The organism is Faecalicatena contorta (assembly GCF_021531895.1).
GTDB lineage: Bacteria > Bacillota > Clostridia > Lachnospirales > Lachnospiraceae > JAFBIX01.
Genome location: NZ_JAFBIX010000017.1, coordinates 1 through 57,671 on the forward strand (window position 1 = coordinate 1; position 57,671 = coordinate 57,671).

Below are 57,671 nucleotides of genomic sequence, written 5' to 3' on the forward strand. Positions count from 1 at the left end.
CTAATATTCTGTACTTTTTTCCATTTTTTCGAACAAAATCTCACTCCGTTAACATCAATTTTTTTACAAATCTGCCAATACAATAGCAATCTAAAAAAGATTGATACGCAGAACATACTTTATTTCTGACATATCAATCTTTATTTTGCCATTCTACAAATGAATCTTCTATGGTTTGTATTTTAAGAAATTCTTGGAATAATATTATCAACAACGGATAAATCAATCGTCTTAAAATCTTCTGAGACTCTTTCACTGTATTTTTCCGGTGTAGGTGCAATCTCCTGCCATTGCCGGTATGTCTCGATACATTTCTCAATCAGCAGGATATCCTCTGTATTGTCATCCTTTCCCTTCGGATATACGACCACGGAACGATAAGGCGTCTGGTTAGGCTTCAGACTGGAAGCCTGCGGATGCGTCAAAAGCTTATGCCGGTCATAGACAAGATCTCTTGTCTTGATTAAGACCTCTTCATAAGTATTCAGTAATATCACAGTTAATTCATTCTTATATTTTTCATAGACACGATCGTTATTTGTAATCATGATTGCTTTTTCCAGATCCCACATATTAACATCCACCTTTTGTACTTTTTTAACCTTCTACTACACTTCTTTCAGGATATTCTCATCATAGCTTGGTTCTGCATGATGTCCGGGTCGGACAACAAGAAATCGGTCTTCCGGCCAGTCTCCATCCACCATCTGCTTCAAGATGGAATGATTTCCCTGAATTAATTCGTAAGACCAATTCTTTTCTGCCGCTTTCTCTCTCGCCTGTTCTTCATATTCCGGGAAATCCAGTTCCGGCCATCTTATATAGGCTGCACCTTGATAATGCTGCGTAAATTCAGACTCGATCTCTACTGCACGTCTTGCACGCCTCTCATTGCCATGATAACGAACCAGATACATGTCATATCTACGCCTCAGATAATCCTCATCATCAACATTATCCAACTCCACAAATCCCGGGGAATAATAAAATGTACCCGGATTCTTCTTGTAATATTCCATGTACATCTCCTTATCTCCCATAAGAAGCGTAATACAATCATGTGCCTTCGGAATGACAAGAGGATACCTCTTACTGGACAGGCCGGTCACCACATTCGAACACAGACCATATCCCAACAGAATCGCATCAAATTCATATTCTTCGGTATCATTGGAGTAAATATGACGATTCTCATCAATCATATTGATCTCTTCCTGAAGAATCTTCTTCAAATGCTCCGGTCTGCTATGTATTTTCTGTTGTATCATTGTTACATCAATGATGTTTTTACACGAAAAGATGACACTGGCAATCTCTCTTTCTAATATCTTACAACCAAGCAACTTGTATCTCACTATCCATACCTCTATTCCATATAATCAACGTATCTAAATCCATCCATCAAATATGCCTCTATTATAATAACATTTTTCCAGTACACATGCCAACATTATTCCTGAATACTGGAAATCGCATAAAAATAATGATAAACTTTTTATAAGAATCAAAATGAGATACAGAGAGGAGAAACAGAGCATGCAGGAATTTAGTTTACTCTACCCGGGCAGTAAAACACCAATATATCATATCTTACCAGATGATACAGCACATGATCTGGCTGTAGATTATTTTTGCAATCTGTTATCTCCGATGGAACCAGAGTCGAAAATGATTCGAAGTATAATGACACATATTTCTGAAGATCCACGTGTTATTCAATATCGCTGTGATGTTTTCGAAGATGTCCTTCGTTTTCCACAGTTTCGGGAAGAAATGTGCAAACTCTTAGACCACGTAGATTTTCTGAAAACCTATGGAAGTTTTGGAAAAGAATCAGATGCCTCCGGAATCTGGAATCTGGTACATCGTTTAGATGAAATGAAAGATTATATTGAATGTATACAATCCATTTACGCTTGTCTGAATAATATAGATATTCAGTCAGAAGGCTTTCTTACCCTTAAAGAATATGTACAGAAGCTATATGAAGACGCAGGATTTGAAGAACTGAAAAAGGATATTGATGCACTAAAAACAGAAACTTCCAAAGTCAAAAGTGTTACCCTGGGCGTTAATCTGAATGATCGATATGAGCCTGCCGAAATAGGAATCGTATCGATCAACAACAAATCTTTTACAAAGTCAAATATCATTGCAAATTTCTGCGATTTTTTGAATCGAAAGGATGAAATACAGAACGGAAACGAATGGAAGAAGCAGTATGCATTCCACACATCTGTCCATGATTATGAAAGCAATGACAGGGTAGCGCAAATCCCTGCAGGAATGGCAGATCTATCCAATGATAACCAGAGCAAGGATGTAACACATATGCTGGATCATGCCATCACTTCTATGTTGACCCGAATTACCAAAAAATTAAAGCAGGTTCTTTCCCGGCATGTAGCGGTAAGCACCAGTACAATCGCCTCTCTGCTTCCGGAGCTTATCTACTATATTCGTTGGGCAGAATATGTGGAGAAGCTTCAATCCAGGGGCTATACCCTGTGCAAACCTCATCTTTTAACAGAAAACACCAGGGAGATGCATGTTATTGGTCTTTACAACATGAAACTGGCTCAATCTTTTATAGAAAAAGAAGAAGAAAGCAGTGCTATTGTTGGAAACAATCTGGATTTTGACGCAGAACACCGTATATATATCCTGACCGGAGCTAACCGTGGTGGTAAAACTACGATTACACAGGCCGTTGGAATGGCTTTTTTACTGGCTCAGGGAGGTATCTTCGTGCCGGCAGAATCTTTCACATTCAGCCCAGTAGACAATATTTTTACCCATTATCCCGCAGATGAAACTCAGACTATGGATCTGGGCAGGCTAGGCGAGGAATCCAAACGATTCCGGGAGATTTTCGCAGAAACCACGCCACAAAGCCTGCTTCTATTGAATGAGTCCTTCTCTACTACCTCTTTTGAGGAAGGCTTTTATATTGCACGGGATATTATCCGCATATTATTAAAGCTAGGAGTGCGCACAATCTTTAATACTCATATGCATAAACTGGCAATGGAAGTAAACAAGTTGAATGAAGAAAGCACAGATAGTAAAGCTGCCAGTCTGATAACAGAAACAGAAGCAGGGAAACGTTCCTATCGAGTTCGGATCGCTCCACCGGAAGGATATTCCCATGCCCGGGATATTGCTGAAAAATACGGTGTGACCTATGAAATGCTGGAGCAGATGAAGAAATAGTATTATTAAACCAGGAGACTATCCCATACACACATTGCTCCGAGGATGTCAAGTTATTGTTACTGAAAAAAATGGAGAAAACCTCTGCATTGGGATAGTAAAATAGCCCAACCCCCACATTTATAGAGGGACGGATGTTATGTTATTGCCACCTTCATGATGAAAAAGTGTTACATTATTGCTATTTTCCCAATCTCTGATGCAGGAATGCTACTCTGTTTTCGGACCGGAACCACGGCTCCTGTCCTGTATGCTACGCTCCTACCTGCTTGCTTTAAAGCTGAAAGTAACTTCCATCACTGTCTGGTGCTGCATGCTCAGGGAAATACGGCAGAACCGTACATATCTTTACCGATGACAATCCAAGATTATTTAACATACCGCCAAGAGACAGTAAATCATGGGAAAAGAAATATATGAACTAAGGACTTCCATGGAACATTCTAACAAACGTGAAAAAGAAGACTATAAATTAAAAGACGGCAGGCACCAATCTACGAAGATGTGGTACTGCCGCCTCTATGGCATCATGAAGCTACAACATCTTGATGCCTGGGAAATGCCGTCAGCCGAAGCATTTCAAGATTCATTATTAAGATTGGCCTCTTAATAATGTTATCTGATATTTCGCAATTATTCTAGCAACTGTTAGTTTTACCAGGAAACACTAATAATGCATCCCTATGGATATCAGGCAGAAGCCAGTTGTTTTTTACATGGGAGGACAAATAAGCCATGTCATTAGCCCTGTTCCGTTGCGCAATTCTTTATGAAGATGTTTTGGAACAGGAATGAGGCATTTGCACCAGAATTCTTGTCGATACAATGACGTCTATGCTTAGTCTCCCCAAGAGGACACAATAATTCAAAACAGTCCCGCAAATATGGAACTGTTGTTTCATTACCCATTGCCCATAGAAATTCTTCATAATTCATTGGGAACACCTCAACATGTTCCTCTTCCGAGGGAATCACAATGTCTTCCACATTCATTCTCAGAAAAATCAATAAACCTGTTTGTAAAGTATTTTCCTATAATATGTTGACAATTTATTAAAAACAAATCAAAATCATTAATATCATTTTAATAATTTCAACTATTTCTTCCGTAAGATGTGCAAAATCAATCAGTATATAACTTCTATACTCACAAAAGGCAGTTTTATATTTATTTTACTTTTCACATAAAGGCAGTTTTATATTGACAAACTCTCTCACACACAGTGCCCCCGAGGATGTCAAGTCATTGCTACAAACTTTTTAGCCTCTTTTTCCTCATTTTTCTCATAAAACCGTTGTTTTGGAATAGCGGACGTTATATTATTGCTACAAAATCTGTGGAGAGAATATAACATCAGTGCTACAAATCTTATAGTAGAGGATGTTACATTATTGCCACAAAATCAGGCAAGTGCTTTCCACTCCACCTCCACCAATCCAAGCAGTTTCAATAACGGATAATGATGACAATTCACGCCCCTGCGAGAGGGGCTTCCAAGTCGGCCGCCGAACACTATGTAAATCAGCATATTTCAATTCACGCCCCTGCGAGAGGGGCTTCGTATTCTATGGATGTACAAGTTTGCAATTTGCAATTTCAATTCACGCCCCTGCGAGAGGGGCTTCTGGGAACTAATACAAGGGGAAGCGAGTGATAGCATTTCAATTCACGCCCCTGCGAGAGGGGCTTCCTGTTTGGTGCATGGGGTACAACCATACAAAGCTGATTTCAATTCACGCCCCTGCGAGAGGGGCTTCGATTGAGCATTATGCTTGCAAAGAGTGTTTATTAATTTCAATTCACGCCCCTGCGAGAGGGGCTTCGCAATGTTGAAAGGTATTTATTCGGGATTTGTAATTTCAATTCACGCCCCTGCGAGAGGGGCTTCGCAAACATGTAAAGTAACTGTTACAAAGAAACCAATTTCAATTCACGCCCCTGCGAGAGGGGCTTCTTGACGGGGATACCTCTCTTCTAGTTTGTATATCAATTTCAATTCACGCCCCTGCGAGAGGGGCTTCGGGTTGGGATACGGGAGCCGATTTTATTAAAATATTTCAATTCACGCCCCTGCGAGAGGGGCTTCCGTTTTCAGACTCGATAAGAATATTAAAAATAGATTTCAATTCACGCCCCTGCGAGAGGGGCTTCGATTGCAGATAAAGCAATTACCGAAGATAAAATTATTTCAATTCACGCCCCTGCGAGAGGGGCTTCCTTTTGCCTCGCTGTATCCATACCATCCATCCAAATTTCAATTCACGCCCCTGCGAGAGGGGCTTCTGTGTTCGCATCGAATTCTTTCTCTGCGAAATCAATTTCAATTCACGCCCCTGCGAGAGGGGCTTCTGTTGCAATGCCCTTGAAAAAGTATCCTTCATTATTTCAATTCACGCCCCTGCGAGAGGGGCTTCCATCGTCTGCATAATAATCCTCCTTGCATCCTAAATTTCAATTCACGCCCCTGCGAGAGGGGCTTCTACACCACTTTCCTACAATCACATCGTTTTCATCTATTTCAATTCACGCCCCTGCGAGAGGGGCTTCAGCAAAAATCAACAATTTCTCTATCGGTTTTTGCTGTTTTTTTATTCAATAAATGCATTTTCACAAAATTAATTCTTTCAAATCCCCAATTTAATCAATATAGGCATCATATTTGTACTATTTTCATTGCGCCAATCTCCTGGGATTTTATGTATGGGAAATATATGCGCAAGATTTTATAACAACAGTGGTTCCCCAGCCTCCACTTTTAACTTTTTTCCCATAGAATCAATTTTGTTCTGGTAAGAATTTCCCAACCGATAAAACCGGATGGAATCCAAATTCTTATTTATTTCCTTGCTTAATTCATGCTTTAATGTCGTAAGCTGCGCTGCGTCTACTAAAACTTCAAAAACTGAGTTTTGCACCCGAACACCATATCTTTCACATAATTTTGCTACTCTTCGAAGTCTCTTTTCCCCTGCAGCATCCATCGTATTTACATCATAAGTTATCACTACCAACATGGTTTACCTCCAGGAATACGGCGGATATTCATCCAAATCGCCACGCAGCACTCTGGCAAATAACATTGCCTGAGCATAGGGAATCATTCCAATTTCAATATTTTCGTCCAGGAAAGGATGTTTGATTGTTTCCTTTTTCCTTTTTTGCCAGGCATTCAAAACTGTCCTTCTTCCCTTGTCATTTAAATATACCGCTTCCGAATCTGTTTCAAAATCCCTAGTTTGCAGCTGTCCCTTATGAAAAAGTGAAAGAACAAACCGATCACACAACGGTGCCCGCAATTCTTCAACCAGATCCAAAGCAAATGACGGACGTCCCGGCCGTAAAACATGTAAATATCCTGCTGCCGGATCAAGTCCTACTGTTTCTAAGGCAGATTGCGTTTCGCGAGTCAACAGCATATAAACAAAGGATAACGCTGCATTTACTTCATTTTTCGGTGGCCTTCTGCTTCGAACATCAAAAACAAATTCTTTTGAATCCAGCATATTATCAAATTGGGCAAAATAGATCGTAGCTGCTGCACCTTCCAATCCTCGCATGGAATCAATATCATTGACATTTTGTAATTTTTTTGCAATATTACTAAGTTTATCTGCTGCCGCCACTAAAGCACTTCTTTTTTCATCTGAATCTTTATTTCTTGCATTTCTCATAAGAACCGCTTTTGCATTACGAATTTTTCCATAAAGAACGTTTCTTACTGTCCGAACTGAAAATTCAATATCATTCAAACTTTCATACTGTTTTTTTCGCAATAAAACATTTCCGCTTACAGGTCCACATATTCTTCCAAGAAATTTTCCATTCTCGGATAAAAATACTAGTGAAATCCCTTCTTCTCCACAAAATCCTATCAATGAGGTTGAAACTGTATTTTGCCCGAAGCATACAATTGCTTCAATATTATGAGCTGGAACAGAAACTTTTTCTTCTCCATCCATTTCTACAACTATATTCTGATTGCGCACATGTATATAACTGCCAGGTGTCAGAATATAGATCGTGTTCAAAAGCTTTTTCATATACATCTCCCCTCTTCTGCTTCCAGTTTTAATTCTTTGCAATATTCAGAAGCTGATTTTTTCACTTTCGGCATACAGTATTCTAACATAGAACATTTTTTGCACTTGGAACTATACTGTGCCGCTGGAATTATAAATGATTCACGGATTTTTCTTAACTCTGTAGCTGTATCACGAACCATTGTACGCAGTTCTTCCGTAAACTCAATCCGAAGACGTTTATGTGAAGATATAAAAAATATTTCCCCTGCGGGAATCTTCGTCTGATACATTTCTTCCAGGCACATGGCCTCTGCACACAGCTGTATCTTATATTCTAATTCATCTTCCCGGACTTTTCCATGTTTATATTCTATTGGAAACAGAGTTACTTTAAAATTTGTAGCCGGAATTATACATCCATCCTCAGATTTGGTTGCTTCAATGCAATCGCATTTTCCATTTACTCCCAGTTCTTCGGAAACCACTTCATATTCATATAGTTTAAGAAATTCTCCTCTTTTCTCAATTCTCTGGGTATGAACACGTTCGTGCTCCGCACGTCCTTTCGCAGTTTCCACATTTTCCACCCATACCCGTTCATTTAAAAGAAGAGCAGCCCGCCTGGGACAATAACACATCTGAGAAAGCCAGCTTAATGGAATATATTCTTTATCATTCATTTTTAAACCATTCCTCATTTTCAGGAAGTTGATTCCATACAATATCTCCAAATGCATCTTCTTTAAAACCAACCTCAACGCCCTTTGGCACATGATTCAAATGAATAATCGCATCATAATCATGATAACTTCTTGGATACATTACACTTTCTTTTTTCTTCACTTCTACTAGGTCAAACAATTTGTGCGCTGGAGCACATCCCAATCTTGCCTGACGGACTCTCTGCTCCAGATCAGAATCTGTCCCCACATGTTTGAAAATAATCAATGGTGACACTACTTCCATCTCTCCTTTACTTGCAGAACGGTTATGTTCATACATATTCAGGATTGCCTCGAACAAAAGATTTAAATCTTCCTCGTCAAATCCAGTTTCCGCCGCCAGATTGGCACTGATAAATCCTCTGATTTCATATAAACCAAATGGAATGAACTGTTTACGTCCCATTGTCCGAAGTTTATCTTCCGGTTTCTCATTTTCCATCCGCTGATAATCTTCCATTTTCAAATCTTTTTCCCCGTCCGTTACTGCCATACGAGTTATGGAAATGTCTAATGGCAAAACCGGATCAAGACTTTTTCCAAATGTGATCTGAACAGGACCTCTCACCTGTCCCGCATTTGGGCCAGTGCTCATTACTGCACCAAATGTACGTACATCATAAAACAATTCGCATGCTTTCTGACGTCCTGCATAAATCGCTTCTTTCGCTTTTGCACAGTCTTCAACCCCTGCTTCTCTTTTCGCTCTGGCAATGTGGCGGTTCATATTTGTTGACTGCTGAACAATAATCTCCATTCCAGGTTCTCCTTCTCTGGACAGGGTTACATAATTTCTGATTAGTCTTTTTGTAGATACATCTGAAATATATCCCTGCATGGTCTGCGGATCCACTCTTGGAGTATTTCCCATATCTGGATCGCCATTAGGATTGGCATCTGTACATGCCACATAATAAATAAATTCATAACGATTTTTAATTGCCATAATAAATTCCCCCTTACATGTTTTGATCCTTTACATTATTTTTAATCTTTTCTATTCTCTCATTTTTATCTTTCTGTAATTTCGTACACATCTGTCTGTATCCCAAGGCAAAATAAGCCTGTTGTTCCAATGTCAGAGTTGCTGGAATTTCATTTCCAATTGCACAGTACGTTCCGTTCAAAGCCTCTTCATACTGTTTTCTCAGCCATTCATTTTCTATTTTTTCCAGATGATAGGCTGATAATCTGGATATCTGCCCTAATACCAACGCAGGCATCTGACTTGCACTTGAATAATATCGCTGTACGATTGTAGCATTGACATTTTTCATTGCCACATTCTGTATTGCTGCATGCACCGCCATGGCAGCGCCGCAATGATAGGCAGAACTTTTGTGTTTAGAATCATATTCTGACATAATTTCATTCTCCTTTCCTTTTCTCATAAGCCAGACCTTCAGCCACTGGCATGCTGTCGCATCTGGTATTTTCATACTGGTCTGATTCTCATCATTTTCCAGCATTTGCGAACGAATATACGCCAACGAACGAAGCGCGACTGCATCCGGCAGCGAAGTACCATGTATAATTGCACGAATAACCGCCTGTGTAATTTCAGGTAATTCTTTATTCACTCTATCCCAAATATTGCTGTCAGAATTATGTTTTTTCAGTAAGCATAATAGTCTTGCACTGAGTTTTTTACTTTTTTCGTTTTGTATTCCATTCAAAGCTTTCAGTTCCAATTGTTTATTCCAAAGGTCAATATTGCTTTGAAGTTCTTCGTAGGAACCATGTTCATACTGACGAACCATAACACGCCCATTAACACCAGATAACAAAACTATAGAATATTGGCTGGGTAAATGTGCGATTTTTTCTCCTGTTTTTACACTTTTAATCAATTTGGAAGCTTGATTTTCAGCGCTTCTGGCTTTGCTTTTTTTCTCTTCCGCTGATACTTCCTCATCTTCCTCGTCATCCACCAACATATTTATTCCAAGAAAATTTGCACTCAGAACAGGATCATTTTCTGCTGCAACATCCTGTTCATACCAATGTACAAACTTCATATTTGCCAATACCGGAGCCTTTTTCAATAAATGATCCAACGCAGCTTTAACCGCGAAAAAAGCAGTTTCTGATACCGGTGCATTCGCACTTTTCTTCTGGTCATAGGAACAAAAAGCACTTTTATCGAAGCAGATCAAGGCATCTCCACGGGCATGTCCCCCAACTACTGCAAGCCCGGTAACCGGAGGAACTGTTTCCAGAGGAACTGTTTCTTCTCCGGTAATCAGACATATGGTCTTTTCTTTTTTCTCTGCATGAATAAATTTCTTTCGATAAATATTCCACCAGTCCCTCAACCCCTCTGCCTTTACAATTTTCTTCCCATCAACGATAAAAGAAATACGTTCTGATCCCTTAATTTTGTTTTCATTCAATGCTTCCGAAATTGCCAGAAGCGTTTTCTCGTCTTGTGCCGCTTTCACACATATCTCAAATTCCGGAAAACGATCACTCCCATCTTCTAAAACCTGGTAGTAAAAATCTCTTTTCATCTTTGCCTTATCTTCTAAATCGGAAGCATCTTTAAAAATTACGGACCTTTTTTCTACAATGGGATTGCACTTTTCCTTTCCATTCGCCAGACTTCCAATATCCGGGCATAAAACTGGCATATCATCTCCTAATATGATTCCAAGGAATTGTCCTTCCCGGCTTAACGAAACATATGCTTGTATTGTTTTGTTACAATATCCAGGCGGCAAAACCAGATCATTTCGTATTGCATAATCATAAAATGCTTTCAGCATTTTCTTCCCCCCTTCAGCACTTCCGGGCTGTCATACGCTGGAACTTTTATAACTCCATGTTCTACAACAGCATGATACAATGACAGCTGCGGTTTCACTTTTTTTCTCACCTCATGATCATGAAGATCAAAAATGTCATAAACCATTAATCCCCCATCCATATTGATGTCAGCGGCCGCTCTGCTTCCGTCGCTTTCCTCGAAATAAGCCACGAATTCTCTCAGGCCGAACGACGGCTGATAGTAACATTTTCCATTTCTTATCCTTCTGTAAGCCTGATTGTAAAGCTGCTGTTCTCTTCCTTTAAACGCCGGTCTCGGACAAATAGATGCTGTGATTCGGTATCTTACATCTTTCAATGCAACGGTCTGTCTCTGTGTCCTTTCCTCGTCGCTATATATTACTTTATTGCTAACTCTGGTTTTCACCTCATTCCGTTTAAAACAAATATACTGAATCGGGTTCAAAATCTCTATCCGATTGACCTGCCAGTAAAATTCCACAGGTTTACTGTAAATGGCTGATAGAATCCCCCGGCACGCTGATGGCGTGGGAAAAGGATATGTAAGTCGTTCTACTTTTGTATAGGGTGCCGCGAAGCAAGCAAAATCCCCCCAGACCTCTATTGATAACTCCATTCCTGTCACTCCCTTCTCCTCTTATTTGACAGTATGGGGCTGATAAATCAGCCCCATACGCACACATAAATAATGAACATATTTCAATTCTCAGCAAATCATAAATGCAAGCATAAAAACAAGTATCTATAATAACAAGCACTTTTTTGCTGTCATGTTAGTTATATATTTTAAATCTTTCTTTGTCAACCCAAAATCAAACCATCATCTTCACACTTTTTGTTTTCTCCCTCCTCTTCAAACTGCAGTCCCATATCTTCCCGGTACATATACTCATACTGTGTACGCAGAACATAATACCCTGACTCCATCTTCTGTTTTCTCTTTCGGTCAAAATAAAACGCCTGTTCACAATACTTCTCTACATCCTTTTCAAAAGTGTTAACGGTGATTTCTGCTGATTTTTTTACAAGTTCGGGCGTTAAATTACCACTTAATAGTTCTTTTCTCACATCTTTATACAACTGCATTTTTTCACGAAAAGGAACAATCACTTTTTTGCCCTGGTTGTCGATCAGTTTGTATTCCCTGGCGGTTTCTTTATAATCTCTATCTTCAATCGCTTTTGCCAATGCCTCTTTATCTTTTGCATATCCCCGAAAAAGTATCTCATAATAATTGGATATACATTTCGGATCGTTGATATCGATATTTTCTCTGGATAAAATTTCTTTTACAACAACTGCCGCATTCTGATACCATTTATCCGGAGGATACAAATTGCCTTCCACTTCCGGTTCAAAAACCACCACTTTTCCCATTTCAAACCTTCCACTTCGATTGCATCTTCCTGCTGCCTGAATAATTGCTTCCAGCGGTGCCAGCGCTCTGTACAAAACACGAAAGTCCAGATCCACACCAGCTTCAATACACTGTGTCGATATTACTTTACATGGCAATTCTGCCTTTTGTCTTTTCTTTATATTTCTTATCACTTTACTTCGATGTTTCGGACACAGATCCGTTGTTAAGAAAAATATTTCTTCCCGATCACAATGGTCATTTTTTAAGAATTCAAACAATTTAACTGCGTGTCTGCGAAGATTTACGATTACACAAACATTTTCTTCCTCTTCCATTTCCCGCGCTATTTTCTCCAATGGAATCCGTTGTTTCATTCTCCATTCCACTTGCGTTCTTGCTAATTTTTTATACATCATCGGATATTCTGGCACAATCTCAATAGGTTTCCAGGATACTCCCTGTATATCTTTAAATTCCGGCTGAGTAGCAGTAGAAAAAACCATCGTACAGTGATATCGGGTACATAATACATTTACAGCATTTAAAGTTGCAGCCAACAGATTTGCCGGTAAGGTTTGTGCCTCATCAAACAAAATGATACTGTTTGCAATATTATGTAGTTTCCTGCAGTCTGTTGGCTTTTGCGCAAACAACGCCTGAAAAAATTTAACCGAAGTAGTTATAATGAATGGTGACTCCCATCGTTCCGCAAACTCCCGCTGCCTGTCATCAAGCTCGCTTTGGCTGTGATCCTGTAAAATCTCCGGAATTATTTTTGAATACACGTCGTAGCTTTGTTCCGTTAATGCAAGAAACGGCAGTACAAGTATAATGCGCTTTTTCTTAAATTCGTCTGCATGCTGCAATGCAAAATTCAATAATGCCAGTGTCTTTCCCGTTCCTGTAGGTGCTGTAAGAGTAAATAAACCTTCTTTTAATCTTGCAGTCTTCCCACACCTTTCAAACAATAAGTCACGAAGGTCATTCACGACCGAAGAACCTTTTACATTCTTTTTCAGTTCTTCTCTATATTTATCCAATGCCTTCAAACATTGTTTCGCTTTAAATTCCAGTGGTTTTTGCAACTCCTTTTCTGATGAAATGGTATAATCTGCATCTACCAGGCAGGAAAACAACATGCGTGTATATAACATCGCATCTATAGATTCATCGATTACATCCAGCTTCTGCACGTTTTCTATTGCCTGAGCTTCTGATTTAAATTGAGGAAAATCTTCAAATGTAAATTGAGGAAAATCTTTAAGAAAGGCCTTTGTCGCTTCCTGATATTGTTTCTGGCCTGCTAATGCCGCAGTCTTTTGATTATTGCACTCCATAGGATCACTAGATTGAAGACTATTTATCAAAACTATTTCCAGATCATCATATCCAATAAGACCGTTGTGATGTCCATTTATTGCTTCTATCGCTGCCCGGTAACGAAACGAAGATTTTTTGTTTCCAATCAGACAATACAGAAATGCAGCTCCACAAAGTGCATGATCAATGTGGGTACGTTTTCCCTCCAAAACACCTTGAAAACTTTCACTGTATTTTCCAAAATCATGCGATTTTCCACATAATTCGGCTGTTTTTCTACTTCCGATCTGCTCTCCAAACACTCCAGCCATCTCACTTACTTTTGCCAAATGATCTCTAAGCAACTCCTGGGTCCCATCTTCTCGCTTTGATTTCGCATAATATTGTGTATTGTTTTCATTCATCTTTACTTTCCCTTTCTATTTTATCAATACGTGAGAGTGAATAGTTTAAGAATGCTTATGTATACAGATTATATTCTCCATTTACAGGAGTGTAAATAAATATGCGGCTTTTTTTGTCACGAAAATGGCTTAAAACCGCATGTTCATGTTCTTATATTTTACTGCCTCTGTCTGTATCACATAATTAATCTTAGACAGGAAGCGCTTCGCATCCCATTCTTTTTGCTTTATATTATTTTCTTCTTCAGTTTTTTACAACATCGGCACTACGCGATTCCCCTGCTTTTGCTTTCGCAATATCTGTAATACAAATATAGTCATCTAACTCTTGTTCCAAGATCAAAATCGGTATATTTTGAACTTCAATTACCCCATTCTGCATTCACATCTTCCTTCTCTGTAAAATTATCCATTTTTATCTTGTATGCCAACAATCGAAAAACATAGTCAGGCATCTTTCTGGTTTCTCGTTCCCATTCTATCACTGTTCTAAAAGGGCTTCCTAAATATTCGCAAAATTCCTTTCTATTCATTCCTGTACTTTCTCGTAATTCTTTTTTATCTTTTATTTCCATTTTTTCCTCAATCTTTACACATTATGTATATAAAGATATCCTACTTTCTTTTTACTTTTAACATTTTTATATATCAAGTAAAAGTACTTTCATATTTCTTCATATATCACCAAAAGGCATTTATTGGGGAAAACTATTTAATAAACACAGCGCCCCATATCCCACCTGTGGATTTGGATATACCGTGAATCCCGGCAGCGGCCTTGCGCCTCTCCTCAGATATGCTTTCACCTTTTCTCCATATAAAAACGGATCATTTTCCCGGACAATTCCCCATTCCATCAGCAGCGCCGCACTGCCAGTAACAAAAGGCGTTGCAAATGAAGTGCCGGTAAACTGTGCATATCCCCCGCCGACAGCAACGGTTGTTATATCTACTCCCGGAGCCGCCAAATCGGGCTTCACAAGCCTCTCCTCTCTGGTATATCCTCTTCCCGAGAAGTCTGCATAGGCAAATGTCAACGCATTGTATGCACCCACCGTGATTGCACGGCTTGCCGTCGATGGAATCGTAAGTGTTGTATTGTCTGTCGGGAACAAAAATCCAGTTCCTCTGTTCACTACATTTTCGCTCGGAAGCCATAATTCATAAACACCGGATACAATCTTTCGGGGTGTCAGTACGATTTTCCATACTCCTCCTGTAATATACGTATCCTTCGGCAGCATATCAATATAGATTTCCTGCGCCGTACTGTAAGGGCTGGGTTCTCCATAATAGAGGAGAATCTCCGTCTGACCAACGGTAAATCTCTGAGGTCCAAGGACTTCCTGGATAGGACCTACCGTCACACCGGCAGGACTAACCAGTGAAATGTCGATGACATCCGTATACTCTTTCCAGATCTGAATACTGAGTGTCGGCTGATTATTCTGCACAGCGAGCTGTATCACGGTATCTCTGTCCTCTTCCATAATCCCGGACGTATGTCCTGCACTTGCTGCTTCATTTCCAGAACCGATGCAGATAGAACTCTTCCATATGTTTGAGATATCATCAATAAACCGTTCTAACAGAGAAGTGCCATCATGAGAGCCATAGGTATTGCCAAAGCTGATATTCACTGCCACCGGAATTCGAAGCTCAAGCGCCTTCCGAATTACATAATCCAATCCCTGCATTAGTTCTGTTGTTCTTGGGAATCCTTCCTTGCGTGGGTTGCCCAGCTTCACTACGATCAGTTCACTCTGCGGCGCCACACCTGGATATTGTCCGCTGCTATTTCTCCCATTCCCAGCCGCCACTCCTGCCACTGCAGTCCCGTGTCCTGATGTATCCATACTTGGAACGAGCCTTCTCCGTTCTTGTATCGAAGGCTGTCGCAAAGCCTCGTCAATCTGCGCGGCTGTATATTCTGCGCCTATGAAATACCCTTCCGGTGGCACTCTGCCTTCTGCGGGTGCAAGTGACTGATCCCATAAATATCGAATTCTTGTGCTTCCATCCTCATTTCGAAAATCTGCATTCTCATAATCTATTCCCGAATCAATAACAGCAACCAGAATTCCCTGTCCAAATAGTGCAAAACGGGTATCCTGTACCGCATCGATACATGATACCCGTCTTCCATTCGTGACTTGAAAGAATAACCGTTTCGGTTTTTCAATATATTCTATTTCAGGAAATTGCGCCAGAATCATAATCAGCGACTCTCGAATTGTAATAATTGCATATTCATTCTGCAGCTCCACCACATCGCTTGCCACTTCGCGTATACGGTCCAGATTCCCGGAATACTTAATAATCAAGTCCCATTCTCTGTCGATGGGATTATAACCCACGTCCAGCTCCAGTGATTTTTCCCGCTCTTCTTCCGTGGCATCTAACGCAAGATTTAACAGATTCTCAACCTTTTGACTTGCCATATTATTCCTTCCTTACTGATTATTCTAATTTCTTTCATGAAGATTCTATTGTACAAAGTTGTACCCTAGATAGGGCGCCAGTTCCGCCGGAATAAAATACCCTCGATCCTGTCTGCACACTGGACACACTCCCGGTACCATCTTCCCGGTATGGATGTAACCACAATTCAGGCACATCCATCGATTGTTCTGATCACTTTCAAAATATTTATTTTTCTCCAGAAGCTCTGCCATTTTACCAAAACGCCGACCATGTACAGCTTCAATCTCTGCAATCTGGAAAAATGTCGATGCCGCTTCAATAAATCCCTCTTCTTTGGCTTCCTTTCCAAATATCTGATAAACCTCTCCATATTCTTCTAACTCATTATATTCTGCAGACCGCAATAGTTCTATCACACTGTCATAATGATCTACCGGATATCCTCCGGCGATCTCCACGGTATTACCAGAAATATTCTTAAGCAGATCATAAAATCGTCTGGCATGTGCCCGTTCCTGTTCGGCAGTAAATAAAAAAATCTGCTGTACTGCATAAAATCCCTGATCTTTAGCAGCTTCTGCCGCAATCGTATATCGGTTTCTTGCCTGACTTTCTCCTGCAAATGCCCGCATTAAATTCACTTTTGTCTTACTTTCCAAAAAATCAATAGCCATGTCACACACTCCTTTTTATTCTTAATACTAGTATGTAACATGGCTATCAAATTATTCATCTAATTAAATCCAATAATTCTTCTTGCAACACTATATGCAAGTGAAGATATCTTTCTTCCTGGTCTTCCGGGAATATTCATAGTCTGTCCAAGAATTCCGTAACGAATCTTCAGGAATGTCTTGAAGTCCTTTTTCTTAAGATAACGCCAGAGCTCTCTCTTTTTCTCCAGATTCTCCTGCGTCTTGGAACGAATCAAAAGAATTGATGACACAGTCATCATGATTGCAAGATAATTAACCATATATTGTCTCAGCTTCTTACTCATTATCTTATTCAACTGATACATGTCAATCATAGATTTTGTAACAAAAATCTGTTGATCTACTCTTGAAATCATAACTTTCTCATTGACAGACTGATCTTCTCTGCCAATAAAGTAACGATAAAAATCTACATCCAGATAATAAATCTTACGCACATGTGGCAACGGATAATATACATAAATATTATCTACATAAAATGTATGCTTCGGCAGTTCCAGCTGAATCAATTTCAGTAGATCGGTACGATAGATGACAGAATGCATCAATATGTATTGATCCATGTGGAAATGTCCGATATCATCCCAGCGGAAGACTTCATCCTGCGGCAGGACATTGCGGTAATGGATACATTTCTTATGTGTTGCTCCCACCTTCTCATATACATAGTTAGAAATCAGCATGTCAATCTGCTCTTTTTCTTCTTCCAGATTACGCAACAATGCTAATATCTTATGTAATGACTCTTCATCAACCCAGTCATCACTGTCCACAACTTTAAAATATTTACCCTGAGCATGGTTAAGTCCGGCATTAACCGCATCACCATGTCCCCCATTTTCCTTATCTACAACTTGAATAATCTCTGGATATTTTTCCATATACTCGTGAGCAATCTCCGATGTTCTGTCCTTGGAGCCATCGTTGACGATAATAATCTCCACATCTTCTCCGCCAGGCAGAATACTCTCGATTGCATGTGCCATATAATCCTGGGAATTATAACATGGAATTGCAAATGAAATATACTTCATCCTTTTTCTCCTTTTCTTGTAAGGTAATAACTATTTATTCAGTATAATGCATTTTGGGGATTTTTCCAACAAATTCTTTGTAAAATGTCGGCAAGACTTTCAACATATCCCTGTTCATAATTTGTTCATTTATCTTTTAAAATTCTTTCATTTCTTTAACATTGTTTCTTCACAGCTCTGTCTTATACTAAATATATCAAATGAAAGAACAAAACATTTGATTCAAAGATAAGACTATCGTCCAGTAGTAAAATACTATTTTTGAATAAACTTTTTCATAATACATGCCGGGAACTGGTAGATCAGTTACCCGGCATCCTCCCTTTTTATGGTATTTTTCGTTTTCAGACATCTTCTATATAAAGTATTCAATCGTTTTTTCTGCGGTCTTCTTCGTATCTTCATTAAATATAATAACTGCTTCTCTATCTTCCATCGGACCTAATGCATATAATTCTGTTGTCTCCCGATTAAAACACTGTTCATCTACGATTCGATTATATGTAAATGGATGATCATCTACCATCACAATCCCTGCCTCTGTAAATGGCTCTTTCACATAATAAAGAGCAAACATCAGAATCTTTCCATTCAGTGTTCCAGTCAGTAATACATAATGTGCACACTCAAAATACAGACGAACAACAACCGCACCACCACGGCAAAGAGCATCGTTAATCAGGCTATCTCCTCCAATCCATACACTTTTTCCTGAAAGATATTGACTGGAAACTGGCAACTGACCAACTTTTCCGAACCCATTCAGCCAATTACTAAGAAACATCATCGCAGCACTTGAAGTGCCACTTTTCCCCATAATACCTTCACAATTATAGCAATCCAAACAGTATAACATAATATTTCTTATTACTACTGGCGAGATCTCTTCTCGCGGAAACAAAAAGCTAACCGCATCCAGCATTGCAGTTGGTCCGCAGTCATATTCAGACAATTGATAATGAAGTGGATTTTTCAAGATATCGCCTCTTTTCTTATAATTCATATCATTTTAATATGAATTATATTATTTGATTTTCTTTCCGTCAAGCCATTTTTCCACACCTATTGACATTTTCAATATCTTCATCTATTATAGTTCAAATTAGAACAATATTTCAAGGAGAGAGAATCTCATGATTGCTCAATTCTGGGAAAGTCAGTCTCTGATGGACGAAATGCGCAAAGAACTTTTGGTCAGCTGCTGCTTGAGGATATTTCTCTTGATGACCTTCAGACTTTGAACCGTCTTTTTGCACAGATAGATTATAACATTCATCATTATTTTGAGGAGGAACATTAATGCTTACGAAATTTATTGTCTGCTTTATCGCCGGAATCGGTGCAGGACTTGGTACTGGATTTGCCGGTATGAGTGCAGCGGCAGTCATAAGCCCTATGTTGATTGCATTTCTTCATATGCCAGCTTATGAGGCAGTTGGAATTGCACTTGCAAGTGACGTCCTGGCAAGTGCAATAAGTGCCTATACTTATGGAAAGAATAAGAACCTGGATATCAAAAACGGCATTGTCATGATGATATCTGTCTTATGTTTTACGCTGGTCGGAAGTTGGATTGCAAGTCTGATTCCTAACCAGACCATGGGAAACTTCTCCATGGTTATGACTTTCCTTCTGGGTGTCAAATTCATTGTAAAACCTGTCATGACTACAAAAGAAAGCATGGAAGCAGTAAGCCCTCGCAAGCGTTTCATTCAGTCAGTGTTCTGTGGAATTATGATTGGTTTTATCTGTGGATTTATCGGTGCCGGCGGCGGTATGATGATGCTTCTGATACTCACCAGTGTTCTTGGATATGAACTGAAGACCGCAGTAGGAACCAGTGTATTCATTATGACGTTTACCGCATTTACCGGTGCAGCCAGTCACATTGCAATTGGTGGATTTCCAGACCTCTGGTGTCTGGTTTTCTGTGTATTGTCCACCTTACTCTGGGCAAGAATTGCCGCACGGTTCGCCAACAAAGCAAGTGCCGCAACCCTCAATCGTGCAACTGGTATCGTATTAGTTATATTAGGTGCCGCAATTATGATCGTCAGCAGATAGAAGATGATGCAACTATCTATTCAATTGTATCTTCTTTGGCCCATCCATATGCGTATTTGACAGCTTTATTCCATCCTTTGATTCTCTTCTCTCGTTCCTCTTCTGCAATCACCGGATGGAATGTCTGATCAATTGCCCAGTTCTGAATGACTTCTTCCTTATTCTTCCAATATCCTACTGCCAGACCCGCCAGATACGCTGCTCCCATAGCAGTCGTCTCAACACATTGTGGTCTTAATACTGGTGCGTTGATAATATCCGCTTGTGTCTGCATCAGAAAATCATTCGCACTGGCTCCGCCATCTACTTTTAATGCTTCCAACGAGATACCGGAATCTGCTTCCATTGCTTTTAGAACATCATTTACCTGATAAGCCAGTGATTCCAAGGTTGCCCGGATAATATGGTATTTATTCACTCCTCGGGTAAGTCCCACGATTGTTCCTCTGGCATATTGATCCCAATGTGGTGCTCCCAGTCCAGTAAATGCCGGCACTACATAGCATCCGTTCGTATCCTTTACTTTCTTCGCCATATATTCCGAATCTGCCGCTGAATCAATCAAACGCATCTCATCTCTTAACCATTGAATTGCAGCCCCTGCCACAAAGATGGAACCTTCTAATGCATAATTGACCTTGCCATCCAATCCCCACGCAATCGTTGTCACCAGACCATTTTTAGAAAACACAGGTTGCTCTCCTGTATTCATCAGTAAGAAACAGCCTGTTCCATATGTATTCTTCGCTTCTCCCGGGCGGAAACAAGTCTGTCCGAACAACGCCGACTGCTGATCTCCTGCTGCACCGGCAATTGGGATCGGCCCCCCAAGGAACGAAGGGTCAGCCTCTCCATATACACAACTTGAAGGCTTAACTTCCGGAAGCATACACCTGGGAATATTCAATTCTTCCAGAATCTCATCGTCCCACTCCAATGTATTGATATTAAAAAGCATTGTCCTGGAAGCATTAGAATAATCCGTCACATGAACTGCCCCTTTCGTCAGTTTCCAGATCAGCCATGTCTCTACTGTACCAAAAAGCAGCTCTCCATTTTCAGCTTTCTCCCTAGCTCCCGGTACATGGTCAAGAATCCATTTTACCTTTGTTCCTGAAAAATATGCATCAATCACCAGTCCGGTCTTCTTCTGGAACCTCTCCGTCAACCCTTTTGCTTTTAGGGTGTCGCAATATTCAGAAGTTCTTCTGCACTGCCAGACGATTGCATGATATACAGGTTCTCCTGTATTTTTATCCCATACAATTGCAGTCTCACGTTGATTGGTAATTCCAATTGCCGAAATATCTTCTGCTGTCGCTCCAATCATATTCATCGCTTCTACTGCCACTCCCAGCTGACTCGCCCAGATTTCATCTGCGTCATGTTCTACCCATCCGGGCTGTGGGAAATATTGTTTGAATTCACGCTGTGCTACACTGCACATTTCACCCGCTTCATTAAAAAGAATACAACGGTTACTTGTTGTCCCTGCGTCCAAAGCCATTACATACTTTGCCATAACTTGCTTCCTCCTACTTTCATTCTCCATACCTCTTTTTGTAAAAAAAGAGCAAACTAAACAACAGTATCGCTGTTGTAATCATTCGCTCTCTCATCTCGGCACATTCATTTAACTATATAAACCATACCATAATGCGACTATTTTCACAACTCTTTTTTCAAATTACGCCTCTGCTTAACAGCCCACCCAATCATGACACTTCCAATCATAAGGATCAGAATACCGATGCCAATAAAGCACAATTTTTTAACGAAAGATGCCCGAACAGATGGCTTATTTTCTTTCTGTTCCTTCTTTTGCGATGGGACAATCTTCTCTCGCATTGGTCTGGTAATCTTCTGAAATGCTGTTTCTTTTGGTACAATATCAAATGAAATCCGTTCTGTTGTCTGATTACCAGCTCTGTCATATGCTTTCACAATAATCTCATAATTTCTATATTCCTGAACTGTATATTGATATATCTTACTTCGTGAATTTGTTTTCTGTACCTCTCCGTTGATTCGTATTTCTTTAATAAAATCTTCCTGATTAGAGAGTGTAATCTGGAAATCCTTCTCTTCTTCATATGTCTTTTCGTCTTCCAGATTGGAGAACACCACCTGAGGGGCTGTATGATCAATGACAAAATATGCCTTTGCCGTACCAATATTTCCAGCAGAATCAATTGCTTTTACATCCAAGATATGTCCACCCTCTGCCAATATTTCTTCTCCTAGATGATACAGCTTCCCATCGAGAGAAACAGAATATGTATAACTGGTAAAGTCCAGAATCCACTCCTCTATTGGATAATTCCAGCAGAAGCTTTTCAAATACTGTTGATGAAGCCGATCCACATAACGAATCACGGGATTCTCTTTATCAATAATTACCTGCGCTTCATTATTATCTTCATAACCCGCATAATCAGCAGCCTTCACTCCTAATTGATAGATTCCATCTTCTGTCAAAAACTGTTTTGCAGAATACTCATTACCACTTTCGACCCAGTCAGTAACTTCCAGCACAGTCATATTTCCGGCTGGATCTTTTCGTTTTGCACATGCACTTGCCTTCCTAATCAGATTGTCTTCTGTTACCCGATAAGTCACCTCTACCGGCTGACTGGTAATCATGTAATTTTGAATTCCTTCGATCATAGTTTGAGGCGAATGATGATCAATATACAATTTGCAGCTCTTTTCCGTATAATTTCCGGCACGGTCAGTGACTCCTACAGTCACGTACACCGCTTCTCCTGCAGTAGATTCCAGATGAATACGAAAATCTGCCATAGATTCGCTGGTTCCTCCAAGGACCCGATCACCAGATGTACAAGATAACCAGTTAATTTGACTTCCTTGTTCTCCATCTTCAGCCGAAGCTTTCAATACAACTTCTTTCTGATACCATGAATCTTCTCCACGGGGCGTTTGCAAGTATAATGTTGGAGCCTTCGTATCAATCAGAAAATCCTTTTCCACTGAGCTTTCTTCCAGTCTGTTTCCTTCTGCATCCTCCATCCATACGGACAAATGATTCTTCCCTTCCTGAAATCTCTCTTTTTCAATACTGGCTTTTTCATTTTCCTGACTCAATACTCCTTCCATACTCTGTCCATTACTGTCCGTAAAACAATACTTGGTCACCCCGACTTTACTTACATGACACAATTCTACTTCTGGTCTGGTAACATAATACCCATTCTTTCCATCTTCTGGCGGAATCGCAAGTTGAAACTTTTCAATCTTCTCTTCATTTTCATCTGCAGATTCTTCATCATCAACAAATTCTTCCTCTTTAGCCGATACTACATTGCCCCAAAATGACAGCTGACAGTATGACAATCCAAGAATCATCAATCCTATTATTATCCATTTGAATTTCCTACCCATACTTCCTCACCTTCTATTCGAATCTCGTATTCCTGTTGCAATTTTTGAAACTCTTCATTCTCTAGAATCTCTGGAACTTTTCGCATATATTCCTGCACTGTCTGAGCGCAGAAGCTACGGTCAACGGATGAATCTTTGCATATGAGTCGGATATGCAATAGTCTAAGTTCAACAGAATCCTCCAATTCTTCAATTCCCTGAACACAAGTATCTAACGCCATATCTTTTTCTTCACAAGATTCATATAACATTGCTATCTTTTTGTATAACTCTTCTCTCTTATAGACATCTGTTTCTAATTCCATAACTCCTTCATATAGTTCTGCCGCCTCCTTTACTTTATCCAACGTTTCACAGGAAGAAGCCATATATTCTTTTACCTCTTTTTCCCCCTCTTTTCCAATATGTTCTTGCTCCAGATATTGGTTTCCAAGACGCAGAATATTCTCTGCCGCCTGCTCACCAGTTAACATTCCATATCCACGGATCAGGCACTGGCAGTATTGGTCTGCTTTCTCCTGAATCATACTTTCTTCCAGACTTTTCAGATGATTCTTAAGTGCGGTTCGGTTTATTTCTGATTTTTCGTTTTCCACAGCCTTTATGATTACTTCCAGATCTTTTGCTTGTTCATCTTCTTTTTTTATTTTTTCAAGATATTCCAGGCTTTTTTTACAATCATTTAGTTCTAAAAAATACTCAAATGCCAGATCACGATATGCATTTTGAATCTCCTTTTTTTCAGATACATTTTCCTCCTTTGGTTCTTCAACTGTAGTAATAGCTGCCTTCTTGCCTTGATCTTTTTCTTTGGAAAATGCAATCATACATACAGACGCAATTATAATTATTACCCCTGCAGCAAAAAAGAACTTTGTTCTTCTGCTGTATGTCCGCTTTGTTTTTTCCTTCATGATTGGGATATGTTTTCGAATTTCTGATACATTTTGATATGATTTCTTGGACTGCCTCTTTAGGCATCTCGATATGATTTTCTGAAATTTCTTTTCTTCTTTTTTCGTCAAAGGTGGATCTGGCTCTGAGACGGCGAGCAGATACTGTATTGTCCTTCCAAATCCATAAATATCCAGACTTATGCTTGCTTTTTGATAATACGGTTCTTCCGCCGGAAGAAAATATTCTCGCACCACCCTTCTTCGCATAAACCGAAGCATCTCTTCATTGGATTGCGCCTCAAAATCTAAAAAATATAGGTCTCCTTCCTCTGTGATAACAACACTATATGGATTCACATACTGATAAAACGGCTTTTTTCGACACTTATGAATCATTCCCAGCTGTTTTGCAATCATTTGAACCCACCCCAGCAACCGTTCTTTTGAGACATGTGGATGATATCTCAACCAATTCGCCAGTATTCTGCCATCCACATACTCCGAGCTGATATAACAGGTCTGTCCATGCTCAACCAGACGCAGCACATCATAGCCCTCTTTTGGTACCACTTACATCACCTCATCTTCCTATAAAATTACCTGTTCTCTTGGATAAATATCTGAATAAGATTAAGAGAATAAAACTAAGAGAATAAAATAGATTCTTTCGAATTATAGAGTGATTCATATATTACTGGATTCTTTTCCAAAAAGCAAGTACTTTTGCCATATTTTAAGAAACATTTCGAAGCCTACAGGACTTTCTATCGGAAGCTTTCTCCAAATGGATAGTTGCAAAAAGGATGCCTGTCACCTTATTTTGTAGCAGGCATCCTCATTCCTTCTTTTATTTTGTTCTGTGGCTTAATTCCTTCGGTGTATACAGATGTCTTGGAATACCATCTACCATAACCGGTGATACATCTCCCTGAATCAGCGGTCTTACATAAGAAATAAATTCATTGGTTACATAAGTACCTTCTTCATTTACCCACTCTCTTGGAACAAGCTTCTCATCGTTAGCGATCTTGTGAACGTCTTTCACTTCTGTTCCACACTGATATGGATCATCAGATAATCTCTGAAGAACAACCATCTTACCGGAATCTCCTTCATCTGCTGCCTTAACAGCTGCACCGCCTACCTGGTATGCTTCCAGAATATCTACACGGGATGCTGCATGAGAAGCAGAACGCTGTAATGTACTCAGCTCGATCGCACGAGTCTTACATCCCATCTCACCTGCGATGAAGCTTGCAAGATATGATGCTGTTCCTGATAACTGCTTGTGTCCAAATGCATCAACGAAGTCAATGCTGTTACCCAATTCACATACATATCTTCCATCAGCAATACGGATACCTTCTGATACTGCGACTACGATGGATGTCTTCTTCTTCAGAAGAGCCTTTACTTTTGCGCTGAATTTCTGAAGATCAAATGTAATCTCCGGCAGATATACCAGATCAGGACCTTCGCAGTCTTCACCCATTGACAAAGCTGTAGCACCAGTCAGCCAACCGGCATTACGTCCCATAATCTCTACGATCGTAACAATACCTTTTTCATATTCCAGACAGAAGCTGTCACGGATAATCTCTTTCATTGAAGTACCAATATACTTCGCTGCACTTCCATATCCAGGTGTATGATCTGTAAGTGCAAGGTCATTATCGATTGTCTTCGGGCATCCGATGAATCTTGTCGGGAAACCTGTAATAATTGCATAATCAGACAACTTCTTGATGGTGTCCATAGAATCATTTCCACCAATATAAATAAATGCTTCAATATCTAATTTTTCAAGAATTGCAAAGATCTTATCATATACTTCACGGTTCTCATGAATCTCTGGCAGTTTATAGCGGCATGACCCCAAAAATGCCGCCGGTGTTCTTTTCAATAATTCTGCATCCAATTCGGTCTTGATATGATCAGAAAGATCGATATACTTCTCTTGTAATAATCCTTCTACTCCATGAAGCATACCATACACTTTCTTAGCTCCACGATCTTTCGCAGTACGATAAACTCCTGCAAGACTTGAGTTAATCGCTGCTGTAGGGCCTCCTGACTGTCCTACGATAACATTTCTTTCCATAAACTAGTTCCCTTCCTTCCTTAAAATTGCTGTCGATATTATTATTTTAGTATATTTCAACATAAATGTCTACAAAAAATCTGGTTATTTATGCAGATTTACAACTGCTTCATTCTGAGCATAGATATATCCCTTCATACATCCGTTTCCTGTCACATCTACAACCTCATCATCTTCAATCTCAACCTCCATTTGACACTGATTGTTACAGACTGCACAGTTTATCTTTATTTTTTCCATTTCATTTCCTCCTGATAACATTATTATAAAATTTGAAAACCGTGTCACATACATTTTCAGTATATAACAAAAAAACCTCTTACAAAACTCTGCAAGAGGTTGAAAACGTGGGCGAGAGGATTCGAACCCCCGACCTTTTGGTCCGTAGCCAAACGCTCTATCCAGCTGAGCTACGCCCACACAACTATGAATCATTTTCACAGCAAAATAAATTATATCCTAGTCTCTCTACATTGTCAACATTTATTTTGATTTTTTTGTTTTTTTCTTTTTATTTTTTTCTCATTCCTTTTCAAAACTAACTTATTAGTGTTACTATAAACCCATGAATATTAAGGAAGGTTTACATATTATGACAAAAAAAATAGCTGTTATTAATGACTTATCAGGATTTGGCCGTTGCTCTTTGACGGCTGCAATATCTGTTCTATCTGCTATGGGCGTGCAGGCCTGCCCGCTTCCCACGGCAATATTGACCGCACAGACAGAATATCCCAGTTATTACTGCGATGATTATACAGATAAGATGGAATATTTTCGTTCAGAATGGGAAAAGATGGGGCAACATTTTGATGGAATCTACACTGGATATGTTGCCAGTGTAGCGCAGATCAACCAGATTTTTCGCTTTATTGATACCTTTGATACCCCTGATACCTTTCTTCTAGTGGATCCAGTCATGGGGGATGACGGACAGACCTATTCCATGTATACCCCTTCTTTATTAAAACAAATGCAGCTACTGGTACAAAGAGCCGATATCATCACTCCGAATCTCACAGAATTATGTCTGTTGACCGACGCCAATTATCAAAACATAACCCATATGAAAGATTCTGATGAACTGTTTTCCACGATTCAAGAGCTTGGGCAGCAGCTCTGTAAAACCGGACCACAGAACATTATCGTTACCGGAATACATTTCCAGAAAGATGATAATACAAAAGCAATAGGGAACCTCTATATCACCGCAAAAGATTCCTTTCTTGTTTCTTTTCCCTACATTGGTGGAAGCTACTCTGGGACTGGCGACCTCTTTGCTTCTTGCATTGCCGGCGGAGTTGCAAGAGGCGATTCCATTGCTGACGCAATTCAGCTGGCCGGAGAATTTCTAGAACTTGCACTTGCCGATTCCGTAAAAGAGCAGGTTCCATGCAACGATGGGGTAAATTATGAACAATTTCTTTGTCATTTGGGTACAGGGTAAAATTCATTTGGGTACACCACATTTTTTAATTGGGGACGTAGTACTTTTGCAAAGTACTACGTCCCCAATTTATGTTTTTCTTAAGAAACTTTATAAACTTTTCCAGTTCTTGACATATTCCCGTCACATTTCACTTATATAATAAAGATATCAATTAAAGAAGACGGTGGTTGTGCTTTTATTATCATAGGGTATGGTTACCGGACTTCGCCTAACAATTAGTAAAATTTATATAGATTTTTTTCATCCCCCTCCAATGGCTAGTGCACATGTGCTGGCCTCTTTCCTTTTTCTAAACGTTTTTCAGATTAGGTATTCCATCTTTCTGTCATTTTATGCTATAATAGAAAAAGCGCACCGATATATGCGTACTTTCTATTCATAGAAAGAATTATTATGCAGCAGTGGTCGAGTTGGCTGATGGCATCTGCCTCGAAAGCAGAAGAGCCGCAAGGCTCCGGGGGTTCAAATCCCTCCTGCTGCGTTTTCACTATTGTTTATATGGAATATTTGGACTTCATATCTCAGGATTCTGTAAGATATGAAGTCCATTTTTTGTCCATATATTCCTTCTTTTTTCTTTATACAATCTTAATGCCAGACTTCATGCCCTAATGCATATTTTATGGAACTGGTGCGAAAATATACTGAAAGAAAGTGTCGGTAAAACTGACGCGCACACCATTGTTTTATTTTATTTTGGTGTATTTAAGGAGCTGGCATAGATACATGAGCAAGTTAAAAAAGCAACTTACTTCCGCACAGATTATTATTCTTGGCTTTGCTGCCGTTATTTTGATAGGAACTTTATTGTTAATGCTGCCTTTTTCCACACAGGATGGGCATAGTCCACTTTTTTCAGATGCTTTATTCACCGCAACTTCTGCTGCCTGTGTGACTGGGCTGGTCGTTCATGATACAGCTACTTACTGGTCCACTTTCGGACAGGCGGTTATCATTCTTTTGATACAGATTGGCGGTATGGGTGTCGTAACATTTGCCGTAGCTATTGAAATATTTTCCGGTAAGAAGATTAGTCTGAAGCAGAGAAGTACCATGCAGGAAGCAATCTCCGCACCCAAAGTTGGCGGAATTGTTCGGCTGACTGGTTTTATTTTGAAAACGACATTTTTAATCGAACTGATTGCTTCTATTATCATGGCACCTACATTCTGTAAAGAATTTGGGCCTTTGAAAGGAATCTGGTACAGCGTTTTTCATTCTATCTCTGCATTTTGTAATGCAGGATTTGATTTGATGGGATGTGAAACTCCTTATTCATCCCTGACTCATTTTTCCAATACACCTGTGATCAATCTGACTATTATGGCTTTGATCATCATTGGTGGTATTGGTTTTCTGACATGGGACGATATCACAATCAACAAACTGAATATTAAAAGATACCGGATGCAGAGTAAGATTATCATAATGATGACTTCATTTTTAATTCTGCTTCCCACTCTATATTTTTTCTTTTTTGAATTCTCGGATACGCCTGTGGGAGAACGCATCTGGATCTCTCTATTCCAGGCAGTTACTCCAAGGACAGCCGGATTTAATACAACTGATCTGACGATGATCAGCGAAGCAGGGCTTGCACTCATGATTTTTCTAATGCTAATCGGTGGTTCTCCTGGATCCACAGCCGGTGGAATGAAGACCACAACACTTGCCGTCATGCTGTCTACATCCATCTCTGTCTTCCGTCACAATGAAGATACACAATTTTTTGGACGAAGGATCACTCCAGATGGCGTACGTAATACGATAACGATTGCGACCATGTATTGTACTTTATTTTTCAGTGGAGGGCTTATTATCAGTCGTGTAGAAGATCTTCCTCTACTGACCTGTTTATTTGAAACAGCATCGGCTGTAGGTACCGTCGGACTGACGCTTGGTATCACTCCACAGCTTGGTTTATTATCACATAGTATCTTGATTCTCTTGATGTATTTGGGCAGAGTCGGTGGACTGACATTAATTTTTGCGGCTTTATCTAACCGCCGTGTGTCTCCGGTAAAATTACCTCAGGAAAAATTGACTGTCGGATAAGGAGGAACTTATGAAATCTATATTATTGATCGGTCTTGGCAGATTTGGACGGCATATTGCATTTAAACTGAATGATTTTAACCACGAAGTAATGGCAATTGATGATAATGAAGAGCGAATCAACGCTATCCTTCCCTACGTTACGAATGCTTTGATCGGTGACAGTACGAATGAAGAATTTCTTTCTACATTGGGGATTCGTAATTTTGATGTATGTATCGTGGCCATCGGGGATAATTTTCAGAATTCATTGGAAACAACTTCTCTATTAAAAGAATTAGGAGCAAAAAAGGTCATTGCCAGGGCCTCTACCGGTGTACACGAAAAGTTTTTACTGCGAAATGGGGCAGATAAAGTTGTATATCCCGAGAAACAATTAGCTGCATGGACGGCAATCCGTTGTACCTCGGATTATATTCTTGATTATATTGATCTAGATGGTGACTACTCCATCTTCGAGCTGGCAATTCCAAAAGAATGGTGCAACAAGACGGTATTACAAATAGATATCCGTAAAAAATACGGGCTGAATATTCTTGGAATCAGAGTAAACGGAAAAATGGATATGAACATCACACCGGATACATTTCTGACGGAAGAAAACTCGATTCTTGTGCTTGGACATTTAAAGACGATTCAGAAATATTTTCATATCTGATTCTTCGCTGCCCTTTTGAGGAGGTGGTAATCCTATGAAAGAACTGTTTCTTATCATCCTGATAATCGCTCTTTTTTCATTCGGATACTTTATTATGAAACAAATCGATGAATTTCTTACAGAAAATCAATCGCAGATTACGGACAAGCATGATTCAGAAACTCTAGGTAGATAATTGCATCTGCCTGTGCTACAATGGATACTACATATCGGAGGACATGAATCATGAATCAGACTATGGATAAAGATATAACAATTAACACCTCATATTCTGCCAGAACAAACAAGAAAAAACAGTTTATCAGCATTCTGGAAAATGCTGCCAAAAGTGTTGTTATTTTGTTGGGTGCTACTCTTTTGTGCCTTTTATTCCATCGTCTGGGATTCACAGATTCGAACATCATTATGGTATATATTCTGGGAGTTCTTCTGACTTCTATTGCTACTTTCCACTGGGTATACAGTCTAGTCTCATCGATTGCCAGTGTATTTATCTTCAACTATCTGTTTATCGTTCCCCGCTTTTCTTTCGCGGCTTATGATACCGGCTATCCGATTACGTTTGTGGTCATGTTTCTGACAGCATTTCTCACCGGAATTCTGGCTATCCGATATAAGGAACAGGCAGAACAGTCTTCGAAAAGTGCGCAGCGTACAAGAATCCTTCTGGATACAGATCAGCTCCTGGCAAAAGCCAATGATAAAGTGCAGATTCTGACGGTTACAGCAACACAGATTATCAAGCTTACCAACCGTAATATCATTATTTTTGAGGCTTCAGGCGGAAAATTGTCCACGCTTCATACATTTCCGGCAAATGGGAAGGACTTTCCATCTTATAATAAAGAGATCGAGACAAGCGCAGCAGAATGGGTATTAAAGCACAATCATTCTGCAGGGGCGACTACAAAGCTTTTTTCTGATTCCAGATTCTTCTATCTTGCGCTTCGTGTCAATGACCGTATCTATGGAGTTATTGGGATTGACATAGGAAATAATCTGCAAGATACTTCTGAACACAGTATCCTTCTTTCTATCTTAAGTGAATGTGCACTGGCATTGGAAAACGAAAAAAATATCCGTGAAAAAGAAGCTGCTGCGATCCTGGCAAAAAGTGAGCAGCTTCGGGCAAATCTGCTTCGTACGATTTCTCACGATCTTAGGACCCCTCTGACTTCCATCTCCGGAAATGCCAGTAATCTGATAAGCAACGGAAGTCATTTTGATGAAGAAACGAAGCAAAAGCTTTACGAGGATATTTATACAGATTCTATGTGGCTGATCAATCTGGTCGAAAATCTTTTATCTGCCACAAGAATAGAGGAGGGACGCATGACCCTTCGTGTCACTACGGAACTTTTGAGTGATATCATAGAAGAAGTTGTACAGTACAGTAGCCGTAAACTTCAGCAGCACCATCTGACCGTCGATTGTAAGGATGATCTGATCCTGGTAAAGGCTGACACTAAACTGATCGTACAGGTCATTGCAAACCTTGTAGATAATGCTATAAAATATACTCCGCAGAATTCTTCTATCACAATCTCCGCTCGCACGACCGGCAGCATGGCTGAAATCTCTGTTGCCGATAATGGGCCCGGAATCTCTGAGGAAGACAAAGATAAGATCTTTGATAAATTCTACTGCGGATCGAATAAAATTGCTGACAGCCGGCGCAGTGTGGGGCTGGGCCTGTTTCTGTGCAAAGCCATTGTGGAAGCCCATGGCGGAACCATTCATGTGGAAGATAATCTGCCGCATGGTGCAATCTTCCGCTTTACCCTTCCAAGAGAGGAGATTGTATTACATGAATAAAATTCAGATACTTGTAGTGGAAGATGATGCTCCTGTACGCAATCTGATCACTACCACATTAAAAGCACATGATTATCGTTTTATCACCGCAGAGAACGGAGAAGATGCTGTGATGGAGGCTGCTTCCCACAATCCGGATATCATCCTTCTGGATCTGGGACTGCCGGACATTGACGGTGTCGAGGTCATCACCCGTATCCGTAGCTGGTCTAACACTCCAATTATTGTTGTCAGTGCGAGAAGTGAAGATACTGACAAAATCGATGCTTTGGATGCCGGTGCCGATGATTATCTGACCAAACCATTTTCCGTCGATGAACTGTTGGCCAGACTGCGTGTGACTCAGAGACGCCTTGCCCTCATGCAAAACAATAATTCACAGCAGGCCATCTTCGTAAATGGACAGCTTCGAATCGACTATGCGGCAAACTGTGCATATCTTGGCGATGAAGAACTTCATCTGACACCCATTGAATACAAACTTCTCTGTCTTTTGGCACAAAACACTGGTAAAGTCCTGACCCACAAGTTCATTACCCAAAGCGTATGGGGAAGCTGTTGGGAAAATGACGTGGCATCCTTACGTGTATTCATGGCAACCCTTAGAAAAAAACTGGAGAGTGCCCCCGGCTCTCCCCAGTATATTCAGACGCATATTGGTATTGGTTATCGGATGCTCAAAGTAGAATCCGACAAATCATAGATTCTTGCCTTGTCTGTCATCAGCTCTTCATCGAGCTGATACAGGCAGTCCAGCAGTCTTACCTGAAACGTTCCAGTTCCAGGGCATTCCTTTGCCGCAAGTTCTCCGACAATTCCCATAGACGCAGCTGCCAGCACAGCTGCATGAATTCCTTCTTCCCTGTCAGATGCCAGGAAAGCCGTACACAAAGCTCCCAACATACAGCCCGTTCCTGTAATCTCGGATAACATCGGATCACCATTTGCAATCAGATATGCACGATGTCCACCCACGATCAGATCTTCTTTTCCACTTGCCAGAATAACCGTACCTGTTTTTATAGAAAACTCATGCAAGGTCTGAAGGACTTGTTCTCTGTTAGCCTCTGTCAGTGCATCCTCTTTTCCGGCATCAATCCCAATGCTGTGCGACGGTCTTCCGGCCATCGCCAGAATCTCCGACATATTTCCCTTCAAGATAGCCGGATAACCTATTGTGAACAATTCTTTTACATATGCCATTCGAAGATCACTGCAGGCTACACCCACCAGATCTAATAACACTGGTATAGATCGCTCTTTCGCTGTTTTTAACGCTATCTTCATTGACTCCATTCTGGCATCCGTTATATTTCCCAGATTCAGCATCAATGCATCAGCACTCGCCGTAATCTGAGCTACTTCACGAGGATGTTCTGCCATGATCGGCCGTCCTCCTGCTGCCAGTATCACATTTGCGCAGTCATGAATAGAGATGGGATTCGTGATACAATGAATTAAAGGCCTGCACCTCTTAGTTTGGTTCTGCAGCCATTTTATGCTTTCTGTCATATACCGGACCTCCTAAACTCTGCTGGAATTTGACAAGCAGTCCGGCACGGCTCAATGCTTTTAAGAAAAAGTATGCTACGGTACCACCCATCAAAGTTGCCCCCAGAAACATCGGTGTATAATAAAAGGCTGTCAATCCATCTCTTCCCATCAGAAAAGCCATTACCGGATAAGAGACGATAGAACCGATAATTCCAGTCCCAAACACCTCTCCTATAACTGCACAGATTATCTTTCCTTTAGATAATCGATAAAACACACCAGATAAAAAGGCACCAAATACTGCTCCTGTAAGTGCAAGTGGCGGAATCCCCATAAACATCATACGGATGATTCCGATTAAAGTTGCACATAACAAAGAATACCACGGTCCCATCAATACAGAACATACAATATTGATCAGATGTGCTGTCGGACACATTCCTTCTACTCTAAGAATTGGTGAAATAACGACTCCAATCGCTACCATCATTGCTAACATTACCATACGAAACACATCTACTCTTGTCTTTGTCATGAACTCATTCCCTTTCTACTGATTCAATAATCATTTGCATCCTAGCACGTTTTCCCCGCTATGTCAAACAGAACGCCATATCTGCCATTTCTATTATACTTATAAGGTATCACAAGACGTCTATTATATGTATTTCCATTTTTTTCAAAAGAATGTTAAATTATAATCAGAAAGAGGAACAAGATATCAACAAGAAAAAGAAAAGGAGATGTTAATTATGTTGAAGAAATTAGAAGCGTTCTTGGCAGAATATTATGAGAGCTTTCACTTGGGGTAATCGCATTGATCAGAATCGAAATTTTTGATGTGAACAGATAAGGAGAAAAAAATTGAATAAGCCAACGTCGTGCAACAGTCCAGACATTGCATAACATACAATCAAGTGTATAGTATCTATGCAATGTCTGGACTGTTGAATTCTGTAAATTCTCCAGATGAATCTATTCCTGATTATCCTTCTGTTCTATCCACACATCCATGCTTCCCGAGCGAAATCCTTCCATATCTAATGTAATATATGTATATCCCAGTTTTTTCAGATATTCTGTAATGGCATCTCCCTGTTCTATCACACGTTTCATATTCTCTTTATCTACTTCGATTCGGGCGATCTCTCCATGTACCCGAAGTCTTACATTATAAAATCCCTGTGATCTTAGATACGCTTCTCCTTGCTCCACCTTACGCATCGCTTCATATGACAGTCTCGTTCCATAAGGAAATCTGGTAGCAAGACATGGGCTGGATGGCTTCTTCGCAACAGAGATTCCATACTCTTTTGCCATTCTGCGCACCTCTTCTTTGGTAAGTCCTGCATCTGCCAGCGGACTTATCATCCCCAGTTCATGGATTGCCCGGATCCCCGGCCGATATACATGCAGATCATCTTCATTTGTCCCTTCAAGGATCTTGCGAACGCCAAGTCTTTCTGCTTCTTTTTTCAGTTCCTGAAAGAGATATTTCTTACAACGATAACAACGGTCTACCGGATTATCCTGGATATCTGCTCCGTTCAATTCATCCATTTCCAATACATGAAAGACAGCCCCCACCTCTTCGGCCACCGTCCTGGCACCGTCAATCTCGCCGGACGGATGCATCATTGCGTGAAACAGAATCCCATAAACCTTTCGCCCGGTCTTCCTGGCAGCTTCACAGGCGATTTTTAAGATCAGGCTGCTGTCCACACCTCCGGAAAAGGCTACGACCAGATCTTCTTTGGCATATTCCTCCAACTGATGCTTTAGCTTCTCTTTTTTCTCTTCATAGCATAAAACGGATGGACTCATGACAACACCTCATCTTCTGCCTCATGGCGGACTCTGCTCCAAACTTCCTGATAAGAGAGTCCCTTTTCCCTGCAGATTGCAGTGACACTTTCATATTCTGGATACACCCGGACATATCCTTCTAATCTGCAGACCTTGACCTTTGCCTCTCCAAGAGAAGTCCGTACTGTGCAGATTTCTCTTTGCATGACCGTCCGCTCCATCTTCACCCTGCGAATCCCAATCGTCGTTGTCTCATGGAAGATGATCTCTTCCATCTTTGGTACATCTTCTTCACTGCAGATTACATTCATCTGATATGCCGGACGGTTCTTCTTCATAAATACCGGAATATAATGCACGTCTCTGGCTCCGGCTTTGAACAGACGCTCCATTACATGCCCCAGCGCCTCTGGCGTACAGTCATCCAGATTCGTCTCTAATTTGTAGATATAATCTGCTTCTTCGGATTCCGGCTCAATCAACATTCCCCGCAGAATACTGGTCCTTCCGTAATCACGTTTGCCGGCTCCCATTCCGATTCTTCGAATCTTATACTTTCCCGGAAGATGATCCGAAGTCCGTACTGCCGCCACAATCGCTGCTCCGGTCGGAGTCACCAGTTCTGCTTCCGTCTCTGTGATATGCAGCGTAAGTCCATGCTGCTGCGCAATATTCAGCACTGCCGGAACCGGCACCGGAATCACGCCATGCTGGCAGCGGATGGTTCCACGCCCTTCATACAACTCAGGTACAATAACTTCTGTAACATCAAGATTGTCCAGGCATACGGCAGCCGCTACAATATCCACAATGGAATCGACTGCTCCCACTTCATGAAAATGCACTTCTTCCAGTGTGGTGCCGTGAGCTTTTGCTTCTGCCTCTGCCAGTACTTCAAAAATATCAACCGCAATCTTTTTGGCATGTTCCGTAATTCCAGAATGCCAGATGATATCCAGAATCTCTGGAAGCCCACGATGCTCATGTGTATGATGATGTTCGTGACCTTCATGGCCGTGATCATGGGTATGTCCTTCATGACTGTGCTCATGTGTTCCATGAACATGTTCATGTTCTTCATGGCTGTGTATATGTTCACCATGCTCATGTGTATGTATCTGCATGTCATCATGACCATAAAGATATCCATTATCATGATCATGGTTTTCATGCTCTTTATCTAAGATAACTCGAAAATCGCAGGCATCCAGGCCCGACTTTTTCACGCGGCTGATCTGTACATCAAATCCTTCCACCGGAAGGCTTCTAAGCTGCTCTTTCAAAATCTCTGGATCCGCACCAAGGTCCAATAAAGCACCGACCGTCATATCGCCGCTGATTCCACTGTAGCATTCTAAATATAGTGTCTTACCCATTACCGTTCCCCCAATCTGTTAATCTGTGATGCAATATATCCTGCTCCATAGCCATTATCAATATTTACGACCGCAATTCCATTGGCACAGGAATTAATCATGGTCAGTAATGCTGACAGCCCCTTTAAATTCGCTCCATACCCGACAGAAGTCGGAACGGCAATGACCGGCTTATCCACCAGACCTCCAATGACACTTGCCAGGGCTCCTTCCATTCCAGCCACCGCAATGATACAATTGGCCTTCTGAATCGTATCCAGATTCGCAAGCAGCCGGTGCAGGCCGCTGACGCCCACATCATATACACGCTCTACATAAGAGCCAAAGTATTCCGCTGTCTGGGCAGCTTCTTCCGCCACTGCAATGTCTGAAGTTCCTGCGGTACATACGGTAATACATCCCTGTTTTTCTTTCCCCGGATTCTCAATTTTGATGATTCCGGACACGGTATCATACTGAACATCCGGATATCTTTCTTTTAATAGCTCATACTGTCTCTGAGACGCTCTGGTCCCGAACACTTCTCCCTCCATTTCATATATTTTCCCAAAGATTTCAAGAAGATGCTCGTCTGCCTTTCCACTGCAGAATACGACCTCTGGGAAACCAGAGCGCAGTTTCCGATGGGTATCAATCTTGGCATATCCCAGTTCTTCGAACGGCTGCCTTCTAAGATGTCCTTCTGCTTCTTCCACAGACAACTCTCCATTTTTCAATTTCATCAATATCTCATGCGTATCCATTCTTGCCTCCATTGCTGTAACATATTCGGATCATCGCTATCTATCCTTCCAGACTACATTCGATTATATCACAGGAGGTCAATTTTAGGAAGTACCATTCCAACTTTTGAAAAACTAAAAAAAACAGGATGGGCTGCATAAAACAATCCCATCCTATTTATTTATTCTTTGCAAAGATCTACCAGAGCAGTCAGTCTCTTCAGGTAGATCCGCCCGGAAAATGCAATGTGAGGCAATTCGTAAAATCGGCTCTTTGCCGGACAAATCGGCCGATAGAGTGGGTCTGCAACAATGACTTTTGCATCTTTCAACCGTTCTTCTGCCTCTTCTTCTCCACGAATCACTAGATCTTTAGGTGCCAGTAAACCATCGGTCTCTTCCAATGGACATAATACACGAACTGGCTGCCTTGTCTTACGTTCGATTGCCGCAGCCAGAGATCCCATCGTAACAGGTTCTCCGATCAGTGTAATCTCAGCATCACCTGACAGTCTTCTGTCAAGGTAAGCTACCGACATTTTTCCACTCTCTACGGCCTGTTCCAGTGCCTTTGACAAGTCTTCTGTAAAATCTCCCACCGGGGTCCCGACCACATAAGGTGTCCCAAACTTTTGCTCTAAGACCTTCGCCACGCGAAGACCAACGGAAGAAACCACCAGATTCACAGCCGCTTCTGATGCTCGCGCCAGAGCATCCAGATCATCCCCCATGGCCCAGGTAGACAACACCTCCCACCCAGACTGTTCCAGGCTTTCTATGAATCGTTTTACATGTGAAATTGGCCCAAAATCCAACGGTGTCACCCCCAGAACATTTAGACTCCGTGGACTGGTACATCGCTTTTCAGAATCTGTAAAGCGCTCTGCAATCTCAGCCAAAGCAATTCCTGCGCCATATACATAATCATGCATCCCGTTTGTCGGAACGGAAAAGGAAGGAATGCCTGTTTCTTCTTCCAGAATCTGCGCTAACGCCGGGAAATCCGTTCCATTCATGAAGGGAATCGGAGAACCTGCCAGAGCGAGAAACTTAGGGTGCAGCTCTTCGGCCGCCGTTCTAATATCATGAAGAAATTTCTCATCATTTCCAAGAATGGCGTCAATCTCCGTTAATCCTGAGATATAGATCAGACTGTCCTGATCATACCAGCGGATCTCATCATGTGTATTATAAGTAGAATTGCAACCGGACGGGTCATGCATGACTGTCATACCGCCCAGTTCATATAATGCCGAGCATACGCCTGATACATCGGCTGTATAAACCGGTATAATACGATAGGATTGTCTCATAAGCAGCAATCACACCCCCATCCCTTTTGAATTACCAGTGATTCCGTATCCTTTTCCTCCCGAAAAGCTTCTGTCATCAACTGCGCAAGTTGTCGGATTCCGTCAAATCCATACAGGCCGCCGCCTTGAACCATATTGACAAAATGCCGGCTTTTGGTAAACCATGCGGCTTTCTGACCGATTGCCAGCACTTCTCGCTCTCCGCCTCTTGGCAACACGCGCATCTTCACCTGAATCGTTGCCGCAAGTTTTAACCCAGGTGCATGTTCACGAAGCCATTCAAAGTCTTCTTTTTCCTCTGGGCTGATGCTGTCCAGGTAGACGGTTTCCACCACAAATCCGTGTGAGATCAACAATCTTGCCAGCCCAAGCGGTCTTGGATGGAACAGATAATCAATCGCTATCGGCGTATCGCCAATCTCCCGATGTGCCTGTTCCAATGCTCTTTCACATGCTGCAATCTCATCTTTCGCATCAATTGGTGGTAAATGTAATGCATCTGCAAGTTCATTCATGTGCTGCGTAATCTCATCATACCCAAAACATGCCGGCAGATACAAGTGCTTTCTTCCCAGTCGCTCTGCCTGTACCTCTGCACCGTAACGTCCCGGAGGATAGAAAGATACGAACAACTCAGAAGCACTTAACTCCAGATATTCCTCCCATGTCTTGCAGGCCGGAAGTTCTCTTACTGCATATCCATGCTCTTTAAGAAATCGCGGAATATCCGCCGTCTCATCCAATGCAAAATCACTGCCCAGAAGACTTACACTCTTCGGCTCTGGCGTTCGTTCCGGTAAGGGGTCATACATTGCTTTTCTTAACTTCTGGTCTGGCGTAAGCCCAGTCTTCTGCATGATCGGATCCATATAGCAACGAATAAATACAATCTCCGGGAATCGTTCTTCTAATTCCTGATAGACCCGGTCCAGATCACAGCCCAGAAAATGATGAAGGCATACAGTAAATAAAAGAACTGCCTTCGGATATTCCGGTAGCTTCTTAATTACATCCGTCACACCTTCTATGGTCACATCTTCCAGATTACCATTCAGAAGATTCTCCTCTTCCACAATCACAAAGGAAAACCGGTCTGCCGCATTCATCTCTGCTGCCGTCAGTACCACACCACGCATACAGTTATCAGCACATACATAGATCTGCCTCGATTCCGGAAGCTGCATTCCAGTGTGGACAATATTCCAGTTGCCGTGAACCGGCGAATTGAATTCCAGTTCAGAAGCAAATGGAGCCGGAAATGCAGCATCCTTGATCGTCGTTACCGCACCTTCCGTATCAATAGATTCTCCCACTCGCTTTAACATAATTCCTCCTTCTGACATGCTGCCAGAATCTGACGCGCCAATACACGATACTCTTCTGCCATGTCACTGTCCGGATAACATTCCAATAGAATCTTTCCCTGTTCTTCTGCCATCGGTACCTGCTCACTTCTGGACAGCGTCCCGATTACTTCTGTCTGAAAATCTTCGGCCAGCTCTGCCACTTTTTCCTCTTCTCGTTTAACATTTCTGCGATTTAGAATAATCCCTCCCAGAGAGGCATATCCGCGATTCTTAAAGTTCTCTACGGCCATCGCAATATTGGCCGCAGCGTGAATGGCCATATTTTCTCCAGAGGTTATGATAAATACCTTATCCGCATAGCCTTTTCGCATCGGCATAGAGAATCCGCCGCAGACCACATCTCCCAGAACATCATAGAACACAACATCCGGCTGATAAGTTTCATAAGCGCCTTTTTCTTTTAATTTTTCCAATGCTGTAATGATTCCGCGTCCCGCACAGCCAAGACCGGGAGTCGGGCCGCCTGCTTCCACACAGACTACACCGTTATAACCGATTCTGACCATATCTTCCAGCTGAAAATGATTCTTTTTCTGCTGATATAATTCCAGCACCGTAGGAACCGGCTGCCCCTGGCGAAGCTGAAGCGTGGAATCCGCTTTCGGATCACAGCCGATCTGCATGACTTTCAGTCCCTGCTCTGCCAAAACTGCCGCCACATTTGAAACCGTTGTTGACTTGCCGATGCCGCCTTTTCCATAAACTGCAATTTTGATCATATCATTCCTCCGATTTTCCATCCTTTGTAATCACATTGGAATATGCAGTCTTCGCAGTCACCCCACGGAGCCGCCCTATCTTCCCGGACAATGCACTGATGATATCCTGGGGTGCATCAATTGCGATACTGATAATATTGATTCCTTTCTCGCGGTAAGGAATTCCCATTCTTCCAATGATATATTTCCCTTCTGCATGAAGCAGATGATTCAACTCTTCTATTACATTTTCATTTTCTACAATGATAGAAATCACTGCAACTCTTGTATCCATATTCGTCCCCTTCTGCACATCTCTAATACCTCTTGCTTCTTTTCAACGGATTCTTCTAACAGATACGTGGCAGAAGCTCTCCGCCCGGCTGCGGAAGAAGTGCCTGTGTTCCAATCTCCGTTGTCATGACAACACGTCCCGGCTGTTCTTCTGTCACTTCCCCGATAATGGCAGCATTCTGTGAATATGGACATTCCTTTAATACTTCTACAATCTTCGGTGCTACTTCCTTTGGTGCCATGATGACCAAACGTCCTTCACACGCCAGATACAATGGTTCCAGGCCTAACATTCCACATACACCCTTGACTTCCGGTGCAACCGGAACTTTGGAAGCATCCAGGCGAATCCCCACATTACTCTGTCCGGCAATCTCATAGAGAACCGTTCCTACTCCGCCGCGAGTCGCATCACGGATTACATGAATATCATGGGTTGCGTCCATCACGGACTTGACCGTTCCCCACAAAGGAGCACAGTCACTGGTTACATCCGCTTCAATTCCAAAATCTTCCCTTGCCAGCAGAATGGTACATCCATGTCTTCCCACATCTCCGGTCACAATGATCGCATCTCCCGGTTTCGCCAGATCTCCAGATGTGCAGACGCCTTCTTCAATCTGTCCCACACCGGTTGTGGTAATAAAGATACCATCCACCTGCCCTTTTCCGGCTACCTTCGTATCGCCGGATACGATCCTGACGCCTGCTTCTTTGGCCGTCTTTTCCATCGCAGCGGCAATCTCTTCCAGCTTCTCCATCGGAAATCCTTCTTCAATGACAAAGGCACAGGTCAGATATAATGGTTTTGCCCCCATACATGCCAGATCATTGACTGTTCCACAGATGGACAGCTTACCGATATTTCCTCCCGGGAAAAATGCCGGTGATACGATAAAACCATCCGTTGATACCGCCATCTTTCCTGTAGGCGGCACAAGCACTGCTGCATCATCAGCCGTAAGATCCGGGTTTGCAAAATGTGCCTTGAAGACCTGATCGATCAGCTCAGAAGTCTGCTTTCCTCCAGCTCCATGAGCCATGGTTACTGTTTGATTGTTGATTGATTTATCCATCTTGATTCTTTACTTCCTCTCTACTTTTGTCCGTTCTATTTCATTGGCATTCTGCAGGTACATAGGTCATCAGATCCCATACATGTAGAATGCAGAGCATGCTCCTTCGTTGGATACCATACAGGCTCCGATGGGGTGTTGCGGAGTACAGCCTTTGGCAAATACTTTGCAGTCGGATGGCTTGCATTTTCCCTGCAGTACATCTCCGCAGCGACAGGCCGGATTCGGTTTTCCTTCTATCTTAGGCATCTGATATTTCTTTCGTGCATCATAATCCTGCCACTCTTCTTTTAACTGAAGGCCAGAATCCGGGATTACTCCCAGTCCACGCCATTCTGAATCACAGGATTCCATAAGTTCAGCGACTAATGCCTGTGCCTCTCGGCTTCCTTCTCTGGTCACAACCCTTGGATAGCAGTTCATAAAGAATGGTTTTCCTTCCTGATACTTGACCAGAGATACTGCCAATGCAGTCAGAAGCTCTTTCGCCGTAAATCCTGCAACCACACCGCTGACTCCTTCCTGAACCAGCGATTCGCATAACTCGGTTCCCGTAATCGCATTGACATGACCAGGATATAAGAAGACATCCGCACTTCCCTTTAAAGCCGCATAGGCACCCGGCATGGTCTTATTCGCTACGAGCAGTGAGTAATTCTGGATTCCGTCTTTCTTTGCCTGCTTCACAGACAAACATCCAGCCGGCGTAGTCGTCTCAAATCCGACTGACAGGAATACCACCTGTTCTTCCGGGTGTTCCACTGCATATTTCTCTGCATCCGCCGGGGAATAGACGATATGAATCTTCGCTCCTTTGGCTCTTGCTCCTGCCAGACTCATCTCGGTTCCCGGAACCCGGACCAGATCCCCGAATGTACAGATGGTAACGCCTCGCTCTAATGCCAGATAGACGGCCTCATCAATAAATCCAACCGGTGTGACACATACCGGACATCCCGGTCCCGAGATTAGTTCCACCTGTTCCGGCAAAAGCTTACGAATACCCAGCCGGAAATTTTCATGGGTATGGGTTCCACAGACTTCCATAATTCGAAGCGGTGGTCCGTCATAGGTCTCAATTATCTCTTTTGCTGTTTTCTTCTTCTCTTCCCCCATTACAGTAATTCCTCCATCAACTGATCGGTCTCGCTCTCATCCTCATCGGTAATTCTTGCAATTGCAACTCCGGCATGAACCATAACATATTCACCGGGCTCCAGGTCTTCGATCAACTGAGCAGATACTTCTCTCTTAGCACCGTCAGCGTCTACAATTGCAACTCCGTCACCGATCTTTACTACCTTTGCAGATAATCCAACACACATATTCCTTCTCCTCCATCTTCTATCTGTTATCTATGATAAATCGTCTTGATTTCCATTGATCTTATGCATCGCATAAGCAGCCTGCCCCAAGGCAATTCCCCCGTCATTGGGTGGAATCATGCTGTGCTTTAACACTTCAAAGCCTTCTCTCTTCAGATATTCATCTGTCAATCGAAGAAGCAATTGATTCTGGAACACCCCGCCGCTTAATGCTACTTTTCTTCTTCCATTCTCCTCACGGATCTGGATGCAGGCAGCCACGATCTGTCTGGCCAGTTCTGCATGGAACCGATAGGCAAGCCATTCAGTATCCTCTCCACCTAGCCGTGCATGCACAATCTTCTGTACCAGTTCCCCTGTGTTGAGAATCATTCTGTCAGCCTGATTCTCCTTGAATGGAAGAATCTCTTCTTCGTCAATGAATCTCTTCCATGCTTCTTCAGAACCTGCCTGCTTCTCATAAGCTTCCGCTGCAAATTCCAGTGTAGTCGAAGCTTCTCCTTCGAATGTGGAACTGCGACGAATCCCAAGAATTGCACTCACTCCGTCAAAGAGCCGCCCTGCACTGGTGGAAGTAATCGCATTGATCCTCCGCTCCGCCATGGTAAGTAAGACCTTTGCCTCTGCTTCACTGCACAATCCCAGTCTCTGGGCAATCTGCTGTGCTTCTTCTCTTGCACCCGTATAGCCATAGATTAAGGAAACGGCAATCCTCCATCCCTCTTTTGCGGAAATATCTCCGCCAATCTGCAAGAATGGCTCAATGCTCCCCAGTCTGGTAAATCCATCATAATCTGCCGCCAGAATCTCTCCGCCCCACACAGTGCCATCTGTTCCATATCCGGTTCCATCAAAGGATACCCCGATGACAGGCTCTGCGCAGTCATTTTCCGCCATACAGGAGAGAATGTGCGCATAATGATGTTGTACCTTCATTACTGGAAGCCCCAGTTCTTCAGCGATTGCTGTAGAATTATATCTGGGATGAAGATCACAGACTACGACCGATGGTTCCACTTCCAAAAGCGTCTCCAATCGGATAATCGTTTCCTTCAATGCCTTGACTGTTCTTAAGTCTTCCAGATCTCCCACATAAGGCGACGGATAGAAACGACCATCCACTCCGATGCAGAAGGTATTCTTCAGTTCGCCTCCTACCGCCAGGACCTGCCCTTTCCACGGGTCCGACACCATAAATGGAAGTGGTGCATAGCCTCTGGAACGGCGGATCATGTAGGGTTCTCCTTTGTAATAATCCATCACAGAATCATCTGCCCGGATCCGTATCTTACGATCATGAGATAACATACAATCACACAGATAGGCCAGTTCCGCAGATGCCTCTTCATCATCTCTGCAGATAGGCGCTCCCGAGGTATTGCCGCTGGTCATGACCAGACAATCCGGCATCTGGATTCCGTCATCATATTGAAAGATCAGAAGCTGAACCGGTGCATACGGAAGCATAACGCCAATCTTTGGATTGTCCGGTGCCACCGATGGTGCCATCCTGGCACTCTCTTTTCTTTCAAGCAGAAGAATCGGCTTCTGATGCCCTGTCAGAACCTGCTCTTGTATCTTTGTCACTTCGCATTCTCTTCGCACAACTTCCATATCCCGTGCCATCACTGCAAATGGCTTTGCCGGGCGTCGCTTCAGTTCCCGAAGTCTGTGGACTGCTGATTCATTCGTTGCATCACAGCACAGATGGAATCCTCCGATTCCCTTGATTGCCACGATTCCACCTGACGCAATTGTCTTCCGAGTATATGTAATCGCATCACGGTCACGTTCTGCCCGGCCAATCAGATATACTTCCGGTCCACACTCATTACAGCAGACCGGCTGTGCATCATACCGCCGGGTATCCGGATCATGGTATTCCTTTGCACACTCCGGACACATGGGAAATTCCTTCATACTGGTACGCTCCCGGTCATAAGGAAGTGCATCCAGAATGGTAAGTCTTGGCCCGCAACAGGTACAATTGATAAATGGATGCAGATACCGCCTGTTGCCGGGATTGAACATTTCCTCCTGGCATTCCTCACAGATAGCAATATCCGGAGACACGAAGATCTCACCTTTGGTCTTCTCACTCTCAATAATCTCAAACGACTCGAATGTGACCGGCTGTTCTTCTGGCTCGACATTCATCTTCAGGATTACAGCCCGTCTCGGCGGATGATTCTGAAGATCATCCAGAAATCCCTCTATCTGCACTTCGGTTCCCTGGGCAAATATCTCCACATACGGTCCTTTATTGCAGACACTGCCGCTGATACCATTTTTCATCGCATGGCGGCTCACCGTGGGGCGAAATCCTACCCCCTGCACAATCCCATATACTCTTATCCTTCTGGTCATCGTCTCCTTCATCCGCTCTACCATCCTTACATTAACCTGCCGGAAACCGCAAAATGCGGAACATCCACAAACATTCCCTGGAATCCTGGTGTCATCTTTTTCATACACTCATCGGCAAAGATTACATCCCAGGAACCCGTTTCCACCAGCTCTATATAATCCTCTTCTTCTTTCAGTGAAACATCGCCATTTTTCTTTAATTCTCTCTTCATGGCAAACCAGCTTGCAGATACAACTTCTGCGTTATCTGCGGTTCTGCTTCGAATCTCATCCCGGATCGCATTGGCAATTACCTGCTGATGCACTACTAAAACCTTCTTTCCGGCATAGTCCATCTCCGGCACCAGTTCTCCTGCCACAGGATATCCTACTTCATAAGGAGTTCCGAATTCCTTTTCCAGGTACTTTGCTGCCTCCAGCGCTGCCGGTGAGAGGACCAGATTCTTCTGTGCCGCAGAAGCTTTCTTCACCTCATCCAGACCATCACCCATTCCATAACAGATGGCCGAAGCATCTTCCTGATTTTTAAGAATTTCTCTAATCTTATCTGCAGCATCCAGGTCACTGAGATCCTGTGGCGTTGCTCCCAGAACCCCAATCCTTCCCTGTTCTATCGGCAGTTTTTCTTTGGCAAATCTCTGGAACAACGCCAGATAAGCCTTTTCCTCTCCTGCGTCATATAGTTCCATTCCATCGGTATCTACCGTCAGAATCGGCAAATCAATCCTCTTCTCACTCATACGTTCCAACGCACGATAATCCGTTCCAATAACTGCCGGAACCGGAGTCCCGATTACAGCGGCAAAGGAAACCTCCAGTTTGGAAGCCGCATCGGTAAGTTTCTCTACCAGCCGGTCATCTCTTCCTAAGATTGCATCCATATCCCGAAGTCCTGCGCTGAACACCGCACTTTTTCTGGAAAACCATCGAGGTTCATCAAATCCGCAGACATTCCCGGTACATCCTCCGGCATCACAGATCACAATGATTCCACCCAGTTCATATAGTACTGACACTGCACCAGACTGATCCGGTGCAAATGGCGTCAGATATTTTCTTAATCCTTTCATAATCTAAGCCTCCTCCTTTGCCGCAAGCAATGCTTCAAAGAGTCTTCTGACACCAGCATAACCATAGGGCTGCCGGTCTTGGTTCCAGACTACATTCGGACATCCCGGATGATAATATCCGGCATCCTTTCCGATGGTCAGGTTCACTTTCGAGCCCTTAGCATCATAATATAGCATGGTTGGTTCCAGATTCGAGAACACTTTTGTCTCAGGGCTTACCGCCGCAAGCTGTTTTAAATATACGAAATTCTCCGCCGTCAGCGTTCCATAGATCTCCTTTACCTGAAATCCATAACGCACCAGTGCCAGTGAAAGTTCAAACGCGTCTCCATTCATACACTCTCCTACTGCAAATGAAGCATCCGGACATGCCTGCCGGAACTTCTCCACAGCTCTCCTGGCCTGTTCTCTTACCTCTACATCAGAAAACTGTACTCCCAGAGCTGCACCAAACGCGCGGTACTGGCTGGCAATCTTATCAATCTGATAAAGTCTTGTAAGTTCAATAAATGGAATCTTTAACCGGTCATGAAAATCTTCTGCCGCAAATCTCGCTTCCGGATGCAGTACCAGATTGAAATTCGCCTCTGCCATCGTCAGATATTCATCATAATCCTGACAACGGGAAATTTCATGTACCGTCCTTACACCTGCGTCTTTTAGAAGATCATACAATTCACAGTCATCTACAAGGGGAGAGAAGAATCCAAGGAGATTGACCACATTTCCCTTTTTCTTCTTCGGTTCCAGAAGCGAATAAATAGACTGGCGCACATGAACCATCGGCGGTTTTCTTCCCTCACGGGTCAACGCATACATATAACATGGCCGCACCGGCAGTCCTGCTTCTTCCGTCGCGCGCCGGCAGATTCGTTCCATATCCGTTCCCAGAAGTGCATCCACACAGGTAATACAGATCATAACCACCGACGGCTTCTCTTCTCTGCCTTCACAAATCTCTTTTACCGCTTTCGGAATCTTCTTCAGATGACGGCCAGTCACGATATCCGTCTCATCCATCAACAGATAGAAGAACCTGTCATGATATTCCCTCATCGAACTGATCATAGAAGTATTCCTTCCGCAACATCCAGGTGCCACGATCAGCATAATAGATCCTGGTACCGCAAGCCCTGCACGCTTTACCCCGAACCCTTCTGCCCCCGGAGAGTTGAATGCCAATGTTGCCGGCGAACTGTAGATCAGATGTGTATTTGATATCAGCTGCGGCGGAATGGCATCTTTACCAAGCTTCACCAATTCTTCCGCAGTACAGTAGTAAACTTCCTGTCTCATACTTCCTCCTCATTTTCCAACAATAATTTCGCCAGTTCAAAAAAGCGCTGGCTGATCGGTGATTCCGGTTCCCCTTCAATCACTGTCTTTCCCTGATCCTCATAGCGAATGATCTCATCACTTCTTGGGATCTCGCCAACGATTGGAATATGACTCTTCTCAGAAAATGCCTGAACCTTTTCCGTCTCATTTTCCACATTCCGGTGATTCAGCACAATCCCAAATACTCTGGCATAGCTTCGGTCTTCAAAGTTCTTCACCGCACGTGAGATATTATCTGCCGCATACAATGCCATCTTCTCACCGGAAGTTACAATCAGAACCTTCTCGGCATATCCTTCCCGGATCGGTGCTGCGAATCCACCACAGACAACATCCCCAAGCACATCATACAGAACCACATCCGGTTCGTAATTCTCGAACAACTTCATATCCTCCAGAAGCTGGAACGTAGCAATAATTCCTCTCCCGGCACAGCCAAGTCCCGGTGTAGGACCTCCCGTCTCAATACAAAGCACACCGCCAAATCCTTCCTTGGAGATGTCTTCCAGCTTCTCCGGTTCTTCATCCTCTTCTCTCATATAATTCATCACCGGTCTTAAGGGTTCTCCGCCTAACAGATTGATCGTAGAATCCGCTTTCGGATCACACCCAATCTGTATAACCTTCTTGCCCAGCATCGCAAAGGCAGCCGCCAGATTCGATGTGACTGTAGACTTCCCGATACCACCCTTTCCGTAGATTGCAACTTTAAGCATAATAACCTCCCACAATTGTATCTTCTTTTCCCACCAACAAAGAAAAAGCTCCTCTACCGCTGCGGTAAAAGAGCTATACATATTATCCGACATCAATAAAAATCCTGCCATAATAATGAAAGATTCCTATCACATATTTTCCCATATATACCACTATTCCCGCTCGGATATTCCTTGCCGTCAGAGTCTGTAATTTTTCATCTTATCTGCATTCAGATTGAAAAGATTCTCTCCGTCTGCGATGGTTGATTTTATTATATCTTATCTATCCAAATGCGTCAATGAACGTTATAAATGTCACAAAGCGTTAAAATGGGGATTGCTGCTCCCCATTGTCCGATCACGGTCGCCATAGCGGCTCCTTTGATTCCATATGCAGGAAGGCCGGCCAGACCGAAGATGAAGATTGGATCCAGAATCAGATTGGTAAGCGCACCTGCGATTAATGTCACCATGCTGTCAAATGTATCACCGATTGACTGCAGAGATCTCTGGAACATCGTTCCGACGAACGTACCTGCACAGAAGATCATACAGATGGACAGGTACTCTTCGCAGAACGCTCCAATCGTCTTCTCATCTGTAGATAACGAAACAAACCATCCTGAGCAGAATATTCCTAATATCACAAATACCAGTGTGCCAGCTCCGGCCAAAATGACACCTGTAGCAGCAATATTTTCCGTCACCTCGTAATCCTTTGCCCCAATACTCTTAGACAGTAACGCATTGATTCCCACACTGGTTCCTACCGCCACTGCTATCATAAGAAGCTGAACCGGGAAGGCAAGCAACGTTGCCGTCAGCGCATCTTCTCCGATTCTTGCCACAAAGACACTATCAACAATATTATATAATGACTGCACCAGAAGAGAGATCATTAGAGGCAGCGACATGTTGATGATTAGTTTTGGCATTGCCATAGTTCCCATTTTGTTCTTCGTTTCCATACTTATCCTCCACTTTAAAATATTAAAAAAGTGCAAACCAAATCAATGGTTTGCACATTCACTTTCTATACCTTTCATTCAAAACACTCTTTTATCAAAACACTCTTAACTCCGTCAAAATTATGTCCTATAATAATATCATACTTTTACAATATATAGAAATTCAAAAGGAGACCCTTTTAATGAAAGTAATCGATCTTACCCATACAATCTGCGAAAATATGCCTGTATACCCGGGAACAGAGCCTCCTACCCTGGAACCATCAAGCACTTACGCGGAAAATGGATTCAAAGAAACAAAAGTAACCTTGTTCACACATATCGGCACACATATGGATCCGCCCGCCCATATATTTCCGGGACGAACGACTCTGGATCAATTCCCGGCAGAACAATTTATCGGGAAAGCACTGGTCATCGACTGCCGTGATTTAAAACCGGGGTCCGCGATAACCATGGCATCTCTGGTGAAATACGGAACAACTGTCAAATCCGCAGACTTTCTTTTATTTAATCTGGGATGGGACAAGTTCTGGGGAACGGATGCCTATTTTGGCGATTATCCTTGTATTGACGATGAAGTATTAGACTTTATTATTCATGGGCATTATAAAGGAATCGGCTTCGATGTCATAGGTCTTGATCCTATCGCAGATGAGAATCTGACACGACACAAAAAGTTATTCCAGTCCACAGATATCATCAATATGATCTTCCGAAGATATTCGAAAGCAAAAACCCCTTTCTCCAGACTCATCCGTCTGAAGAAAAGGGGTTTTATTATATCATCTCTACCATGTCAATTCCAGATACAGGTCTTTATATTGCTGAGCAGATTTATCCCAGGAGAAATCCTTATCCATATCTCTCTGAACCATCTCATCCCAGCACCAGCGATTGGTGAAGTACAAGGTCTTTGCTCTGTTGATTGCATCCAGCAAAAGACCAGCGTCATAATAATTAAAGGTGAAACCATTTCCTGTATTTGTAAACATATTATAAGGCTCTACCGTATCTTTTAATCCGCCTGTCTCCCGGACAATCGGGATTGTACCATAATGCATGGCAATCAGCTGTGTCAGTCCGCAAGGTTCAAACTGAGACGGTACCAAAAAGGCATCTGCACCGGCATAGATTCTGTGAGCTCTCGTCTCATCATACATAATGTTCGAGCACACATTTCCTTTATATGCATTTTCATAATAGCGGAAGGAATTCTCATACACATCGTCTCCGGTTCCCAAGACAACAACCTGTGTATGTTCGTCCATAATCTGCGGAAGAATCGCATTGACCAGATCCAGTCCTTTCTGATCTGTCAGTCGGGATATTAATCCGATAACAAACTTGTGATCATCTTGCTCCAATCCCAGCTCTTCCTGTAATTTTCGTTTATTTTCCTTCTTCTTATCCAATACATCTGTAATGTCATAGTTGGCATATAATCTAGAATCTGTGCTGGTATTCCAGATATCATAGTCAATTCCGTTGACAATTCCTCTTAATTTGCCAGAATGATATCTTAAATGAGCATCCAGCTTCTCACCATAATAATCCGTCTGAATCTCTCCGGCATATGTATGGCTGACCGTAGTAATGACATTTGAATAAGTCAAGCCACCTTTTAACATATTGGCATCGTTGTAACTTACCTTCAATGCATCTTTATTGAACACATAATCCGGCAGTCCTGACCAATAACGGATTGTAGGAATATTGTAGATTCCCTGGAACCGCAGATTATGGATAGTCAGAATCGTCTTTGCAGAAGTCAGTTTCGTATCTTCAAATAACGTTCTCAAATATACTGGAACCAAGGCTGCCTGCCAGTCATGGCAATGAATAATATCCGGAATCCAGTCCATATAATTCAATGCTGCCAATGCTGCCTTTGCAAAATAGCAATACTTCGGAATATCATCGATCAGATTCGTATATGGATTACCGCTGCTGAAGAATTCTTCATTATCAATGAAATCATATACTACTCCATCCCAGACATATTCCATAATTCCAACGTAGAATGATCTTCCATCGGAACACAGATTCATCTCAAAAGATCCCTTATAGATCATCTTCTCCTGGTATTTCCATGGAATACATTTATAACGTGGAAGAATTACTTTTACATCACAGTTCTGTTTTACCAGTGCTTTTGGCAATGCATACATAACATCACCAAGACCACCTGTCTTAACAAACGGATAACACTCAGAGCCAATAAATGCAACACTTCTTCTCGGAGTCTGGCGCACCTCAAATGTTGGTTCTTCTACAACTTCTGGTTCTGCTGGTTTTACTTCTTCTGCAGCTGGTGCTTTTACCTCTTCTGCCTTTGGTTCTTCTACGACAGCTTCCTTCACTTCTTCTGCCTTTGGTTCTTCTGCGACAGCTTCCTTCACTTCTTCTACCTTTGGTTCTTCTGCGACAGCTTCCTTCACTTTCTCTGCTTTTGGTTCCTCTGTCTTTGCCTTGGTCTCTTTCTTTGCTGCTGCCTTTGGCTTCTCTTCTTTTGCTTTTGTTTCTTTCTTTGCTGCTGTCTTCGGCTTCTCTTCTTTTGCTTTTGTTTCTTTCTTTGCTGCTGCCTTTGGCTTCTCTGCTTTCACAGTTTCTACTGGTTCTATCTTTTCTGCTTTTACTTCTTCAACCTTCTTCTCTTCTGGTTTCACTGCAGTCGCTTTTGTCTCGGTTATTTTTGCTGTGGTTGTTTTTGCTGCAGTTTTCTTTGCAGTTGTCTTGGTTGCAGCTGGTTTCTTGGTTGTTGCTTTGGTAGCTTGTTTCTTAGCCATCTAATACCTCCAAAATAAATATAACATTTTACTCTTTATGATCTTAACTTCAAGCAAATATTTTAAATCATAGAATATTATATCACAAATGCTATATTTGGCAAATATCATAATTATGGCTGCTTTTTACTGACAGATTTCTTTGAACGAAATATTCAATTCTCCGACGCCTCCATCAATCTCTATTCGATTACTGCCGGCTCCATAAATGGAATCATCATGCATTTTCTGATTCTCCAGTTTCGCCTCCCCGATTCCTTTATCAAGTTCAATTCTATAATCTTCAGCTGTCCCTTCCAGTGTAAGATTCGTCTCTCCGAGTCCATAATCAATGCTGCCGGCTCCTTCAAGTCTTCCAGATAGATTTAATTCTCCGATTCCCATATCGATATCGGCATTATGCAGATGTCCATCTGCGATCGTAACATCTCCAATGCCTCCGTCAATTTCTGCCTGATTCAATGACTGAATCCTTCCTGCCTTCAATTCTCCTACTCCAAGATTCATAACCAGAGAATCTGTCAAAAGCTCATCTATTGTTACTTCTCCAACACCAGTATTTAATTCAACGGATTCAAACATCGTCTCTTCCGGGATTGTAAGTACCACTTTCATATTGTTCAAATGTGACATAAAGAATGGCCTTTTTTCTCTGATTTCCAGACGCCTGCCGTTTAACTCATAGGAAATATACTTGTGATTTGTCTCCAGTTTCAATTGCTTCCCGGTCTTTATTTCAAGTTCCGCAGCATTTATATCAATAATAAGATCTGTAACATCATTCTCAATAACATATTCACTCATCTTTCCTTCTGTACCATCGCTGACCAGGCCAAAAACAACACCCACTGCTCCACATATTCCACTTAAGATACTGATACTTAAAAAGATTGCAAATGCCAATGCCAAATATTTAATAACTTTCTGTCCCGTTGTCATTTTACATCCACACCTCCGAAAATACATGTACAGTTAATGTAAATCGTGCATCTGTTGTCCTTTGAATTCTGATGTTTTTTCGCATCCGCGCCGCCAAAAAGAGAATTGGAATTTATTTTTACATTGACTCCATCTGGAACAAGGATATCAATACCTCCAAAAATACTGCTGGCCGTTATCACAGCATCTTCTTCAATAATTGCATTTCTCAAGTCACACTTTACACCGCCAAAGACTGCTGTAAGTTCTGCTCCCTTGAAATCCTCATAAGAAAAATTGATATTCTGCCCGGAAAATGCTGCAAAAGCTATCTTAACTTCCTCACCATTCATTTTCATCGTTTTCATAATCTCCGAACTTTTATTTCCCACAATTCCTCTCAGGATCATTTTCACACCAAAAACCGCAATGATCACCGGAACTAAAAGTTTCCACAGCAAATCAAAATCCAAAACATTCTGACATGCAAGAAGCAAGAATATTCCAATCAGGAGCCCGACCAGGCTGGCAGTCCTGTCACCGTTGTTAAATAACCCAATAAAACTTGGAATAATAATAAATAAAGTCCACCATCCGTCAAAAAATATCTCGATATTCGTAATTCCAAATGCATTGAGAGCCAATACTGCACTTATCGCAATCAATACAATCCCCCATAAAATATTGTTTATTCTTTTCATCTCATTTTCCTCCTTCACTTTGTATAGTTGTATTCTAAAAAAAATCCGCCTTATTCGATAGGCAGATTTTTCAGGAGATTGTGTCAATTATTTAGACTCGTATGATTTTGTAATTCATTTATTGTCTTCCAATATTTATTATGATAAAATACAGCCAAAGCATTTTATTTCTATTAGTCTAAGCAAAACACATCTGAAATTCATCTCAATCATCAGAAAATCTTAGAAATCTCAATGCTTGATTACCCACATAACAGCAGAGGATTTCCAGGATGGACTAAGATGCACTTAAAAACCTCTGCAAGAATAGAAAAAGGAGGTCTTTTATGGAACAGACAGGAACAATTCCCTCAAACCGCATCTACAAAGCCCGTATCTTTGAGATGATATTCAGTGACAAAAAAGAATTGCTTGCCTTGTATAATGCAGTCAACAAAACAGATTATGATGATCCTGAATTGCTGGAAATCAACACTTTGCAAAATGCTATTTATATGTCAATGAAGAACGATGTATCTTTTATTATTGACTCCAGACTGTCATTGTATGAACACCAATCCACTTACAGCCCGAATCTACCATTTCGGTATTTACTGTATGTATCTGATATCTATGCTAATATTACAAAGAACGAGAATCTGTATGGGCGAAAGGCTATCAACATACCATCGCCTCGATTCATAATCTTTTATAATGGAAGAGATCCATTCCCAGATCAAATGATTCTGAAATTGTCAGATATGTATACTATAGAGGAAGAGGATACATCCTTGGAGTTAACGGCACTTATGCTAAATATTAATCCAGATTATAATCAGGAACTGCTAAATGCATGTAAAACATTAAAGGATTATTCTCTATATACTGCTAGAGTACGGAAATATGCAGATAGAATGTCACTGGAGGATGCTGTGGAGCGAGCGATAACAGAATGTATCAAAGAAGGAATTCTGTCAGAATTTCTCTTGAAGAACAGAGCGGAGGCGAAACGAATGAGTATCTACGAATATGATGAGGAAAGGCATATGCGCCAGACACGTGCTGAGGGATACGAAGAGGGCGAGGCCGCTGGAATAAAAGAAGCTACACAGCGCCTGAATCAATTAAATCGGTTGCTTGCAGAGCAAAACCGTACAGAAGATATCATAAAAGCCGCAATAGATGAAAATTATCAGAAGAAGCTTTTAGAAGAATTTGATCTATAACTCTGAAGAAGCCGCCAATGGCGGCTTCTTCTTTCTAAATGCATGGCAGTTAACTATTCAAACAGCTACCGTCAGCCGTTCAATACTTCTTCCCTTTGCCCATTGTGTACAATACACATTCGTACATTTTTGATACTTTTCAAACTGTTTTTTTGCATTTTGTTCATCTCCGTATACTTTCCAGCATCCGATACATTTGTATCCGCATGCGCGATTTTCTATAAATCCACGTACATCCTCTGGCGGATACCCAAGAAAAAGTCCAATCTCATGCGGAAATTCTTCTGACTCATGCAATCGCTTACTCAGACGGACTACGCATTTATCGGAATCGTCTACAGAATATCCGTATTCTCTCAGGATCTTCGCTGCATCTTCTGCTGCCAGATCATTTTCCAGTTTATTCGGGCGATAAATATAGAGCAATACCCGGTCAGCAGACATTCGCAGCGGAATCACACGTACTCCCTTTGGTACCAGACGTCGATTCAGGGAACGTACAGCGGATAATAATTCTTTTCTATCTGAATACGGACAATTAAACACATTCCCTGTCTTTAATCCTGCTAATGTGGACGAACAATGACGGATAATCATCTCATCGGACATGCTGCTCCCTCCAGTCTTACATTTTCTTCCAGAATGCTCTTCAGAGCTGACATTGAACTTGTATGAGAACGAACAATCCGAACGTCTCTTCCTTTGGTCTCATTCAATGCATTGCGCACCATTTTATGTGATACTGTCCCCGTAAACAGCACCATCAAATCCGGATTCCCGATTCCTTTCAAGCTGCTCTTCTGCTTCGGATATACTTTCGCATCACATTGATATTCCTGACATAAATCTTTATACTTTCGAACCATACACTCATTTCCACCTATGATTACCACACTCATGTTCAGCATCTCCCTTCTTGGTTAGTAATGGCTAACCTATACTTTGAAAGAAAACGCCTTGCGGCGCAATCTTTCTTTAAATCACTTTTATACAGCTTTGTTAGTTCCAGCTAACTTATTATTTTATATAATAACTATCTTATGCTCCTGTGTCAATTCTTTTTGGTATCATTTCGTAATATCGATAATTTATCTCAATATTATTTAACAAATCCGTCCATTTTCCATCTCATAGATTACATCTGTCACATTCATCGTGGATTTTCTATGCGATACCAGCACCACCGTTTTATCCCCTCGGGATTCATGTAATGATTTTAGAATAATTCCTTCATTTAAGGAATCCAGATTACTGGTCGGCTCATCAAGAAGCATGAACGGCGCATCGTGAAGAAATGCCCTTGCAATCCCGATTCGCTGCTTTTCTCCGCCAGAGAGGGTATCTCCCAATTCACCAACTTCCGTATCGTAACCATTTGGCAACGTCATGATGAATTTATGGATAGAAGCTTTTTTTGCCGCTTCTATAATCTCTTCTCTGGAAGCCCCCGGTCTTCCGACTGCAATATTATTGGCAATGGAATCATGGAACAGATATGTTTCCTGCGTCACATAGGATTCCATATCCCGCAGATCTTTTGTATTAATCTCACGAATGTCCTTTCCGGAGATTCGAATATCTCCTTGGTCTGCATCCCAGAAGCGCATCAAAAGCTTTAGCAGCGTAGATTTACCAGAACCGCTCGCCCCGTGGATTCCCACAACCTTTCCTTTCGGGAGCTCAATGGAATAGTCTTCCAGAA

The 57,671-nt window shown here is 41.9% G+C and carries 52 protein-coding genes, 2 tRNA genes, 1 pseudogene and 1 CRISPR repeat array (1 of these 56 running past the window's edge); of the genes and pseudogenes, 11 read left to right on the forward strand and 44 right to left on the reverse strand.

The features are described from left to right. Positions 1 to 182 precede the first annotated feature (182 nt). Together JQM81_RS07990 and JQM81_RS07995 are read right to left on the reverse strand one after the other, a co-directional pair. On the reverse strand, positions 183 to 572 hold the full coding sequence (locus JQM81_RS07990) for a GrdX family protein (protein WP_235232989.1): 390 nt from the start codon (positions 570 to 572) through the stop codon (positions 183 to 185). 36 nt (positions 573 to 608) lie between these two features. Beyond that, positions 609 to 1,355, reverse strand: coding sequence for a DUF1638 domain-containing protein (locus JQM81_RS07995; protein ID WP_235232990.1), 747 nt, complete (start codon positions 1,353 to 1,355; stop codon positions 609 to 611). Between the two features lie 181 nt (positions 1,356 to 1,536). Here JQM81_RS07995 and JQM81_RS08000 point away from each other — a divergent pair, with 181 nt between their 5' ends. Beyond that, complete coding sequence (locus JQM81_RS08000) at positions 1,537 to 3,213, forward strand: MutS-related protein (RefSeq protein ID WP_235232991.1); 1,677 nt, start codon at positions 1,537 to 1,539, stop codon at positions 3,211 to 3,213. A 400-nt stretch (positions 3,214 to 3,613) separates the two neighbouring features. Beyond that, on the forward strand, positions 3,614 to 3,823 hold the full coding sequence (locus JQM81_RS08005; RefSeq protein WP_235232992.1) for a hypothetical protein: 210 nt from the start codon (positions 3,614 to 3,616) through the stop codon (positions 3,821 to 3,823). Between the two features lie 853 nt (positions 3,824 to 4,676). Next, positions 4,677 to 5,761: a CRISPR direct-repeat array (repeat unit 32 nt; unit sequence ATTTCAATTCACGCCCCTGCGAGAGGGGCTTC). Between the two features lie 176 nt (positions 5,762 to 5,937). On the opposite strand, the gene cas2 is transcribed toward JQM81_RS08005, so the two are convergent. From cas2 to JQM81_RS08070, 13 genes are all read right to left on the reverse strand, one after another. Beyond that, positions 5,938 to 6,228 (reverse strand): CRISPR-associated endonuclease Cas2, encoded by a 291-nt coding sequence (cas2, locus tag JQM81_RS08010; protein ID WP_235232993.1) that lies wholly within the window; start codon positions 6,226 to 6,228, stop codon positions 5,938 to 5,940. Between the two features lie 3 nt (positions 6,229 to 6,231). Further along, the gene (gene cas1c, locus JQM81_RS08015; protein WP_235232994.1) at positions 6,232 to 7,254 is read right to left on the reverse strand and encodes a type I-C CRISPR-associated endonuclease Cas1c; all 1,023 of its coding nucleotides are present in this window, start codon (positions 7,252 to 7,254) and stop codon (positions 6,232 to 6,234) included. Beyond that, positions 7,251 to 7,916 carry a CRISPR-associated protein Cas4 gene (gene cas4, locus JQM81_RS08020; protein ID WP_235232995.1) on the reverse strand — a complete coding sequence of 222 codons (666 nt, stop codon included), beginning with the start codon at positions 7,914 to 7,916 and terminating at the stop codon, positions 7,251 to 7,253. The genes cas1c and cas4 overlap by 4 nt, the downstream gene beginning before the upstream one ends. Continuing rightward, positions 7,909 to 8,904, reverse strand: coding sequence for a type I-C CRISPR-associated protein Cas7/Csd2 (gene cas7c / locus JQM81_RS08025; protein ID WP_235232996.1), 996 nt, complete (start codon positions 8,902 to 8,904; stop codon positions 7,909 to 7,911). The genes cas4 and cas7c overlap by 8 nt, the downstream gene beginning before the upstream one ends. A 13-nt stretch (positions 8,905 to 8,917) precedes the next feature. After that, complete coding sequence (locus JQM81_RS08030; protein WP_235232997.1) at positions 8,918 to 10,723, reverse strand: type I-C CRISPR-associated protein Cas8c/Csd1; 1,806 nt, start codon at positions 10,721 to 10,723, stop codon at positions 8,918 to 8,920. Further along, a complete protein-coding gene (gene cas5c, locus JQM81_RS08035; protein ID WP_235232998.1) occupies positions 10,717 to 11,361 on the reverse strand; it encodes a type I-C CRISPR-associated protein Cas5c in 645 nt (214 codons plus the stop codon). Before cas5c ends, JQM81_RS08030 begins: the two co-directional genes overlap by 7 nt. 185 nt (positions 11,362 to 11,546) lie before the next feature. After that, positions 11,547 to 13,829, reverse strand: a complete 2,283-nt coding sequence (gene cas3, locus JQM81_RS08040) for a CRISPR-associated helicase Cas3' (protein ID WP_235232999.1) — start codon at positions 13,827 to 13,829, stop codon at positions 11,547 to 11,549. A gap of 244 nt (positions 13,830 to 14,073) precedes the next feature. After that, the gene (locus JQM81_RS08045; RefSeq protein WP_235233000.1) at positions 14,074 to 14,211 is read right to left on the reverse strand and encodes a hypothetical protein; all 138 of its coding nucleotides are present in this window, start codon (positions 14,209 to 14,211) and stop codon (positions 14,074 to 14,076) included. Continuing rightward, positions 14,192 to 14,404 (reverse strand): helix-turn-helix domain-containing protein, encoded by a 213-nt coding sequence (locus JQM81_RS08050; protein ID WP_235233001.1) that lies wholly within the window; start codon positions 14,402 to 14,404, stop codon positions 14,192 to 14,194. The genes JQM81_RS08045 and JQM81_RS08050 overlap by 20 nt, the downstream gene beginning before the upstream one ends. 120 nt (positions 14,405 to 14,524) lie before the next feature. Further along, on the reverse strand, positions 14,525 to 16,270 hold the full coding sequence (locus JQM81_RS08055; RefSeq protein ID WP_235233002.1) for a S8 family peptidase: 1,746 nt from the start codon (positions 16,268 to 16,270) through the stop codon (positions 14,525 to 14,527). Between the two features lie 45 nt (positions 16,271 to 16,315). Continuing rightward, on the reverse strand, positions 16,316 to 16,927 hold the full coding sequence (rbr, locus tag JQM81_RS08060; protein ID WP_235233003.1) for a rubrerythrin: 612 nt from the start codon (positions 16,925 to 16,927) through the stop codon (positions 16,316 to 16,318). A gap of 59 nt (positions 16,928 to 16,986) precedes the next feature. Next, positions 16,987 to 18,003 (reverse strand): glycosyltransferase family 2 protein, encoded by a 1,017-nt coding sequence (locus JQM81_RS08065; RefSeq protein ID WP_235233004.1) that lies wholly within the window; start codon positions 18,001 to 18,003, stop codon positions 16,987 to 16,989. Between the two features lie 355 nt (positions 18,004 to 18,358). Next, positions 18,359 to 18,979 (reverse strand): peptidase C39, encoded by a 621-nt coding sequence (locus JQM81_RS08070; protein ID WP_235233005.1) that lies wholly within the window; start codon positions 18,977 to 18,979, stop codon positions 18,359 to 18,361. Positions 18,980 to 19,302: 323 nt separating this feature from the next. Between JQM81_RS08070 and JQM81_RS08075 the strand changes: the two genes are divergently transcribed. Further along, a complete protein-coding gene (locus JQM81_RS08075) occupies positions 19,303 to 20,067 on the forward strand; it encodes a sulfite exporter TauE/SafE family protein (RefSeq protein WP_235233006.1) in 765 nt (254 codons plus the stop codon). 16 nt (positions 20,068 to 20,083) lie between these two features. Here JQM81_RS08075 and glpK read toward each other — a convergent pair whose 3' ends face one another. From glpK to JQM81_RS08105, 6 genes are all read right to left on the reverse strand, one after another. Then, positions 20,084 to 21,589, reverse strand: coding sequence for a glycerol kinase GlpK (glpK, locus tag JQM81_RS08080; protein ID WP_235233007.1), 1,506 nt, complete (start codon positions 21,587 to 21,589; stop codon positions 20,084 to 20,086). 146 nt (positions 21,590 to 21,735) lie between these two features. Beyond that, positions 21,736 to 23,469 (reverse strand): hypothetical protein, encoded by a 1,734-nt coding sequence (locus JQM81_RS08085; protein WP_235233008.1) that lies wholly within the window; start codon positions 23,467 to 23,469, stop codon positions 21,736 to 21,738. Continuing rightward, complete coding sequence (locus tag JQM81_RS08090; RefSeq protein WP_235233009.1) at positions 23,445 to 24,935, reverse strand: hypothetical protein; 1,491 nt, start codon at positions 24,933 to 24,935, stop codon at positions 23,445 to 23,447. The genes JQM81_RS08085 and JQM81_RS08090 overlap by 25 nt, the downstream gene beginning before the upstream one ends. Positions 24,936 to 25,212: 277 nt before the next feature. Continuing rightward, positions 25,213 to 26,466: a 6-phosphofructokinase gene (locus JQM81_RS08095; RefSeq protein WP_235233010.1), complete on the reverse strand. Its 1,254-nt coding sequence runs from the start codon at positions 26,464 to 26,466 to the stop codon at positions 25,213 to 25,215. 84 nt (positions 26,467 to 26,550) lie between these two features. Beyond that, positions 26,551 to 26,706, reverse strand: coding sequence for a hypothetical protein (locus JQM81_RS08100; protein ID WP_235233011.1), 156 nt, complete (start codon positions 26,704 to 26,706; stop codon positions 26,551 to 26,553). A gap of 106 nt (positions 26,707 to 26,812) precedes the next feature. Further along, positions 26,813 to 26,886 (reverse strand) — tRNA-Arg (locus JQM81_RS08105). Between the two features lie 172 nt (positions 26,887 to 27,058). Between JQM81_RS08105 and JQM81_RS08110 the strand changes: the two genes are divergently transcribed. From JQM81_RS08110 to JQM81_RS08135, 6 genes are all read left to right on the forward strand, one after another. Next, a complete protein-coding gene (locus JQM81_RS08110) occupies positions 27,059 to 27,913 on the forward strand; it encodes a pyridoxamine kinase (protein ID WP_235233012.1) in 855 nt (284 codons plus the stop codon). A 398-nt stretch (positions 27,914 to 28,311) separates the two neighbouring features. Next, positions 28,312 to 28,397: transfer RNA gene (locus JQM81_RS08115), tRNA-Ser, on the forward strand. 245 nt (positions 28,398 to 28,642) lie between these two features. Continuing rightward, positions 28,643 to 29,971, forward strand: a complete 1,329-nt coding sequence (locus tag JQM81_RS08120; protein ID WP_235233013.1) for a TrkH family potassium uptake protein — start codon at positions 28,643 to 28,645, stop codon at positions 29,969 to 29,971. A 10-nt stretch (positions 29,972 to 29,981) separates the two neighbouring features. Next, positions 29,982 to 30,629, forward strand: coding sequence for a potassium channel family protein (locus JQM81_RS08125; protein ID WP_235233014.1), 648 nt, complete (start codon positions 29,982 to 29,984; stop codon positions 30,627 to 30,629). A gap of 225 nt (positions 30,630 to 30,854) precedes the next feature. Continuing rightward, on the forward strand, positions 30,855 to 32,444 hold the full coding sequence (locus JQM81_RS08130) for an ATP-binding protein (protein ID WP_235233015.1): 1,590 nt from the start codon (positions 30,855 to 30,857) through the stop codon (positions 32,442 to 32,444). Beyond that, a complete protein-coding gene (locus tag JQM81_RS08135) occupies positions 32,437 to 33,147 on the forward strand; it encodes a response regulator (protein WP_235233016.1) in 711 nt (236 codons plus the stop codon). The genes JQM81_RS08130 and JQM81_RS08135 overlap by 8 nt, the downstream gene beginning before the upstream one ends. Here JQM81_RS08135 and thiM read toward each other — a convergent pair. The 17 genes from thiM to JQM81_RS08220 form a co-directional block, all read right to left on the reverse strand. Next, entirely contained in the window at positions 33,111 to 33,956 is an 846-nt protein-coding gene (thiM, locus tag JQM81_RS08140; RefSeq protein WP_235233017.1) for a hydroxyethylthiazole kinase, read from the reverse strand. The genes JQM81_RS08135 and thiM overlap by 37 nt on opposite strands. Continuing rightward, positions 33,919 to 34,473, reverse strand: coding sequence for an energy coupling factor transporter S component ThiW (gene thiW, locus JQM81_RS08145; RefSeq protein WP_235233018.1), 555 nt, complete (start codon positions 34,471 to 34,473; stop codon positions 33,919 to 33,921). The genes thiM and thiW overlap by 38 nt, the downstream gene beginning before the upstream one ends. A gap of 440 nt (positions 34,474 to 34,913) precedes the next feature. Continuing rightward, positions 34,914 to 35,762, reverse strand: a complete 849-nt coding sequence (gene larE / locus JQM81_RS08150) for an ATP-dependent sacrificial sulfur transferase LarE (RefSeq protein ID WP_235233019.1) — start codon at positions 35,760 to 35,762, stop codon at positions 34,914 to 34,916. Continuing rightward, positions 35,759 to 37,120: a nickel pincer cofactor biosynthesis protein LarC gene (larC, locus tag JQM81_RS08155; RefSeq protein ID WP_235233020.1), complete on the reverse strand. Its 1,362-nt coding sequence runs from the start codon at positions 37,118 to 37,120 to the stop codon at positions 35,759 to 35,761. The genes larE and larC overlap by 4 nt, the downstream gene beginning before the upstream one ends. After that, the gene (gene larB / locus JQM81_RS08160) at positions 37,120 to 37,863 is read right to left on the reverse strand and encodes a nickel pincer cofactor biosynthesis protein LarB (protein WP_235233021.1); all 744 of its coding nucleotides are present in this window, start codon (positions 37,861 to 37,863) and stop codon (positions 37,120 to 37,122) included. Before larB ends, larC begins: the two co-directional genes overlap by 1 nt. A 161-nt stretch (positions 37,864 to 38,024) precedes the next feature. Next, positions 38,025 to 39,155, reverse strand: coding sequence for a nitrogenase component 1 (locus JQM81_RS08165; protein WP_235233022.1), 1,131 nt, complete (start codon positions 39,153 to 39,155; stop codon positions 38,025 to 38,027). Next, positions 39,152 to 40,480 (reverse strand): nitrogenase component 1, encoded by a 1,329-nt coding sequence (locus JQM81_RS08170; RefSeq protein WP_235233023.1) that lies wholly within the window; start codon positions 40,478 to 40,480, stop codon positions 39,152 to 39,154. Before JQM81_RS08170 ends, JQM81_RS08165 begins: the two co-directional genes overlap by 4 nt. Continuing rightward, entirely contained in the window at positions 40,474 to 41,241 is a 768-nt protein-coding gene (locus tag JQM81_RS08175) for a nitrogenase iron protein NifH (RefSeq protein ID WP_235233024.1), read from the reverse strand. The genes JQM81_RS08170 and JQM81_RS08175 overlap by 7 nt, the downstream gene beginning before the upstream one ends. A gap of 1 nt (position 41,242) precedes the next feature. Then, a complete protein-coding gene (locus JQM81_RS08180) occupies positions 41,243 to 41,515 on the reverse strand; it encodes a TM1266 family iron-only hydrogenase system putative regulator (RefSeq protein ID WP_235233025.1) in 273 nt (90 codons plus the stop codon). A gap of 55 nt (positions 41,516 to 41,570) precedes the next feature. Continuing rightward, complete coding sequence (hypE, locus tag JQM81_RS08185; protein WP_235233026.1) at positions 41,571 to 42,590, reverse strand: hydrogenase expression/formation protein HypE; 1,020 nt, start codon at positions 42,588 to 42,590, stop codon at positions 41,571 to 41,573. 69 nt (positions 42,591 to 42,659) lie between these two features. After that, a complete protein-coding gene (gene hypD / locus JQM81_RS08190) occupies positions 42,660 to 43,706 on the reverse strand; it encodes a hydrogenase formation protein HypD (RefSeq protein WP_235233027.1) in 1,047 nt (348 codons plus the stop codon). Continuing rightward, positions 43,706 to 43,915: a HypC/HybG/HupF family hydrogenase formation chaperone gene (locus JQM81_RS08195; RefSeq protein ID WP_235233028.1), complete on the reverse strand. Its 210-nt coding sequence runs from the start codon at positions 43,913 to 43,915 to the stop codon at positions 43,706 to 43,708. Before JQM81_RS08195 ends, hypD begins: the two co-directional genes overlap by 1 nt. A 30-nt stretch (positions 43,916 to 43,945) precedes the next feature. Then, positions 43,946 to 46,294, reverse strand: a complete 2,349-nt coding sequence (gene hypF, locus JQM81_RS08200) for a carbamoyltransferase HypF (protein WP_235233029.1) — start codon at positions 46,292 to 46,294, stop codon at positions 43,946 to 43,948. A 14-nt stretch (positions 46,295 to 46,308) separates the two neighbouring features. Next, positions 46,309 to 47,352, reverse strand: coding sequence for a nitrogenase component 1 (locus JQM81_RS08205; RefSeq protein ID WP_235233030.1), 1,044 nt, complete (start codon positions 47,350 to 47,352; stop codon positions 46,309 to 46,311). Positions 47,353 to 47,355: 3 nt separating this feature from the next. Beyond that, positions 47,356 to 48,648: a nitrogenase component 1 gene (locus JQM81_RS08210; protein WP_235233031.1), complete on the reverse strand. Its 1,293-nt coding sequence runs from the start codon at positions 48,646 to 48,648 to the stop codon at positions 47,356 to 47,358. Then, positions 48,645 to 49,406 (reverse strand): P-loop NTPase, encoded by a 762-nt coding sequence (locus tag JQM81_RS08215; protein WP_235233049.1) that lies wholly within the window; start codon positions 49,404 to 49,406, stop codon positions 48,645 to 48,647. The genes JQM81_RS08210 and JQM81_RS08215 overlap by 4 nt, the downstream gene beginning before the upstream one ends. 278 nt (positions 49,407 to 49,684) lie before the next feature. After that, positions 49,685 to 50,356 carry an MATE family efflux transporter gene (locus tag JQM81_RS08220; RefSeq protein WP_235233032.1) on the reverse strand — a complete coding sequence of 224 codons (672 nt, stop codon included), beginning with the start codon at positions 50,354 to 50,356 and terminating at the stop codon, positions 49,685 to 49,687. Between the two features lie 182 nt (positions 50,357 to 50,538). On the opposite strand from JQM81_RS08220, the pseudogene JQM81_RS13805 reads away from it, so the two are divergent. Further along, positions 50,539 to 50,991: pseudogene (locus JQM81_RS13805) on the forward strand (cyclase family protein); the annotation flags it as partial. Positions 50,992 to 51,147: 156 nt separating this feature from the next. Here JQM81_RS13805 and JQM81_RS08230 read toward each other — a convergent pair. The 3 genes from JQM81_RS08230 to JQM81_RS08240 all read right to left on the reverse strand — a co-directional run bounded on the left by JQM81_RS08230 (position 51,148) and on the right by JQM81_RS08240 (position 54,764). Then, positions 51,148 to 53,145: a glycogen synthase gene (locus JQM81_RS08230; protein WP_235233033.1), complete on the reverse strand. Its 1,998-nt coding sequence runs from the start codon at positions 53,143 to 53,145 to the stop codon at positions 51,148 to 51,150. A gap of 126 nt (positions 53,146 to 53,271) precedes the next feature. Next, on the reverse strand, positions 53,272 to 54,084 hold the full coding sequence (locus JQM81_RS08235; RefSeq protein ID WP_235233034.1) for a DUF4097 family beta strand repeat-containing protein: 813 nt from the start codon (positions 54,082 to 54,084) through the stop codon (positions 53,272 to 53,274). Then, complete coding sequence (locus JQM81_RS08240; protein ID WP_235233035.1) at positions 54,081 to 54,764, reverse strand: LiaF domain-containing protein; 684 nt, start codon at positions 54,762 to 54,764, stop codon at positions 54,081 to 54,083. Before JQM81_RS08240 ends, JQM81_RS08235 begins: the two co-directional genes overlap by 4 nt. Positions 54,765 to 55,090: 326 nt before the next feature. On the opposite strand from JQM81_RS08240, the gene JQM81_RS08245 reads away from it, so the two are divergent. After that, positions 55,091 to 55,969 (forward strand): hypothetical protein, encoded by an 879-nt coding sequence (locus JQM81_RS08245; RefSeq protein WP_235233036.1) that lies wholly within the window; start codon positions 55,091 to 55,093, stop codon positions 55,967 to 55,969. Positions 55,970 to 56,026: 57 nt separating this feature from the next. Here JQM81_RS08245 and JQM81_RS08250 read toward each other — a convergent pair whose 3' ends face one another. The 3 genes from JQM81_RS08250 to JQM81_RS08260 all read right to left on the reverse strand — a co-directional run. Beyond that, on the reverse strand, positions 56,027 to 56,578 hold the full coding sequence (locus JQM81_RS08250) for a DUF3793 family protein (protein WP_235233037.1): 552 nt from the start codon (positions 56,576 to 56,578) through the stop codon (positions 56,027 to 56,029). Continuing rightward, positions 56,563 to 56,868, reverse strand: coding sequence for a DUF2325 domain-containing protein (locus JQM81_RS08255; RefSeq protein ID WP_235233038.1), 306 nt, complete (start codon positions 56,866 to 56,868; stop codon positions 56,563 to 56,565). The genes JQM81_RS08250 and JQM81_RS08255 overlap by 16 nt, the downstream gene beginning before the upstream one ends. A gap of 204 nt (positions 56,869 to 57,072) precedes the next feature. Beyond that, positions 57,073 to 57,671 carry the 3' portion of an amino acid ABC transporter ATP-binding/permease protein gene (locus JQM81_RS08260; protein ID WP_235233039.1) on the reverse strand. It continues 1,108 nt past the right edge of the window, so the window shows 599 of its 1,707 coding nt (coding positions 1,109-1,707); its start codon lies off the right edge, out of view — the gene reads right to left on this strand; the stop codon is at positions 57,073 to 57,075.

Coding starts and splice junctions, on each gene's coding strand:
- JQM81_RS07990 (WP_235232989.1), bottom strand. CDS start 572: ATGTGGGATCTGGAAAAAGCAATCATGATTACAAATAACGATCGTGTC.
- JQM81_RS08000 (WP_235232991.1), top strand. CDS start 1,537: ATGCAGGAATTTAGTTTACTCTACCCGGGCAGTAAAACACCAATATAT.
- JQM81_RS08005 (WP_235232992.1), top strand. CDS start 3,614: ATGGGAAAAGAAATATATGAACTAAGGACTTCCATGGAACATTCTAAC.
- cas2 (WP_235232993.1), bottom strand. CDS start 6,228: ATGTTGGTAGTGATAACTTATGATGTAAATACGATGGATGCTGCAGGG.
- cas1c (WP_235232994.1), bottom strand. CDS start 7,254: ATGAAAAAGCTTTTGAACACGATCTATATTCTGACACCTGGCAGTTAT.
- cas4 (WP_235232995.1), bottom strand. CDS start 7,916: ATGAATGATAAAGAATATATTCCATTAAGCTGGCTTTCTCAGATGTGT.
- cas7c (WP_235232996.1), bottom strand. CDS start 8,904: ATGGCAATTAAAAATCGTTATGAATTTATTTATTATGTGGCATGTACA.
- JQM81_RS08030 (WP_235232997.1), bottom strand. CDS start 10,723: ATGCTGAAAGCATTTTATGATTATGCAATACGAAATGATCTGGTTTTG.
- cas5c (WP_235232998.1), bottom strand. CDS start 11,361: ATGGAGTTATCAATAGAGGTCTGGGGGGATTTTGCTTGCTTCGCGGCA.
- cas3 (WP_235232999.1), bottom strand. CDS start 13,829: ATGAATGAAAACAATACACAATATTATGCGAAATCAAAGCGAGAAGAT.
- JQM81_RS08045 (WP_235233000.1), bottom strand. CDS start 14,211: ATGCAGAATGGGGTAATTGAAGTTCAAAATATACCGATTTTGATCTTG.
- JQM81_RS08050 (WP_235233001.1), bottom strand. CDS start 14,404: ATGGAAATAAAAGATAAAAAAGAATTACGAGAAAGTACAGGAATGAAT.
- JQM81_RS08055 (WP_235233002.1), bottom strand. CDS start 16,270: ATGGCAAGTCAAAAGGTTGAGAATCTGTTAAATCTTGCGTTAGATGCC.
- rbr (WP_235233003.1), bottom strand. CDS start 16,927: ATGGCTATTGATTTTTTGGAAAGTAAGACAAAAGTGAATTTAATGCGG.
- JQM81_RS08065 (WP_235233004.1), bottom strand. CDS start 18,003: ATGAAGTATATTTCATTTGCAATTCCATGTTATAATTCCCAGGATTAT.
- JQM81_RS08075 (WP_235233006.1), top strand. CDS start 19,303: ATGCTTACGAAATTTATTGTCTGCTTTATCGCCGGAATCGGTGCAGGA.
- glpK (WP_235233007.1), bottom strand. CDS start 21,589: ATGGCAAAGTATGTAATGGCTTTGGACGCAGGGACAACAAGTAACCGT.
- JQM81_RS08085 (WP_235233008.1), bottom strand. CDS start 23,469: ATGGGTAGGAAATTCAAATGGATAATAATAGGATTGATGATTCTTGGA.
- JQM81_RS08095 (WP_235233010.1), bottom strand. CDS start 26,466: ATGGAAAGAAATGTTATCGTAGGACAGTCAGGAGGCCCTACAGCAGCG.
- JQM81_RS08100 (WP_235233011.1), bottom strand. CDS start 26,706: ATGGAAAAAATAAAGATAAACTGTGCAGTCTGTAACAATCAGTGTCAA.
- JQM81_RS08110 (WP_235233012.1), top strand. CDS start 27,059: ATGACAAAAAAAATAGCTGTTATTAATGACTTATCAGGATTTGGCCGT.
- JQM81_RS08120 (WP_235233013.1), top strand. CDS start 28,643: ATGAGCAAGTTAAAAAAGCAACTTACTTCCGCACAGATTATTATTCTT.
- JQM81_RS08125 (WP_235233014.1), top strand. CDS start 29,982: ATGAAATCTATATTATTGATCGGTCTTGGCAGATTTGGACGGCATATT.
- JQM81_RS08130 (WP_235233015.1), top strand. CDS start 30,855: ATGAATCAGACTATGGATAAAGATATAACAATTAACACCTCATATTCT.
- JQM81_RS08135 (WP_235233016.1), top strand. CDS start 32,437: ATGAATAAAATTCAGATACTTGTAGTGGAAGATGATGCTCCTGTACGC.
- thiM (WP_235233017.1), bottom strand. CDS start 33,956: ATGACAGAAAGCATAAAATGGCTGCAGAACCAAACTAAGAGGTGCAGG.
- thiW (WP_235233018.1), bottom strand. CDS start 34,473: ATGACAAAGACAAGAGTAGATGTGTTTCGTATGGTAATGTTAGCAATG.
- larE (WP_235233019.1), bottom strand. CDS start 35,762: ATGAGTCCATCCGTTTTATGCTATGAAGAGAAAAAAGAGAAGCTAAAG.
- larC (WP_235233020.1), bottom strand. CDS start 37,120: ATGGGTAAGACACTATATTTAGAATGCTACAGTGGAATCAGCGGCGAT.
- larB (WP_235233021.1), bottom strand. CDS start 37,863: ATGGATACGCATGAGATATTGATGAAATTGAAAAATGGAGAGTTGTCT.
- JQM81_RS08165 (WP_235233022.1), bottom strand. CDS start 39,155: ATGAGACAATCCTATCGTATTATACCGGTTTATACAGCCGATGTATCA.
- JQM81_RS08170 (WP_235233023.1), bottom strand. CDS start 40,480: ATGTTAAAGCGAGTGGGAGAATCTATTGATACGGAAGGTGCGGTAACG.
- JQM81_RS08175 (WP_235233024.1), bottom strand. CDS start 41,241: ATGATCAAAATTGCAGTTTATGGAAAAGGCGGCATCGGCAAGTCAACA.
- JQM81_RS08180 (WP_235233025.1), bottom strand. CDS start 41,515: ATGGATACAAGAGTTGCAGTGATTTCTATCATTGTAGAAAATGAAAAT.
- hypE (WP_235233026.1), bottom strand. CDS start 42,590: ATGGATAAATCAATCAACAATCAAACAGTAACCATGGCTCATGGAGCT.
- hypD (WP_235233027.1), bottom strand. CDS start 43,706: ATGGGGGAAGAGAAGAAGAAAACAGCAAAAGAGATAATTGAGACCTAT.
- JQM81_RS08195 (WP_235233028.1), bottom strand. CDS start 43,915: ATGTGTGTTGGATTATCTGCAAAGGTAGTAAAGATCGGTGACGGAGTT.
- hypF (WP_235233029.1), bottom strand. CDS start 46,294: ATGAAGGAGACGATGACCAGAAGGATAAGAGTATATGGGATTGTGCAG.
- JQM81_RS08205 (WP_235233030.1), bottom strand. CDS start 47,352: ATGAAAGGATTAAGAAAATATCTGACGCCATTTGCACCGGATCAGTCT.
- JQM81_RS08210 (WP_235233031.1), bottom strand. CDS start 48,648: ATGAGACAGGAAGTTTACTACTGTACTGCGGAAGAATTGGTGAAGCTT.
- JQM81_RS08215 (WP_235233049.1), bottom strand. CDS start 49,406: ATGCTTAAAGTTGCAATCTACGGAAAGGGTGGTATCGGGAAGTCTACA.
- JQM81_RS08220 (WP_235233032.1), bottom strand. CDS start 50,356: ATGGAAACGAAGAACAAAATGGGAACTATGGCAATGCCAAAACTAATC.
- JQM81_RS08230 (WP_235233033.1), bottom strand. CDS start 53,145: ATGGCTAAGAAACAAGCTACCAAAGCAACAACCAAGAAACCAGCTGCA.
- JQM81_RS08235 (WP_235233034.1), bottom strand. CDS start 54,084: ATGACAACGGGACAGAAAGTTATTAAATATTTGGCATTGGCATTTGCA.
- JQM81_RS08240 (WP_235233035.1), bottom strand. CDS start 54,764: ATGAAAAGAATAAACAATATTTTATGGGGGATTGTATTGATTGCGATA.
- JQM81_RS08245 (WP_235233036.1), top strand. CDS start 55,091: ATGGAACAGACAGGAACAATTCCCTCAAACCGCATCTACAAAGCCCGT.
- JQM81_RS08250 (WP_235233037.1), bottom strand. CDS start 56,578: ATGTCCGATGAGATGATTATCCGTCATTGTTCGTCCACATTAGCAGGA.
- JQM81_RS08255 (WP_235233038.1), bottom strand. CDS start 56,868: ATGAGTGTGGTAATCATAGGTGGAAATGAGTGTATGGTTCGAAAGTAT.